The sequence below is a fragment of the Streptomyces sp. NPDC007929 genome (assembly GCF_042959065.1).
Lineage (GTDB): Bacteria > Actinomycetota > Actinomycetes > Streptomycetales > Streptomycetaceae > Streptomyces.
In genome coordinates, this window is sequence record NZ_JBIBKD010000016.1 from 1 (window position 1) to 55,527 (window position 55,527).

A 55,527-nucleotide genomic window follows, 5' to 3' on the forward strand; every position below is an offset into this window, starting at 1 on the left:
TGAGTTCTCAAGGAACGGTCGCTTCCTTTGTACTCACCCTCTCGGGCTTTCCTCCGGGCTTCCCTTCGGTCTTGCGTTTCCGACTCTATCAGATCCTTTTCGATCCGATTCCCTGTCGGCGAGATTTGCCGTTCGGCCTGGGCTTTCGCCCGTCGGCCTTTCGACATTCACTACGTTAGCGGATTCCCCGTCCAGCTCATAATCGAGTCTGTCGGCGTCGAATTCGGGCATGCGGGCACGCTGAATTCGCCCCGGTTGAGGGGAGTCGCTGGGTAGTGGTTTGGCCGCTTCCGGCTGCAGGGCGAGTGCCCTACCCGGAACAGCGGCTCGGGCTACATTACGCACCCCGGCAAGGCGCGTCAACTTCGGCGACGCCTCGGGACATGGGCCCGATAGGGGCTCACCGTCGGGTCGTTGGCGACCCAGAAGCGCCAGGGGTGCACGGCCCCTTCGCCGCCCACACCGGTGCGCGGACCGTTGAGTACCTGGTCGGAGGGCACGGGAGTCCCTGTCAGCATGCGGAGCGGGGTCTCCTGCGCGGTGCACGCGTCCGTGCCGTCCAGGGAGCGGTCGACGTTCAGGGCCGTGGCGAGCCGGGCCGGTCCTTTGGCCAGTTCCTTGTCGTTTCGGGCCGAGAGTCGACGGGTCCGGGCCAGTTCGGCGCCCTCGATGATCTCTCCGGCGCGGAGCAGGACCGCGCTCGCCTTTCCCTCGGGGCCGCAGACCAGGTTCATGCAGAACCACATGCCATAGGTGAAGTAGACGTACACATGGCCGGGCGGACCGAACATCACCTCGTTGCGGGCCGTGCGTCCGCGATAGGCGTGGGAGCCGGGGTCGTCGGCGCCGTCGTAGGCCTCGACCTCGGTGAGGCGCAGGGCGATCGGACCGTCCGGGGTGCTGCGTACCAGGATGCGGCCGAGCAGATCGGGGGCGACATCGAGGACGGGCCGGTCGAAGAACTCCCTGGGCAGGGGCGTACGGTCGGGGGTCGCGATCATGCCGTCCGAGGGTACTGGAGACGACTGGTGCCGAGGGGTGGCTCTCGGGCACCGGCCTTGCCAGGGTGGGCATGGGAACCGGCCACGGCCGGATCGCGTTTGTATGGATCAAGGATCCACCCGTAGTGGGCGAGAGGGAGAGACATGGCGTTCAAGAAGCTGCTCGCGAGCCTGGGGGCCGGCGGGGCTTCGGTCGAGACGGTGCTGCACGAGGTCAACGTCGTCCCGGGCGGTGTCGTCCAGGGTGAGGTGCGAATCCAGGGCGGGTCCGTCAACCAGCAGATCGAGGGGCTCTCGGTCGGGCTGCAGGCCAAGGTCGAGGTGGAGAGCGGCGACCAGGAGTACAAGCAGGACATCGAGTTCACGAAGTCGCGGCTGGGCGGGGCGTTCGAGCTGCAGGCGGGCGCGGTGCACGCGGTGCAGTTCGGTCTTGAGATCCCGTGGGAGACGCCGATCACGACGATCGACGGTCAGGCCCTGCGCGGGATGAACATCGGGGTGTCGACCGAGCTGGAGATCGCCCGTGCGGTGGACTCCGGTGACCTGGACCCGGTCAACGTGCACCCGCTGCCGGCGCAGAAGGCGATCCTCGACGCGTTCATCCAGCTGGGCTTCCGGTTCAAGAACGCGGACATGGAGCGCGGTCTCATCCGGGGTACGCGGCAGAAGCTGCCGTTCTACCAGGAGATCGAGTTCTACCCGCCGCAGCAGTACCGCGGGCTGAACCAGGTCGAGCTGAGCTTCGTCGCCGACCAGAACGCCATGGACGTGGTGCTGGAGATGGACAAGAAGCCGGGGCTGTTCAGCGAGGGCAGTGACACCTTCCGCTCCTTCCAGGTGGGTCTGAACGACTACCAGGGGACGGACTGGGCCGCGTACCTGAACCAGTGGCTGTCCGAGGTCGGCAGCAAGCGCAACTGGTTCTAGGCTCGGGGGCTACTGCACGAAACGATCAGGAGGTACCGAGGTGACCGAGCTCAAGCGGCGGCCGCTCCCCCACGACTTCCATCCGCCCGTCGCGTCGTTCACGGTGACGAGCGAGGACGTCGAGGAAGGTGCGACGCTCAGGGACGCTCAGGTTCACGCGGCCGGCAACACCTCGCCGCAGCTGCGGTGGGAGGGCTTCCCGCCCGAGACCAAGAGCTTCGCCGTGACCTGCTACGACCCCGATGCTCCGACGGGCAGCGGCTTCTGGCACTGGGTGCTGTTCGACATCCCGGCGTCGGTGACCGAGCTGCCGGTGGGTGCGGGCAGTGGCACGTTCGAGGGTCTGCCGGAGGGCGCGGTCCACGCGCGCAACGACTACGGCGGCAAGGAGTTCGGTGGGGCCGCGCCGCCTCCCGGGGACGGGCCGCACCGGTACGTGTTCACGGTGTACGCCGTGGACCAGGAGAAGCTCGGTCCGGACTCGGACGCGTCGCCCGCCGTCGTGGGCTTCAACCTGCGGTTCCACACGATCGGGCGGGCCCAGCTGATCGGTGAGTACGAGGTGCCCGCCGAGGGCTGAGCGGTTCGCCCGCGATCCCGGCGTTCATGCGACGTTTGCCCGCTCCTGGTCATGGAATTGATCAGGAGCGGGCATTTTTGTTGCCGGGGGTCGTGGGGGTCGCACCCTGTGGGAGCAGCAGATATTGCGTTGTCCATCTCGGCGTGCCCGGCCAGAGTTGATCCCAGCCCGCCAGGGGGTGGGCCGGTGCACACGGGAGGTGGGCTGGTATGCGGGACACGCTGGTGCTGAACGCGAGCTTCGAGCCGCTGTCGACGGTGACGTTGAAGCGAGCCGTCGTTCTGGTGCTTCAGGACAAGGCCGTCGTCGAGCAGGCCCACCCCGAACTGCGGATGCGGGGAGCCGCGGTCGACATACCGGCGCCCCGGGTGATCAGGCTCTGCCAGTACGTAAGGGTGCCGTTCCGAAGACAAGCGCCGTGGTCGAGGCGGGGTGTACTGGTCAGGGACCGGCACCGGTGCGCCTACTGCGGGAGGCGGGCGACGACCGTGGACCACGTGGTGCCGCGGTCGCGGGGTGGTCAGGACACGTGGCTGAACACGGTGGCCTCGTGTGCGCAGGACAATCACCGGAAGGCGGACCGGACTCCGGAGGAGGCGGGGATGCCGCTGCTGCGGCGGCCGTTCGAGCCGACTCCGGCGGACGCGATGCTCTTGGCATTGACGCGGGAGGATGTCGCGGCGCTGCCGGATTGGCTGGCTCTGGACGCGGCGTGACCGGTCCCGGTAGGGGCTGAGGTGGTTCCCCGGCTTGCGGTCGGTCGTGGCTTGTCGCGCAGTTCCCCGCGCCCCTGAAGGAGGTGGGTGCGGGGAACTCGCGTGGTGGTGCTGTCAGTCGATGGACGGCTTCTCTCGGCGTTCCTGGGCCGGTACGGGTGCGGTGGTCGCGCCGCCGTTGCCGCCGCCGATGTTGCCGAAGTTGCCCATGGCGCCGGAGAGGCCCTTGAGGGCGTCGCCGATCTCGCTGGGGACGATCCAGAGCTTGTTGGCGTCGCCCTCGGCGATCTTGGGGAGCATCTGGAGGTACTGGTAGGAGAGGAGCTTCTGGTCCGGGTCGCCGGCGTGGATGGCCTCGAAGACCGTACGGACGGCCTGGGCCTCGCCCTCGGCGCGCAGGGCGGCTGCCTTGGCCTCACCTTCGGCGCGCAGGATCTGGGACTGCTTCTCACCCTCGGCGCGCAGGATCTCGGACTGCCGGACGCCTTCGGCCTGGAGGATCGCGGCGCGCTTGTCGCGGTCGGCGCGCATCTGCTTCTCCATCGAGTCCTGGATGGAGGTGGGCGGCTCGATCGCCTTGAGCTCGACGCGGTTGACGCGGATGCCCCATTTGCCGGTGGCTTCGTCGAGGACGCCGCGCAGGGCCGCGTTGATCTCCTCGCGGGAGGTCAGGGTCCGCTCCAGGTCCATGCCACCGATGATGTTGCGGAGCGTGGTGACGGTGAGCTGCTCGATCGCCTGGATGTAGCTGGCGACTTCGTACGTCGCGGCCCTGGCGTCGGTCACCTGGTAGTAGATGACGGTGTCGATGTTGACGACCAGGTTGTCCTGGGTGATCACCGGCTGCGGCGGGAAGGGGACGACCTGTTCACGCAGGTCGATGCGGTTGCGGATGGTGTCGATGAACGGGACGACGATGTTGAGGCCCGCGTTGAGTGTCCGCGTGTAGCGCCCGAAGCGCTCGACGATGGCCGCACTGGCCTGTGGGATGACTTGGATCGTCTTGATCAGGGCGATGAAGACCAACACCACCAGAATGATCAGGACGATGATGACCGGTTCCATCGTCGTTCCCCGTGTCCCTTCTCCGCTTCGGCGCCTTCGGCAGATCTTATGCTTGTCGAAGATCTTGCTGGTCGAGTCTGACAGACCGTCGTGTGGCTGGCGAGGAGTTCACTCCAGTTACGTCACCCGAGGTCACATCACGATCGCGGTGGCTCCCTCGATGTCCACGACATCCACTTCCTGGCCCACTTCGTAGGTGTGGCCGGTGTCGAGGGCGCGGGCCGACCAGACCTCGCCGGCCAGCTTGATGCGGCCGCCGGAGGCGTCGACGCGTTCCAGCACGACGGCCTGTCTGCCCTTCAACGCGTCCACTCCGGAGGCGAATTGGGGTCGCTGGGCGCGATGGCGGTTCGCGATGGGCCGTACGACGGCGATGCCCGCGGTCGAGATGACGGCGAAGACCGCGACCTGGGCGACGGCTCCGCCGCCGAAGACGCCGGTGACCACCGCCGCGGCGATGGCTCCCACCGCCAGCATGCCGAGTTCGGGCATCGCGGTGACCACGAGCGCGATGCCGAGCGCTGCCGCGCCGATCAGCCACCACAGCCATGCGTCGATTTCCACATGGTCATGGTAGGTCCGCGGGCCCTGTCGACGACAGGGCGCCCGTGGTGTGAAATCCCGTTCTTGCTCTGGGATTTGTGGGGTGGAGGCTCGGTTCAGGAGAGCGGGAGGCCCTGTGCGGTCCAGCGTTCGCCCGACTGTTCGACGACGAGGGGGAGGCCGAAGCAGAGGGAGAGGTTGCGGGAGGTCAGTTCGAGCTCCAGCGGGCCGGCGGCGAGGACCTTCCCCTGGCGGATCATGAGGACGTGGGTGAAGCCCGGGGGGATCTCCTCGACGTGATGGGTGACCATGAGCATCGAGGGGGCGATCGGGTCGAGGGCGAGACGGCCCAGGCGCCGGACCAGGTCCTCGCGGCCGCCGAGGTCGAGGCCGGCGGCGGGCTCGTCGAGGAGGAGCAGCTCGGGGTCGGTCATCAGGGCGCGGGCGATCAGGGTGCGCTTGCGCTCGCCCTCGGACAGGGTGCCGAACCGGCGCTCCAGGTAGTCGCTCATGCCGAGGCGGTCGAGGAAGGCGCGGGCGCGCTGCTCGTCGATGTCCTCGTAGTCCTCGTGCCAGGTGGCGGTCATGCCGTACGCGGCGGTCAGGACCGTCTCCAGGACCGTCTGGCGCTTGGGGAGCTTCTCGGTCATGGCGATGCCGGCCATGCCGATGCGGGGGCGCAGCTCGAAGACGTCGGTGCCGGGGCGGCCGAGGGTCTCGCCGAGGATGCTGGTGGTGCCCGAGCTGGGGTAGAGGTAGGTGGAAGCGAGGTTGAGGAGGGTGGTCTTGCCGGCGCCGTTGGGGCCGAGGATGACCCAGCGCTCGCCCTCCTTGACCGACCAGGAGACCTGGTCCACCAGAGCCCGGCCCTCACGGACCACGGATACGTCCTGAAGCTCCAGAACATCGCTCATGAGCGCGTTGTCTCCCCTTGCAGTGTGGCCGGTCTCGGCTGTCGCGTAAGCCTGTGGCTCGGTCCGCCGCGCCGGTGGGCGCAGCCCTCCATGAAATCTACGCCACCGGGTCGCCCGGGCATTCCCTCGGTCCGGTCTCTGGAGGGTCCTAGGCTGGAGGCATGCTTTCGGAACCACGTGCTGGGCGTCTCGCAGCTTGGGGAAATGCCCTTTTGGCCGGACATGTCTCACCGGACGACGCGGTTCTCGCCATCGTCGGTGAGGACGCGGTGCATCGGGTGGAGGGGCTGCCGGGTGAGTCGGGCCAGGTCGGGCTGACCCTCGCGCTGGGGCGGCTGCGGACGCTCGGGGTGACCGGGTTGCGGGTCGCGCTGCCCGCGCCGGGGCATCCGCTGGGGCTGAGCGGGCCGCCTGAGTTCAACGCGCGGGCGCTGGATGCGGAGCAGGCCGTGGTCTGTTACGGCGCCGCGTTCGGGCTGGTGCCGGAGGTGTACGAGGCCGGACCCCGGGGTGATGTGCACGTGGAGGTCGTGTGGCATGTGCTGCCCGTGCGGGAGGCGCCGCCGGCGGATGTGCCGTCGCTGGGTGAGGCCGAGCGGGAGCTGGCGGAAGCCCTGCGGGACGCCACCGAGTTGCTGACGCGGCTGGATGTGGCCGGGTCGGGGCCGGTGGCGGAGGCGGCGATCGATGCGTACCGGGCGCGGGCCGAGCGGGGGCGGGAGGTGCTGGCGCCGGGGTATCCGCCGCGGGCGGTGCGGGTGCTGGAGCTGGCGCAGCGGGTGGGGGCGCTGGTCGCCGTGGCGACGGAGAGTGGGCACGGGGGTGCGGTGAGTTCGTCGGAGATCTTTGCGCGGCGGGAGGCGTTGCGGCCGGTGGAGCGGACGGCTCGGCGGGCGCAGGTCGCTGCGTACAACTCCGTTGTGGAGGAGTGGGAGCGGGGGGTGCGGTGACGGTTCTTCGTGTGGTGCTCGGTGTGGGGGGTGCGGGCAGGGGGTTTCGCAGCTCTTCGTAGCGGGGTGCTCGGCGTTTATGCCCGGGCCCGGGTGAGTGCGCAGCCCGGTGTGGCGGGGTGCTCGGCGTTTATGCCCGGGCCCGGGTGGGTGCGCAGCCCGGCGTAGCGGGGTGCCGCTGCGCCCACCCGTGCCGCCCCCAGCGGCACGCATGCCCGCAGCTGGGCGGGTCGCATGCCCGCGGCTGGGGGGTTCGCCTGCCTGTGGCTGGGGCGCGTGCCGAGCGGCCCCCCGGTGGGACCGGGGGGCCGGGCGCACCTCCGGCTCGGAGACGGAGGTGGGGGGTCAGTGGTTGACGGCGAGGTTGCCGAAGGCCGGGTTCAGGATGCCCACGACGTTCACGCTGTTGCCGGACACGTTGACCGGGACGTGCACCGGGGCCTGGACGACGTTGCCCGAGCCGACGCCCGGGGAGCCCACGGCCTGGCCGTCGGCGTGGGCGCTGGTGGCGGAGGCCATGCCCGCGCCGGCGGCCAGCAGGCCACCCGTCACCATCGTCACGGCCGCTGCCTTCTTCAGGTTCTTCACTTCTGAGCCCTCCTAGCGATTGCCGCGGCAGGCGCCGCAGCACGCATGGAGAACGGTGGAGATCCGTCGAGGTTGCGCCATATGAGGGACGTTCCCACGACAGTATGAATCTCGGTCCGGAACGCAACCTTCCGTGTTGCCGTGGGAGGGGCGGGTCAGCCGGTCACACCATGGCGAACGGCCCACAGCGCGGCCTGCGTCCGGTCGGCCAGGTCGAGTTTCATCAGGATGTTCGAGACGTGGGTCTTGACGGTCTTCTCGGAGAGGACGAGCGCGCGAGCGATCTCCCGGTTGGAACGGCCGTCCGCTATGAGGCCGAGCACCTCGCGCTCCCGCTCGGTGAGCGAACCGGCCCTTCCCGTACCCGAGTTGGTCTCCTCCTGCGCCAGCAGCGCACCGGCCACCTCCGGCTGGAGGAGGATGTGCCCGGCGTGGACCGAACGGATGGCTCCGGCGAGGGCGTCGGGGTCGACGTCCTTGTAGACGTACCCGGCGGCGCCTGCGCGCAGGGCGGGGACCACCGTCCGCTGCTCCGTGAAGCTGGTGACGACCAGCACGCGCGCGGGGTTGTCCAGCTCGCGGAGCCGGCGCAGGGCGTCGACGCCGTCCATGCCCGGCATTTTGACGTCCATGAGGATGACGTCGGGCCGCAACTCCTCGGCGCGGTCGACTCCTTCGGCGCCGTCCGAGGCCTCCCCGACGACCTCGATGTCGTCCTGCACTTCGAGGAAGGTGCGCAGGCCCCGGCGGACGACCTGGTGGTCGTCGACGAGCAGCACCTTGATCGCGTCAGCCACCGGGGACCTCCATCTCGATCACGGTGCCCTTGCCGGGCACCGATTCCACGGTCAGCGTGCCGCCGGCGCCGCTCGCCCGGTCCCGCATCGAGACCAGGCCGAGGTGGCGTCCCGCGCGGCGGACCGCCCTGGTGTCGAAGCCGCTGCCGTCGTCCGTGACCCTGAGGACGGCGCCGCCGCCGCGGCGGTCCAGGGTCACGTCGACGTGGTCGGCGCCGGAGTGGCGCAGGGCGTTGTGCAGGGCCTCCTGGGCGACCCGCAGGAGGGCCTCCTCCTGGGAGGCGGGCAGGGCCTTCACGCCGTGGCCGGCGAAGGTGACGCGGGCGTGGTGGGCCCGGTCGAGGACCTGGATCTGCGTCCGGAGGGTCGCGACGAGGCCGTCCTCGTCGAGGGCGGCGGGGCGCAACTCGACGACCGCCGCGCGCAGTTCGTCGGCGGCCTCGGCGGCCAGGGCGGCCACCTGCTGGAGTTCGCCCTTGGCGCGGGAGGGGTCGCGGTCGACCAGGCGGGCCGCGGCCTGGGCGGTCAGGCGCAGGGAGAACAGCTTCTGGCTGACCGCGTCGTGCAGTTCGTGGGCGAGGCGGGAGCGCTCCTCGGCGATGGTCAGTTCGCGGCTGCGCTCGTAGAGGCGGGCGTTGGTGAGGGCGATCGCGGCATGCTGGGCGAGGATGCCGAGCAGTTCCTCGTCGTCCGCCGTGAAGCCGCAACCGCCTTCGGGTCTGGTGCAGTTCTTGTTCGCGAGGAACAGGGCGCCGATGACCTCGTCGCCGTCGCGGATCGGCAGGCCCAGGAAGTCGACCAGGTCGGGGTGGGCCTTCGGCCAGCCCTCGAAGCGGGGGTCCTTGCGGACGTCAGCCAGCCGCTCGGCCCTGGCCTCGTGCAGCATCGCGGCGAGGATGCCGTGCTGGCGCGGGAGGGGGCCGATGGCCTTCCACTGCTCCTCGCTGACGCCGTCGACCACGAACTGGGCGAAGCCGCCGTGGTCGTCCGGGACGCCGAGCGCGGCGTACTCGGCGTCGAGCAGCTCGCGGGCCGAGGCGACGATCGTCTTGAGGACGTCGCGCACCTCGAGATGCCTGCTCATGGCCAGCAGCGCGGAACTCACCGCGGCGAGGCCGGACCGGGGACCGTGACTCATGTCCTCACGGTACCGGCGGGGTGTGACAGGGCGGATCGGACCGGTGGCGGCCCCGTGCCCGGCCGGTGGGCCTAGGTCTTGCGGCCGAGGCGGCGGTCGGCGGGTCCTACGGCCGGGACCGAGGCGGCGGGGGTGGTCCTACGGCCGGGGCCGCCGGGCCTGTGGCGTAGGACGAAGGGACCCGGCGGACCGGGGCCCGCGTCCGAGGCGGCCCGTGCGGCCCCGTTCCTAGGTTGAGGGCACGCGATCAACGAGAGGAGCGGATCATGCCGGTTGCGATCATCACCGGGGCCTCGAAGGGGCTGGGGCGGGCGCTGGCCGTGGCTCTGGCCGGGCGGGGCTGGGACCTGGTGCTCGACGCCAGGGGCGCACAGGCGCTGGCGAAGACCGCGGAAGCCGTGTCCGCCGGGGGCGCACGGGTGTCGGCGCTGCCCGGGGACGTCACGGACGCCGGGCACCGGGCGGAGCTGGTGGCGGCGGCCTGGCGGCTGGGCGGCGTCGACCTGCTGGTGCACAACGCGAGCGCGCTGGGCGCGGAGCCGCTGGTCGGGCTGGAGGAGCTGCCCCTGGACGGGCTGCGCCGGGCGCTGGAGGTGAACCTGGTGGCGGGGCTGGGCCTGGTCCAGGAGGCACTGCCGCTGCTGCGGGCGTCCCGGCCGGGCGGCGCCGTCGTCGCGGTCAGCTCGGACGCGGCGGCCGAGGCGTACGAGACCTGGGGTGGCTACGGGGCGTCCAAGGCGGCCCTGGACCAGCTGATGGCCGTGCTCGCCGTGGAGGAGCCGGGGCTGCGGGTCTGGGCGGTCGATCCCGGGGACATGGCCACGGACCTGTACGCGGCGGCCGTACCGGAGGACCGGGAGCCGCGGCCGGAGCCGGAGGCCGTCGTGCCGGGGTTCCTGCGATTGCTGGACGAGCGTCCGGTGAGCGGGCGGTACGGGGCGCCGGCGCTGCTGGACGGCGCCCGATGACCGTGGCCGTGCGGGTGCCGGAGGAGTTGTCGGCCCGGGTGCCCGTCGAGCGGCGGGGGCCGGGTCTTGAGCGGGACGCCGTGCGGATGCTGGTGTCGCGGGGTGCCGAGGTGGCGCATCACACGTTCCGGGAACTGCCGTTGCTGCTGCGGGCCGGGGACCTGCTCGTGGTGAACACCTCGGCCACGCTGGCGGCGGCCGTGGACGGATGGACCGGGCACGCGCGCGTGGTGGTGCATTTCTCCACGCGCGGGGACGACGGCCGCTGGGCGGTGGAGCTGCGGGAGCCCGACGGGCGGGGCACCACGCGCGCGCGTGCGGGTGGGCCCGCGGGGAGGGAGGTGTCCCTGCCGGGGGGTGTGGGGCTGGTGCTGGAGGAGCCGCTGAGCGGGCGGGGTGAGCGGCTGTGGTGGGCGCGGGTGTCCGGGCCGGGGGTGCCGGGGCTGCTGCGGGAGTACGGGCGGCCCATCCGCTACGCCTATACGGAGCGGGACCAGCCGCTGTCCGCCTATCAGACGGTGTTCGCGCTGCCGTCGGCGGACGGGACGGGCAGTGCGGAGATGCCGAGCGCGGCGCGGCCCTTCACGGCGCGAGTGGTGGCGGAGCTGGTGAGCCGGGGGGTGCTGTTCGCGCCGGTCACGCTGCACACGGGGGTGGCCTCGGCCGAGGCGCACGAGCCGCCGTATCCGGAGCGCTTCGTGGTGCCGGAGGCGTCGGCGCGGCTGATCGAGGCCGCGCGGGCGGGTGGGGGCCGGGTGGTGGCGGTGGGGACGACGGCGGTGCGGGCCGTGGAGTCGGCGGTGGGCGCCGACGGGGCCGTACGCGCGCGTGCGGGGTGGACGGACCTGGTGGTCACGCCGGAGCGGGGGGTGCGGGTGGTGGACGGGCTGCTGACCGGGCTGCACGAGCCGGAGGCCTCGCATCTGCTGATGCTGGAGGCGGTCGCGGGGCGGGTGGCGGTCGAGCGGGGGTACGAGGCCGCGCTGCAAGGGCGCTATCTGTGGCACGAGTTCGGGGACGTGCACCTCGTGCTGCGCTGAGGACGCCCCCGGAAAGGCCTCACACAGAGCATCGCTTGTGCAACTGGCCGTGAGACTGATCTAGGGGCGGTGTGAGCCCTCGCATAGGACCCACGTCACGTACGAAGGGACGTAGGAGACAAACTCCCCCCTTTTGAGCGGCACAGTTCGTCCAACCTGTACCGATTTGCCCCTCCCTGATCCACTATCTTCCTTCGTACGTCACACCTTTGCCACGCCATTTTGCTGCCGCTAAGAATTGGCGATGTCGCTCAGCGCCGTGGGTTCACCTCCGCGGCGTTTGTGTCGGAAACACACCGAGTCCAACGCCGGACGCCGAGCGACTCCCGCGCTATTCGAAGAGGTCCACGCAGCATGCCCAAGAACATCTTCAGCCGTGTTCAGAGTCGTAGCCTGACCCGTCACCACAAGATCGCCATGGCCGGTGTCGCCACCCTCGGTGCCGCCGCCATCGGGTTCTCCGCGGTGCCGAGCGGTGCCTCGACCAAGACCACGACCGAGGCCGCTCAGCCGGCTGCGGTGGCGTACAGCAACCAGCAGATCAAGGACGTCAAGGCGAGCGTCACGGACCAGATGGCCGGCGCCAGCCTGAAGGCCGAGCAGATCGCGGCGAAGAAGAAGGCCGACGCCGCGGCCGCCGCCAAGAAGAAGGCCGCCGCCGAGGCGGCGAAGAAGAAGGCCGAGGCCGCGCGCCAGGCCAAGGAGGCCGCGAGCCGCGCCGCCAAGCGCGCCGAGGCCAAGAAGGCCGTCAGCTACCCGAACAACCTCGACGGCTGGATCCGCGAGTCGCTCGCGATCCTGAAGAAGCACGACATCCCGGCGTCCTACGACGGCATCCACCGCAACATCATGCGGGAGTCCTCGGGTAACCCGAAGGCGATCAACAACTGGGACATCAACGCCATCAACGGCATCCCGTCGAAGGGCCTGCTCCAGGTCATCCCGCCGACCTTCAAGCACTGGCACGTCCCCGGCACCTCCTGGGACATCTACGACCCGGTAGCCAACATCACCGCCGCCTGCAACTACGCGGCCGACAAGTACGGCTCCATGGACAACGTCGACAGCGCGTACTGAGGTCGGCGCGGACCTCTGGGACAGCTGTAGGTACGCCGAAGGGCGGCACCCTCCTGACGGGGTGCCGCCCTTCGGGCGTGTCGTGACGCGGTGACTACTTGCGCATGACCTCGGGCTCGTGGCGGCGCAGGAAGCGGGCCACGAAGAAGCCGCAGATCACGCCGAGGACCAGGAGCGCGCCCATGTCCATCGCCCAGGCCCCGACCGTGTGCTCCCACAGCGGGTCGGTGTCGCCGGCCGTCTCGGGCGGGCTGATCTTGTTGAAGTCCAGCGTGGCACCGGAGGCGGCGACCGCCCAGCGCGACGGCATCAGGAACGAGAACTGGTTGACGCCGATCGAGCCGTGCAGCGTGAACAGGCAGCCGGTGAAGACGACCTGGATGATCGCGAACATCACCAGCAGCGGCATGGTCTTCTCGGCGGTCTTCACCAGCGACGAGATGATCAGGCCGAACATCATCGACGTGAAGCCCAGCGCCATGATCGGCACCGACAGCTCCAGCAGCGTGGCGCTGCCGAAGACCAGGCCCTCCTCGGGGATCTCCCGGCTGGAGAAGCCGATGACACCGACCAGCAGGCCCTGGAGCACCGTGATCATGCCGAGCACGAACACCTTGGACATCAGGTACGCCGAGCGTGAGAGGCCGGTGGCGCGCTCCCGCTCGTAGATGACGCGTTCCTTGATCAGTTCTCGGACCGAGTTCGCCGCGCCCGCGAAGCAGGCGCCGACCGCGAGGATCAGCAGGACCGTGGTGGCCGTGCCGTTCGGGATGATGCGGCCGGTCTGCGGGTTGGCCGGGTTGGGCAGCAGACCCTTGTCGGCGTCGATGAGCAGACTGACCGCGCCGAGCACGGCCGGCAGGATCACCATCAGGGCGAGGAAGCCCTTGTCCGAGACGATCACCGAGACATACCGCCGGACAAGCGTCACGAACTGGGACATCCAGCCCTGCGGCTTCGGCGGCTTCATCGCCTGCATCTGCGGAACCTGTACGGACTGCGGCGCGACGGCGTCGATGTCCGCGGCGTACATCTGGTAGTGCTGCGAGCCCTTCCAGCGGCCCGCCCAGTCGTAGTCGCGGTAGTTCTCGAAGGCGGAGAAGACATCGGCCCAGGTGTCGTAGCCGAAGAAGTTCAGCGCCTCCTCGGGCGGGCCGAAGTAGGCGACCGAGCCGCCCGGCGCCATCACCAGCAGCTTGTCGCAGATCGCGAGCTCCGCCACCGAGTGCGTGACGACGAGGACCGTACGGCCGTCGTCGGCCAGGCCCCGCAGCAGCTGCATGACGTCGCGGTCCATGCCCGGGTCGAGGCCGGAGGTCGGCTCGTCCAGGAAGATCAGCGACGGCTTGGTGAGCAGCTCCAGGGCGACCGACACGCGCTTGCGCTGGCCGCCGGACAGGGACGTGACCTTCTTGTCCTTGTGGATGTCGAGCTTGAGCTCGCGCAGCACCTCGTCGATGCGGGCCTCGCGCTCGGCGGCCGTGGTGTCGGCCGGGAAGCGCAGCTTGGCCGCGTACTTGAGCGCCTTCTTGACGGTCAGCTCCTTGTGCAGGATGTCGTCCTGCGGGACCAGACCGATGCGCTGGCGCAGCTCGGCGAACTGCTTGTAGAGGTTGCGGTTGTCGTAGAGCACCTCGCCCTGGTTGGCGGGGCGGTAGCCCGTGAGCGCCTTGAGCAGGGTCGACTTGCCGGAGCCGGACGGGCCGATGACCGCGATCAGCGACTTCTCCGGGACGCCGAAGGAGACGTCCTTGAGGATCTGCTTGCCGCCGTCGACCGTGACGGTCAGGTGGCGGGCGGAGAAGGACACCTCACCGGTGTCGACGAACTCCTCGAGCCGGTCGCCGACGATACGGAACGTCGAGTGACCGACGCCGACGACATCGGTCGGGCCGAGCAGCTGGGTGCCGCCCTTGGTGATGGGCTGGCCGTTGACGTACGTGCCGTTGTGCGAGCCGAGGTCGCGGATCTCCATGCGGCCGTCGGGCGTGGCGTGGAACTCGGCGTGGTGCCGGGAGACCTGGAGGTCCGAGACGACCAGTTCGTTCTCCAGGGCACGGCCGATGCGCATCACGCGGCCGAGGGAGAACTGGTGGAACGTGGTCGGGCTGCGGTCGCCGTAGACCGGCGGCGCCCCCGCGACACCACCGGGACCCTGCTGCTGCGGGACGTGCGCCGCGGGCTGCTGCGGCTGCTGCCAGCCGGCCTGGGGGGACTGCTGCTGCGGCGGTTGCTGCTGCTGTTGTGGTGGCTGCTGGGCCGGGGCCTGCTGGCCCCAGCCGGGGTTCGCGCCCTGCGCCGCGTACGGCTGCTGCTGGGGCTGGGCCTGTGGCGTGGCGACGGAGGCCGCCGCGCCGGACAGGTTCAGGCGCGGGCCGTCGGTCGCGTTGCCCAGGTTGACGGCCGAACCGGGGCCCAGCTCCAGCTGGTGGATGCGTTGCCCCTGCACGAACGTGCCGTTGGTGCTGCCGTGGTCCTCGATGACCCAACTGCGGCCGTTGAAGCTGACCGTGGCGTGACGCCAGGAGACCCTGGCGTCGTCGAAGACGACGTCCCCCTGCGGATCACGTCCGAGGGTGTATGCCCTGGACGGATCGAGCGTCCAGGTACGTCCGTTTGATTCCAGTACGAGTTCCGGCACTCCATGCCCCACTGAGTTGTCCCCCGATTTACCCCCGACATGGGGAGTCTAGGGATGTCGAACATCGGGGGGAACTATTTCAGGAGCGGCCCCCTGACCGAAAGTCGGGCCTTGTGAAGACCGCGTTCGGACGCATCGGCCGATTCCGTTGACGGGGTTGAAACCGGGCCGGAGAGTGGTATTTCGACGCGAGGGGGACATGCGTGGTGTTCCCGTCGCGCAGCGGATCGGGGGGTCTGCCATGAGTGCTGCCGCAGGGGCCGGGACGGCGAGGGACGATGCGCGCGTGCCATGGGGGGACGTGCTGATGTCCGCCGTGGCCGCCGTGAGCTGGGCGTTGATCGGGATGGCGGGGACGGCGGCGCTGGGCCTGCGGCTGCTGGGAGCGGACACGGCGGGCTCATTGGGGCCGATGACCGCGGCGGTGGTGGCCCTCGGGGCGGGTGGGTCGGTCACACCGTCCGGTGATGTGTCGGCGTTCGGCCTCACGGGCGCCCAGGCGGACACGGCCATCGAGATCACGCCACTGGGAGTGAGCCTGGTCGGGGCGGTGCTGCTGTCGTGGTTCTTCCTGCGGTCCCTGCGGGCGGCGGGAGTTGTGATCTCACCCGCCGAACTGCTCGCGCGGGCGGGGTCGGTGGTGGCGCTGTTCGTGGCGATGCTGGGCGGGCTGGCCTGGGCGGGGCACGATGTCATCACGATCGACGGGGGCTCGCTGGGGCTGGACGACGTCACCGGCGGGGGCGGGGGCGTCGACGTCCCGGGGATCGGGGACATCGGGGGGCTGCTGCCGGACCGGCTGGGCGACCTGGTCGACGCGCGGGCCGCGGTCGGCTTCACGGTCGACACGGCACCGACGCTGCTCGGCGGGCTCGGCTGGTCGGCGGCCATCCTCGTGATCGCCCTGCTGGCCTCGCGCCGTACGCCGCTGCCGCCGGGCTGGGAGGCCGTGCACCGCCTCGTTCGGCCGGCCGTGTCGGCGGTGGTGACCGTGCTGCTGGTGGCGGTGGCGGCGGGGTGCGCGGCGGCTGCGTACGCCGCCGTCGGCGACGACCACCCCCGACGCATCGCCGGAGCGACACTGCTCGGGGCGCCGAACGGGGTGTGGCTGGGTGTGCCGCTCGGCCTGCTCGTGCCCTGGGACGGACGGGCGACGGGCGAACTGACCCGCTTCCTGCCGGACCCGCTGGACGACCTGCTCGGCGCCGGGACCGACCGGCCGGTGACGGTGGCCCGGCTGGCCGAGCTGGACGGGCGGGTGTGGCTGCTGACGGTGGCGGCGGCGTCGATGATGCTGCTGGCGGGGGTACTGACGGCGGTCCGGACGCCCGTGGGGGCGGCGGACGGGGGGCCGGGTGGGGCGCTGGGTGGGCTTGCGGGTGGGGCACCGGGCGGAGGGCTCGGCGGGGCAGCGGACGGGGCGCCGGGCGGGGCTGCGGCCGGGGCGGCGGCCGGGGCGCCGGACAGGGCTGCGGCAGAGGCGCCGGGCGGAGCTGCGGCCAGGGGGCCGGGCGGAGCTGCGGATGGCGGGCCGGGCGGAGCTGCGGATGGGGCGGCGGGCGGAGCTGCGGATGGGGCGGCGGGCAGGGGTGCGGGTCGGGCGGCGGGCGGAGGGCCCGGCGAGGCGGCGGGCGGGGCAGGCGGGGGTTTTGGTGTCCTGGGCTTCGCGGGTCGGTGCGCGCTTCGGCTGGGGGTGGCTACCGCGCTCGCCCTGCCACTGCAGGCCTGGCTGACGGACGTGTCGGTGACCGCGTCCCTGTCCGTCCTCGGCTTCGACGCCTTCGGCGCGGGCATCGAGCTGCACGGCCACCTCGGCATGGCCCTGCCGCTGGGCGCGGTGTGGGGCGCGGGGGCGGGGGCGCTGGGGGCACTGCTCGCGTGGGGGTGCGGGGCGGCGGGGCTCCGGGCCACGGGGCTGGCGCGGGGGGACGGGTCGCCGGCGAGGGCGGAAGGCTTGCCGGAGCGGGCGGGCGAGACGGGGGGCCGGCAACCGGACGGTCGGGCGTCACGCGGGGCGGAGTCCGGGCCCTACACGCCGGGTACGCCGTACCGCCCGCCCAACCCGGGCACCAACCCGTACCTCCGGGTGCCGGACGAGTTGCGAGAGCCGGAGGACGCACGGCCTCCCTGGGCGCGACGGCCCTCCGGACCCCCGCCCGGGCCCGACACCGACACCGACACCGGCACACAGGCGTATGAGGACGAGCCCCCTGCTCCCGGTGACGTCTACGGCGCCCCCACCGTCGTACGGCCGGTCGCACCGCCGCCGCGCGGTCCCCGGCAGGCGCCCGGGCCGCGGAACGGGAACGGGCCGCCGCCCCCACCGCCTCCTCCCCCACCACCGCCACGCAAGCCGCGCGGCGGGAAGTGATCAGCGAGGGCGCGGGACGGACCGGAGGTGGGTGTTCACTGTCCGCCAGCCGGACCTCGGGGGCGGTACGGCCCGCCCGCCGGATACGGTGGAACCACCATGAGCGCTTCGCAGATTTCGTCTTCCGACGTCCCTGCCGACGTCCCCACCCTCCTTGTGAAGATCTTCGGCAAGGACAGGCCGGGCATCACCGCCGGGCTCTTCGACACCCTCGCCGCCTACTCCGTCGACGTCGTCGACATCGAGCAGGTCGTCACCCGTGGCCGGATCGTGCTGTGCGCGCTCGTGACCGAGCCGCCTCCCGGGCTTGAGGGGGATCTGCGGGCGACGGTGCACAGCTGGGCCGAGTCGATGAAGATGCAGGCGGAGATCATCTCCGGCCTCGGCGACAACCGCCCGCGTGGGCTCGGCCGCTCCCTGGTCACCGTGCTCGGGCACCCGCTCACCGCCGAGGCAGCGGCCGCGATCGCCGCCCGGATCACCAAGACCGGCGGCAACATCGACCGTATCTTCCGGCTCGCCAAGTACCCCGTGACCGCCGTGGAGTTCGCCGTCTCCGGCGTGGAGACCGAACCGCTGCGCACCGCCCTGGTGACCGATGCCGCGCGGCTCGGTATCGATGTGGCGGTCGTGGCCGCCGGGCTGTACCGGCGCGCGCAGCGCCTGGTCGTCATGGACGTCGACTCGACGCTGATCCAGGACGAGGTCATCGAGCTGTTCGCCGCACACGCCGGCTGCGAGGACAAGGTCGCCGAGGTGACGGCGGCCGCGATGCGCGGGGAGCTGGACTTCGAGCAGTCCCTGCACGCCCGGGTGGCGCTGCTGGAGGGGCTGGACGCCTCGGTCGTGGACAAGGTGCGCAGCGAGGTGCGGCTGACGCCGGGTGCCCGCACCCTGATCCGTACGCTGAAGCGCCTGGGCTACCAAGTCGGTGTCGTCTCGGGTGGGTTCACCCAGGTCACGGACGATCTCAAGGAGCGCCTCGGGCTGGACTTCGCCCACGCCAACACCCTGGAGATCGTCGACGGCAGGCTGACGGGCAAGGTCACCGGCGAGATCGTCGACCGGGCAGGCAAGGCGCGGCTGCTGCGCCGGTTCGCGGCGGAGGCGGGTGTGCCGCTGTCGCAGACCGTGGCGATCGGTGACGGTGCCAACGACCTGGACATGCTGAACGCGGCCGGTCTCGGGGTCGCCTTCAACGCCAAGCCGGTGGTGCGCGAGGCCGCGCACGCCGCCGTGAACTTCCCCTTCCTCGATACCGTCCTGTACCTGCTGGGCGTCACACGCGAAGAGGTCGAGGCGGCGGACACCGTCGACATCGACTGAACCGGGACCGCCCGGGAAGGGCCCGGCGCCGCCCGGCGCCGGGCTCTGTTCACACGGAGATCGTCACTCGGCCGGGGCCCAGTAGTCCCGCAGCGCGGCCACGCCCGGCTCCAGGCTCTTCCACGTGCCGCCGAACGACAGCACGGCGAAGGCGGCGGCCGGGAAGCCGCGGCGGGTCATCCGCTCGCGGGCCTCGTCCTCGCCCGAGCCCGCCAGGACCTCGCCGAGGCCCTGGATGCCCGGGTTGTGCCCGATCATGAGGAGGTTCCGCACGTCGTCGGGGGTCTCGTTGAGCAGGGCGATCAGCTCGCCCGGCGAGGCCTCGTAGATCCGCTCCTCGTAGACGGTTTTCGGCCGCTGCGGGAACTCCTGGACGGCGAGCTTCCAGGTCTCCCGGGTCCGGACCGCGGTGGAGCACAGGGCCAGGTCGAAGGCGATACCGGTGTCGGTCAGCCTGCGCCCGGCCTCCGCCGCATCCATTCGGCCCCGGTCGGCGAGCGGACGCTCGTGGTCCGTGACCTGTGGCCAGTCGGCTTTCGCATGGCGGAAGAGGACAATCCTGCGGGGTTCTGCGACGCTCATGAGATCCAGCTTCGCATGAAACACGCCACGGGGCGCAGGGAGTTGACCACGGTGTTCGGCCGTGATCAGCGGGTTATGAGCTGCTGCAGGTGCTCGAAGAGCCGGGTGATCGCGGGGTCGCCGGTGGCGGCGTGGGCCTCGGAGGGGTTCAGGATCAGGGCGAGCAGTGCGGTGAAGGCCAGCACGGGCAGGGCGAGGGCCCACCAGGGCAGCCGCCCGGCGGCACCGGCTCGGGGCGCCGGGCGGGGCCGCGTGTGCGTAGGGGCCGACATGGGTGCCTCCGCTCTTCGAGTGGTCGCTGACCGCCTCGCGGTCACACACTCGAAGCTACGGAACGTCCGGCTGCCAACCCATCCGGTGATCCACCCACTTGACCCTGACCCTCACCCCCTAGGGGACAGGGGGGCCAGCCCCACCATGGGCCGCGTGAGCGCGGGTCATGGCGAGGCGATGGTCGCGATGACGGCGATGACGATGAAGATCGCGAAGAAGGCGCCGAAGACGAGCAGCATCTTCTTCTGACCGTGCTGGGGATTCGGGTCGAGCACTGGCATGGGGCCAGTCTCCCACCCCCCGTACCGGCCGGATGCCCCGGGGTGACCACCTCTCCCGGGCCCGGGGGCTCAGCGGGCGGCCTCGTCCTCCACCGTGCGGTCCCGGCCGGCCAGGACGCCGACGACCATCTGCGGGATCATCAGGGCGCTCATCAGTGCGATCGGCAGGCCCCAGCCGCCGCTGTGCTGGTAGAGCACGCCCACCAGGAGCGGTCCGGGGATGGAGATGAGGTAGCCGGTGCTCTGCGCGAACGCCGACAGCTGGGCCACGCCCGGGCCGGTCCTGGCCCGCATGCCGACCATGGTCAGGGCGAGCGGGAAGGCGCAGTTGGCGATGCCGAGCAGCACGGCCCAGGCCCAGGCGCCGTCGGCGGGGGCGAGGTAGAGACCGGCGTAGCCGACGAGGCCGCAGACGCCCAGGGCGAGCACGATCGGGCCCTGGTGGGGCAGCCGGGTGGCCAGGCGGGGTATGACGAACGCCAGGGGCACGCCCATCACCATGGTGACCGCCAGCAGCAGGCCCGCGGTGCCGGCGGGGACACCGGCGTCCCGGAAGATCTGCGCCATCCAGCCCATGGTGATGTAGGCGGCGGTGGCCTGGAGGCCGAAGAAGACGGCCAGGGCCCAGGCGGTACGGCTGCGGGCCATGCGCAGCCGGGGCGCCTCCACGCGCGCGTGCTCCTCGGACCGTGTCGGTGCGGATGCGTCCCGGCCCCGCGCGGAGGGGGCACCGGCGGACAGGTCACCGGTGGACGCGCCACCGGCAGCGGCATCACCGGCAGGGGCGTCACCAGCAGGGGCGTCACCAGCAGCGGCGTCACCGGCAGGGGCGTCACCGGCGGTCGCCTCGCCGCCCCTCGCGGCCCGCGCGGGCTTCTCCCCCGCCCCGGCGGGCGTGACGCGTGCCCTTACGAAGGGCAGCCACGGCAGGACGGCCGCCACGGCGAGGCCCGCCCACAGGGCCAGGCCGGTCTGCCAGCTGCCGCCGAGGGTGTCGGTCAGGGGGACCGTCACCGCGGCCGCGAGGGAGGTGCCGAGGGCGAGGGCCATGGAGTACAGGCCGGTCATGGATCCCACGCGGTCGGGGAACCAGTGCTTGACGATGACCGGCATCAGGACGTTGCTGACCGCGATGCCCATGAGGGCCAGGGCGCTGCCCGCCAGGAACCCGGCCGTGCCGCCCGCGTACGGGCGTATCAGCAGGCCCGTGGCGATGGCGACCATGCCGGCGCACACGACGGCTCCGGCGCCGAACCGGCGGGCGAGCCGCGGGGCCATGACACCGAAGACGGCGAAGCACAGCGGCGGCACGGAGGTGAGCAGCCCGGCCACGCTGCCGCTCATGCCCAGCCCGTCGCGGACCTCCTCCAGGAGGGCTCCGAGGCTGGTGATGGCGGGGCGGAGGTTCAGCGCGGACAGCACGATGCCGAGGACGAGCAGTCGCATCGTCCACGCGCGCGTGGACGCGCCGTCCGCCTTCCCGGCGTCGTGCGGGGCCGATCCGCGTACGGTCGGGGGCGTCATCGTCCGGGTTTCCTCACCAGCCATGAGACCCATCATAGAATCATGGGATGATTGACTGTCCACTCCACGGCTGCCCCAGGGCGCCCCGGTCGTGCGAAGGTGTGCCATGCCACTGAGCCATCCCCGCCGCTCGGCCCTGTCCGAGCAGGTCATCGCCGCGCTGCGGGCCCAGATCACCTCGGGCGAGTGGCCGGTCGGCTCCCGGATCCCGACCGAGCCGGAACTGGTCGAGCAGCTGGGTGTCGCCCGCAACACGGTCCGTGAGGCCGTCCGCGCCCTGTCGCACAACGGCCTGCTCGACATCCGCCAGGGCTCCGGCACATACGTGGTGGCGACGAGCGAGCTGGCGGGCGTGATGCAGCGGCGGTTCGCCGAGGCCGACCCCCGGCACATCGCCGAGCTGCGCTCCACCCTGGAGTCGGCCGCCGCCCGGCTGGCCGCCGAGCGGCGCACGGAGAAGGACCTCAAGCAGCTCGACGCGCTGCTGCTGCGGCGCGAGGAGGCCTGGGAGTCGGGCGACAAGGAGGCGTTCGTGACCGCGGACGCGACGTTCCACCTGGCCGTGGTGTCCGCGTCCCACAACGACGTGATGACGGCCATGTACGCGGACCTGGGCGAGGTACTGCGGGACTGGCTGCGCGAGGACGTCGGCGAGAAGCTCACGCCGGAGACGCACATGGACCACGGGCGGTTGCTGGAGGCGATCCGCGCGGGCGAGGCGGACACGGCCGCGGCGGAGGCGGCCCGCTACCCGTTCCTGTGCCGGCTGGGCGGCGTCACCTCCCCCACCGGCGACTGACACCCCCGCCGGGCTCGCTCAGCTCTCCCGCCGGTGGCTGATCCACACGTCGCCGACCTCTTTCCAGCACCGTCCCGTCAGCCGCACCGTCTGCGCGGGCCCGGCCTCGATCGGTGCGCTGTCGGTGTCGATGTCCCACCAGCGGGCGCACTCGACGTGCAGGCTCACATGGTCGGGCTCCGGGTAGGGGTTGTGGCAGTACGCGGTCACCTTGGAGCCGGTCACGCGGATCCGGCACGCGGCGCCGAAGGGATCGGCGGACTCCCGCTCGTCGGCGGGCACGCGCGCGTGGGGCGCCGCCTCGTACGCCAGGGTCAGCAGGAGCGCGACGGCGAGGGACACTGAGGCCGTTCTGCGGGACAAGCGCACAAGGGGACCTCCTCGGCCGTGCTGGGGAGGGACTCGGATGGTGAACGCGTACTCCAGAGTGCCCAGTTGCGGGCCACCCCCGCCCGGCCGGCTGCGCCGAACGGGTGACGCCCCGCCCCCCGCGCGCGGCGGGAGACGGGGCGTCGAGGACGTACGGGAGATCAGGCTCCGATGGCGTGCAGACCGCCGTCGACGTGGACGATCTCGCCCGTGGTCTTGGGGAACCAGTCGCTCAGCAGGGCGACGACACCGCGGCCGGCCGGCTCGGGGTCCTTCAGGTCCCACTCCAGCGGGGAGCGGTCGTCCCACACGGAGGCCAGCTCGCTGAAGCCCGGGATGGACTTGGCCGCCATGGAGCCGAGCGGACCGGCCGAGACCAGGTTGCAGCGGATGTTCTGCTTGCCCAGGTCACGGGCCATGTAGCGGCTCGTGGCCTCCAGCGCCGCCTTGGCCGGGCCCATCCAGTCGTACTGCGGCCAGGCGAACTGCGCGTCGAACGTCAGACCGACGACGGAGCCGCCGTTCTGCATCAGCGGCAGGCAGGCCATGGTGAGCGACTTCAGGGAGTACGCCGAGACGTGCATGGCCGTGGCGACCGACTCGAACGGCGTGTTGAGGAAGTTGCCGCCGAGGGCGTCCTGCGGGGCGAAGCCGATGGAGTGCACGACACCGTCGAGGCCGCCGAGCTCCTCGCCGACGATGTCGGCGAGCCGCCCGAGGTGCTCGTCGTTGGTCACGTCGAGCTCGATGACCTTGGCGGGCTTGGGGAGCTTCTTCGCGATGCGCTCGGTCAGCGTGGGCCGCGGGAACGCCGTGAGGATGATCTCGGCGCCCTGCTCCTGGGCCAGCTTGGCGGTGTGGAAGGCGATGGAGGACTCCGTCAGCACACCCGTGATCAGGATGCGCTTGCCCTCGAGAATTCCGCTCATGGTGATCAGTGACCCATTCCCAGTCCGCCGTCAACGGGGATGACGGCTCCAGTGATGTACGAGGCGTCGTCCGAGGCGAGGAACCGCACCGTCGCGGCGATCTCCTCCGGCTGCGCGTACCGGCCGAGCGGCACCTGCTTCACGATGCCCTCGCGCTGCTCGTCGGTGAGCACCTTGGTCATGTCGGTGTCGACGAAGCCGGGCGCGACGACGTTGAAGGTGAGGTTGCGCGAGCCCAGCTCACGGGCGAGGGAGCGCGCGAAGCCGACCAGGGCGGCCTTGGAGGCGGCGTAGTTCGCCTGACCCGGGCCGCCGTACAGACCGACGACCGACGAGATGAGGACCACGCGGCCCTTCTTGGCGCGCAGCATGCCGCGGTTGGCCCGCTTGACGACCCGGAAGGTGCCGGTGAGGTTGGTGTCGATGACCGAGGTGAAGTCCTCCTCGGACATGCGCATCAGGAGCTGGTCCTTGGTGATGCCGGCGTTGGCGACGAGGACCTCGACGGGGCCGTGGGTCTCCTCGATCTCCTTGTAGGCCTGCTCCACCTGCTCGGTGTCGGTGATGTCGCACTTGACGGCCAGGCAGCCCAGTTCCGTCAGGGCGGCGGGCGGCTCACCCGAGCGGTACGTGATGGCGACCTTGTCGCCGGCATCGGCGAAAGCGCGGGCGATGGCGAGGCCGATGCCCCGGTTGCCTCCGGTGACGAGAACCGAGCGGCTCAACGGATCACCCTTTCGATAGCGGTCTGATGCCCGCCCGGCCGCCTGGAGGACAGGCGGTGACGACAGGCGGCTTCTTCGAAAACCTATCGGTCCGGGTGCGCCCGCGGACAATCGGGCACCGACAGTGGCGTACGGGACTCACTGTCGGGTCCCTACAGAAACCCGCCGTCCCGGCTCGGGAAACTCGTGGCCCGCGCGCGGGATGGACGACATGATCGGTCAGGCACGACGTACGGCAACCACGGTCACCTCGACAGAAAGAGACGGCGGTGCCTCATACCATCGACGAGGCCTTCACGGCCCTCCCCCTACGCGCCCTCGCCGACGCGGCCCTCGCACGCGCGCGTGCGCTGGGCGCCGAGCACGCGGACTTCCGGTTCGAGCGGGTGCGGGGCGCCTCCTGGCGGTTCCGGGACGCCAAGCCGGCCGGGTCCTCGGACACCACCGACCTCGGGTACGCGGTGCGGGTGGTGCACGGCGGTACGTGGGGTTTCGCGTCCGGCGTCGACCTCACCATGGACGCCGCCGCCCGGGTCGCCGGGCAGGCGGTGGCGATGGCCAAGCTGTCCGCCCAGGTGATCAAGGCGGCGGGGTCGGACGAGCGTGTGGAGCTGGCCGCCGAGCCGGTGCACGCGGACAAGACGTGGATCTCCTCGTACGAGATCGACCCCTTCTCCGTGCCCGACGAGGACAAGGCCGGGCTGATCGCGCAGTGGAGCGCGCGGCTGCTGGCGGCCGACGGCGTCGACCACGTCGACTCCTCGCTGCTCACCGTTCACGAGAACAAGTTCTACGCCGACACCGCGGGGACGGTGACCACGCAGCAGCGGGTGCGGCTGCACCCGGTGTTCAACGCCGTGTCCGTGGACGAATCGAGCGGCGAGTTCGACTCGATGCGCACCCTCGCGCCGCCGGTGGGACGCGGCTGGGAGTACCTGACGGGCACCGGCTGGGACTGGGCGGGCGAGCTGGAACGGATCCCGGAGCTGCTCGCCGAGAAGATGCGCGCGCCGAGCGTGGAGCCGGGTCTGTACGACCTGGTCGTCGATCCGTCCAACCTGTGGCTGACCATCCACGAGTCCATCGGGCACGCCACCGAGCTGGACCGGGCGCTGGGCTACGAGGCCGCCTACGCCGGCACCTCCTTCGCCACCTTCGACCAGCTCGGCAAGCTGCGCTACGGCTCGGAGCTGATGAACGTCACCGGCGACCGCACCGCCGAGCACGGTCTGGCCACCATCGGCTACGACGACGAGGGCGTCCAGGGCCAGTCCTGGGACCTGGTCAGGAACGGCACGCTCGTCGGCTACCAGCTGGACCGGCGGATCGCGAAGCTCACCGGCTTCGAGCGCTCCAACGGCTGCACCTACGCCGACTCCCCCGGGCACGTGCCGGTGCAGCGCATGGCGAACGTGTCGTTGCAGCCGGACCCGGCGGGGATGTCGACCGAGGACCTGATCGGGGGTGTGGAGCGCGGCATCTACGTCGTCGGCGACCGGTCCTGGTCGATCGACATGCAGCGCTACAACTTCCAGTTCACCGGCCAGCGCTTCTACCGCATCGAGAACGGGCGGCTCGCCGGTCAGCTGCGCGATGTGGCCTACCAGGCGACGACCACCGACTTCTGGGGCTCGATGTCGGCGGTGGGCGGGCCGCAGACCTATGTGCTCGGCGGCGCCTTCAACTGCGGCAAGGCCCAGCCGGGGCAGGTCGCGGCCGTCTCGCACGGCTGCCCGTCGGCCCTCTTCAAGGGCGTCAACATCTTGAACACGACTCAGGAGGCCGGTCGATGAGCGCGCGTTCCAGCAAGCCGCACGAGGTCGTCGAGCGCGCCCTCGAACTGTCCCGGGCGGACGGCTGTGTCGTCATCGCCGACGAGCAGTCCACCGCGAACCTGCGCTGGGCGGGCAACGCGCTGACCACGAACGGCGTCACCCGCGGGCGCACGCTCACCGTCGTCGCCACGGTCGACGGCAAGGAGGGCACGGCCTCCGGCGTCGTGTCGCGGTCCGCCGTGACCCCCGACGAGCTGGAGCCCCTGGTGCGGGCCGCCGAGGCCGCCGCGCGCGGCGCCGGGCCCGCCGAGGACGCCCAGCCGCTGGTCACGGGTGCGGCGCCGGCGCCGGAGTTCACCGAGGCGCCGGCCGAGACCTCCTCCGCCGTGTTCGCCGACTTCGCCCCCGCCCTCGGCGAGGCCTTCGCACGCGCGCGTGCGGGCGGCCGCGAGCTGTACGGCTTCGCCAACCACGAGCTGGTGTCCTCGTACATCGGCACCTCCACGGGGCTGCGGCTGCGGCACGACCAGCCGAACGGGACGCTGGAGCTGAACGCCAAGTCACCGGACCGGACCCGGTCGGCGTGGGCCGGGCGCTCCACGCGGGACTTCAAGGACGTCGACCAGGCGGCCCTGGACGCGGAGCTGGCGGTACGCCTCGGGTGGGCCGAGCGGCGCGTCGAGCTGCCCGCCGGGCGCTACGAGACGCTGCTGCCGCCGACGGCCGTGGCGGACCTGCTGATCTATCTGATGTGGTCGGCGTCGGGCCGGGACGCGGTGGAGGGCCGCACGGTGTTCTCCAAGCCCGGCGGGGGCACGCGGGTCGGCGAGAAGCTGACCGATCTGCCGCTGACCCTGCGCAGCGACCCGAACGAGCCGGGCCTGGAGTCGGCGCCGTTCGTGATCGCGCACTCCTCCGGGGGCGATCAGTCGGTGTTCGACAACGGGCTGCCGCTGACGGCCACCGAGTGGATCCGCGAGGGCGAGCTGCGGCATCTGACCACCAGCAGGCACAGCGCGGGCCTGACCGGGCTGCCGGTGGCGCCGGTGATCGACAACGTCATGCTGGACGGGGGTGAGGACCGCTCCCTGGAGGAAATGGTCGCGAACACCGAGCAGGGGCTGCTGCTGACCTGCCTGTGGTACATCCGCGAGGTCGACCCGGCGTCGCTGCTGCTCACCGGTCTGACCCGGGACGGGGTCTACCTGGTCGAGAACGGCGAGGTGACGGGCGAGGTGAACAACTTCCGGTTCAACGAGTCGCCGGTCGGGGTGCTGGGCCGGGCCACGGAGGCGGGGCGGACCGAGAAGACGCTGCCGCGGGAATGGAGCGACTGGTTCACCAGGGCGGCCATGCCCGCGCTGCGGGTCCCGGATTTCAATATGAGCTCCGTCAGTCAGGGCGTATAACCTCGTAGTCGGCTGTCACCCGACTGCCCGAAGATCATCGAGGAGACACGAGAACCGTGACGGACATCGTCGACGAGCTGAAGTGGCGCGGGCTGTTCGCCCTGTCCACTGACGAGGACGCTTTGCGCAAGGCGCTCGCGGACGGTCCCGTCACGTTCTATTGCGGTTTCGACCCGACGGCGCCGTCGCTGCACGTGGGGCACTTGGTGCAGGTGCTCACCGTGCGCCGGCTCCAGCAGGCCGGTCACCGGCCGCTGGCGCTGGTCGGCGGTGCCACGGGCCTGATCGGCGACCCGCGCCCGACCGCGGAGCGCACGCTGAACGACCCGGAGACGGTCACCGGTTGGGTCGCCAAGCTGCGCGCCCAGATCGAGCCCTTCCTGGACTTCGAGGGCGAGAACGCGGCCGTCATGGTCAACAACCTCGACTGGACGGAGAACCTCTCCGCGATCGAGTTCCTCCGTGACATCGGCAAGCACTTCCGCGTCAACAAGATGCTGACGAAGGACTCCGTGGCCCGCCGCCTGGAGTCCTCCGAGGGCATCAGCTACACGGAGTTCAGCTACCAGCTGCTCCAGGGCATGGACTTCCTCCAGCTGTACCGGCGCTACGGCTGCACGCTCCAGCAGGGCGGCAGCGACCAGTGGGGCAACCTCACGGCGGGCCTGGACCTGATCCACCGCCTGGAGCCGGACGCGACCGCGCACGCGCTGGCGACGCCGCTGATGACCAAGGCGGACGGCACCAAGTTCGGCAAGACCGAGGGCGGCGCCGTCTGGCTCGACCCGGAGATGACGACGCCGTACGCGTTCTACCAGTTCTGGCTGAACGTGGACGACCGGGACATCTCCCGGTACATGCGCATCCTGTCCTTCCGCTCCCGCGCGGAGCTGGAGGAGCTGGAGCGGCAGACCGAGGAGCGTCCGCAGGCCCGGGCCGCGCAGCGCGCGCTGGCCGAGGAGCTGACGACGCTGGTGCACGGCGCCGATCAGACGGCCGCCGTGATCGCCGCGTCCAAGGCCCTGTTCGGCCAGGGCGAGCTGGCGGAGCTGGACGAGCGGACGCTGGCCGCGGCCCTGTCGGAGGTGCCGCACATCCAGGTCGCCGAGCTCGGTCCGGCCGTGGACCTGTTCGCCGAGGTCGGCCTGGTGGCCAGCAAGTCTGCCGCGCGCCGCACGGTCAAGGAGGGCGGCGCCTACGTGAACAACGTCAAGGTCGCCGGCGAGGACGCCGTCCCCGCCAAGGAGGACCTGCTGCACGGCCGCTGGCTGGTGCTGCGCCGGGGCAAGAAGAACCTGGCCGCGGTCGAGGTCACGAGCGGCTGAGCGCACGAGGGAGGGGGCGGTCTCCACCGGGGAGGCCGCCCCCTTCGCCGTGCACCCCGTTATGCCCTCTGTTTGTCTCCCCTGGCCGCCGTCCAGGCCCGGTCGCCGAGACCGACCAGGATGACCGCCATCACCAGCTGGAAGACATGCCGCCACCAGTCGATCCCCGCTGTGGCGTCGACACCGGCCGCCCGGGCGATGGCGTTGCCGGCGATGCCGCCGATCATGCCCAGGATCACGGTCAGCCACAGGGGAAGGTGTTGCTTGCCCGGAATGATCGCCTTGGCGATCAGGCCGAGTACCAGTCCTACGATGATCGCCCACAACCAGCCCATCACTGCCTCCTTGTGCGGCTCGACGTGAGCACTACGGCCAGTGTCGGCCCAGGAACCGTACGCCGCATGCCGGCGCGGGCCGTCCGTGGGACGGCGCAGACCGTCCGGACCGGTGGTGCGCCACCCGGTCTCGTAGCGGGCGCGGACGCGGCGTACCGTGGGAACTGCCCTGGTCCGGGTTCCCCGTCCGGCCGAGGGCGGCCACGGGGCGGGGAGAGTCCGATACGGGCGGATGGTGGAATGCGATGCGGAAGCAGCATGGCGGCGGCAGCGTCCAGGTTTTCCGGATCACCGGCGCCCGGACGGGACTTCAGGAGGACGTACGCGGGCGGCAGCGCCGGTACGTGATCTCGATGACGGTCCGCACGATCTCCGTGGTCCTCGCGGCCACGTTGTGGAACGTCGAACGGCATGTCGCCATCGTGGCGTTGGTGCTCGGGCTGGTGCTGCCGTACATCGCGGTGGTGATCGCGAACGCGGGGCGCGAGAACGCGCCGTCTCTGCCGTCGACGTTCGTGGTGTCGCAGTCGCGCCCGATGATCGCGCCGCCGGAGCCCGGTGACGGGCGGGCGGAATCCGTCCCGGAAGACGCCGTGTCCGAGCCGGTGCCGGGTGCGGGGAGCGAAGCGCACGAGCGGTAGGGACGCCGGGGGGAGATCATGGGCGGTCGCGAGGGGAAGTCACCTTCACGCCAAGCTCAAGAAAAGCTCAGATCAATCATGTTGTTCCAGTGCCGGGCTCGGGGTTACCCGTGACATACTTCGTACGCGCTCCGCATCCCCCGTCGGAGCGACGGACCGACGCCGGGCAGCTCCCCCCGTGGCTGCTCGGCGTCGCCTTTTGTGCCGTGATGATGTGCACGTATTGATGTGCAGTGATGTGCAGTGGTGAGACGAAGCCGTGAGTGACGAGACGCCCATCTGTTCCGCGAAGGGCTGCCGCGCCGACGCCGTGTGGGTGCTGGCGTGGAACAACCCGAAGATCCACACGCCGGAGCGGCGCAAGACGTGGCTGGCCTGTGAGGAGCACCGCGAGCACCTGTCGCAGTTCCTGGGGGTGCGGGGGTTCCTGAAGGACGTCGTCCTGCTGAAGGAGTGGGAGGCGACGAGCTAGGCGTCAGCCGCCGATCGCCGACATCGGCCTCTCGGGCTGCACGAACGTCGGGTCGTCCAGGCCCGCTCCCGCCTTCTTGCCCCACATCGCCAGGCGCCAGATGCGGGCGATCTCCTCGTCGGGGGCGCCCGAGCGCAGTGCGGCACGCAGGTCCGTCTCCTCCTGGGCGAACAGGCAGGTGCGGACCTGGCCGTCGGCCGTGAGGCGGGTGCGGTCGCAGGCCGCGCAGAAGGGGCGGGTCACGGAGGCGATGACACCGACGACATGCGGGCCGCCGTCGACGAGCCAGCGCTCCGCCGGGGCCGAGCCGCGCTTGTCCTCGCCCTCGGCGGTCAGGTCGAAGCGGGTGCGCAGGGAGGTCAGGATGTCCCCGGCCGTGATCATGCCGTCGCGCTTCCAGCCGTGCTGGGCGTCCAGGGGCATCTGCTCGATGAAGCGCAGCTCGTAGTCGTGCTCCACGGCCCAGGCGAGGAGGTCGGGGGCCTCGTCGTCGTTCAGCCCCGGCATCAGGACCGAGTTGACCTTGACCGGGGTCAGGCCGGCGTCACGGGCGGCGTGCAGGCCCTCGATGACGTCCTTGTGGCGGTCGCGGCGGGTGAGGGTCTTGAAGACGTCCGGGCGGAGCGTGTCCAGGGAGACGTTGACCCGGTCCAGGCCCGCCTCCTTCAGGGCCGCCGCCGTGCGCTTGAGGCCGATGCCGTTGGTCGTCAGCGACATCTGGGGGCGCGGGTCCAGGGCCGCGACGCGCTCGACGATGCCGACCAGGCCCGGGCGCAGCAGCGGCTCGCCGCCGGTGAAGCGGACCTCCTCGATGCCGAGGGAGGTGACCGCGATGTCGATGAGGCGGACGATCTCGTCGTCGCTGAGCAGGTCCGGCTTGGCCAGCCACTGCAGGCCCTCCTCGGGCATGCAGTACGTACAGCGCAGGTTGCACCGGTCGGTCAGTGAGACCCTCAGGTCGGTGGCCACCCGGCCGTAGGTGTCGATGAGCACGTGGGCCCCCTCCCTCGTCGCGGAACTTGCGTGCGGCACTGCTTTTCCGACACTGCGAGCCTACGTGACCCCACCGACAACGCCACAGGCCCGATCCCACGACGTGGAACGCGGCCGGGCCGCAGGGACCTGGAGGTTCCTACGACTCGGCCGCGTGGCAGGGGTCGTGCTCAGTGGGCTCCGGTGCCGGTCAGGGACCGGACCTCCAGCTCCGCGTACTTCTTGGCGTCGGGCTCCTCCTTGGACAGGACCGTGCCGAGCCAGCCCATGAGGAAGCCGAACGGGATGGAGATGATGCCCGGGTTCTTCAGCGGGAACCAGGCGAAGTCGACCTCGGGGAACATCGCCTTGGGGTCGCCGGAGACGACGGGCGAGAACAGCACCAGGCCGACGGCGACGATCAGACCGCCGTAGATCGACCACAGCGCGCCCTGGGTGGTGAACCGCTTCCAGAAGAGGCTGTAGAGGATCGTCGGGAGGTTGGCGGAGGCCGCGACCGCGAAGGCGAGGGCGACCAGGCCGGCCACGTTCAGGTCGCGGGCCAGGGCGCCCAGGCCGATCGAGATGACGCCGATGAAGACGGTCGCCCAGCGGGCCGCGCGGACCTCCTCGGCGCCGGATGCCTTGCCCTTGCGGATGACGTTGGCGTAGATGTCGTGCGCGAAGGACGACGACGAGGCCAGAGTGAGGCCGGCGACGACGGCGAGGATCGTCGCGAAGGCCACCGCCGAGATCGTGGCGAGCAGGATCGCGCCCCACGTCGAGTCGACACCGCCCAGGTGCAGGGCGAGCAGGGGTGCCGCCGTGTTCCCGGACGGGTTGGAGGCGATGATCTCCTCCTGCGAGATGAGCGCGGCGGCGCCGAAGCCGAGCGCGATCGTCATCAGGTAGAAGCCGCCGATGATGCCGATGGCCCAGTTCACGGACTTACGGGCGGCCTTGGCGTCGGGCACCGTGTAGAAGCGGATCAGGATGTGCGGCAGGCCGGCGGTGCCGAGGACCAGGGCGATGCCCAGGGAGATGAAGTCCAGCTTGGAGGTGCCGGTCGCGCCGTACTGCAGGCCGGGCTCCAGGAAGGCGGCGCCCTTGCCGCTGTTCTCGGCGGCGGTGCCGAGCAGGTCGGAGATGTTGAAGTTGAACTTCATCAGCACCAGGAAGGTGATCAGGATGGTGCCGCCGATGAGCAGCACGGCCTTGACCATCTGCACCCAGGTGGTGCCCTTCATACCGCCGATGGAGACGTAGACGATCATCAGCACGCCGACCAGGGCGACGATGAGGATCTTGCCTGCGTCGGAGGTGATGCCGAGCAGCAGCGAGACGAGGACGCCCGCGCCGGCCATCTGCGCGAGCAGGTAGAAGATCGACACCACGATGGTGGAGGTGCCGGCGGCGGTGCGGACCGGGCGCTGGCGCATGCGGTAGGCGAGGACGTCGCCCATGGTGTAGCGGCCGGAGTTCCTCAGTGGTTCGGCGACCAGAAGCAGGGCGACCAGCCAGGCGACCAGGAAGCCGATGGAGTAGAGGAAGCCGTCGTAGCCGAAGATGGCGATGGCGCCCGCGATGCCGAGGAACGAGGCGGCGGACATGTAGTCGCCGGAGACGGCGAGGCCGTTCTGGAAGGCGCTGAACTGGCGGCCACCGGCGTAGAAGTCGGCGGCGTCCTTGGTCTGGCGGCCCGCCCAGATGGTGATGCCGAGGGTCGCGAGCACGAACAGCGCGAACAGGGTGATGATCAGCGGGCGGTGCTCGCTGGCCTCGTTCGCGGCGAGGAAGTGCTGCTGGGCGAGGACTGTCTGCTGTACGGGGCTCATGCGCCGTTCTCCATCCGGGTCTTGATGGCCTCGGCCTTGGGGTCGAGCTTCGCGGCGGCGTGCCGCGAGTACCACCAGGCGATGAGGAACGTGGTGATGAACTGGGCGACGCCGAGGACGAAGGCGACGTTGATGTTGCCGAAGAGCTTGGTGCCCATGAAGCCGCCCGCGTAGTTCGAGAGCAGGACGTACAGCAGGTACCAGGCGATGAAGCCGACGGTCAGCGGGAAGGCGAAGGAGCGGTAGGAGCGGCGCAGTTCACCGAACTCCGCGCTCTCCTGCACCTCGGTGAACTCCTCGGGTGAGGGGAGCTTGTGTTGTTCTTTCGAGGGGGGCGGTGCGTCGGCGGCCACGGAGTCTCCTCGCAGGGACGGAAGCGGTTGTGAACAAGGGCGGAGGCGAACGTCCTCGCGCTCCTAGTTCAACGTCACGGCGGCACGCGGGAACCGGTTCAAACGCCTCGCGTTCTTTCCGAAGTCGTTTCGACAAAGCGTTGCTGGCCAGCGAGAGGCCGGGATAGCTTCGCCCTGCACCATCACGTCATGTACCTGCCCGAGCACCACCTGTGCCTCGGGCCGGTTTCGTTTCCGGAGGATGTGGAGACCCCATGTCTCACTTGCGTTCCAGACGCCGGCTCGCTCTCGCCGTGCCCGTCGTGCTGTCCCTGACGGCCTCGCTGGGCTTCCTGCCGGCCGCCGCGTCGGCGGCCCCCCAGGCGGAGCCGGCCACCCGGGCGGCGGACGCGCCGAGCCTGGCGTACGTCGTCAATACCAAGGCGGACCGCCACACGATCGCATCGGTGAAGAAGGCGATTGCGAAGGCCGGCGGTTCGGTCGTGACGGCGTACGAGCGGATCGGCGTCATCGTCGTCCACTCCTCGAACGCCGACTTCGCCAAGACGATCCGCAAGGCCCGCGGGGTCCAGTCCGCGGGTGCGACGCGTACGGCGCCGCTGACGGCCGCGGGGACGAAGGAGGAGGGCGCGGTCGAGTACCTGACGGGCGCCCAGGCGAAGCGCACCGAGGCCGCCTCGGCGAGGACGCCCGAGAGCGAGCCCCTCGAGGCGGACCAGTGGGATCTGCGCGCGATCGGCGCCGACAAGGCCGCGAAGATCAACCCGGGCAGCCGCAAGGTGACCGTCGCCGTGATCGACACCGGCGTCGACGACACCCACCCCGACATCGCCCCGAACTTCTCCGCGTCGCAGTCCGCCAACTGCGCCGGCGGCAAGCCCGACACCAGTGAGGGCGCCTGGCGTCCGTACACCGCGGACGACTACCACGGCACGCATGTCGCGGGTGAGATAGCCGCCGCCCGCAACGGCGTGGGCGTGGCGGGCGTCGCTCCCGGTGTGAAGGTGTCCAGCATCAACGTGACCGACCGGGCGAACGGCCTCTTCTACCCGGAGAGCGTCGTGTGCGCGTTCGTGTTCGCCGCCGACCACGGCGTCGAGATCACGAACAACAGCTACTACGTCGACCCGTGGCTGTACAACTGCATGGACGACCCGGACCAGCGCGCCGTCGTCACCGCGGTCAACAGGGCGCAGCTGTACGCCCAGAAGAAGGGCACGCTGCACGTCGCCGCCGCGGGCAACTCCAACCACGACCTGGACTCGGACGCGATCGTCGACGACTCCAGCCCGAACGACACCACGCCCGCCGAGCGCACCATCGACCCGCACGAGTGCCTCGACATCCCGACGCAGCTGCCGGGTGTCGTCACGGTGAGCTCGACGGGTGTCGACAACGTGAAGTCGTACTTCTCGACGTACGGCAAGGGCGTCGTGGACGTCGCGGCGCCGGGTGGCGACGGGCGCTACCAGATCCCGGACACGCCCTCGAAGAACGGCCGCATCCTGTCCACCATGCCGAACGGCGCGTGGGGCTTCCTCCAGGGCACCTCGATGGCCTCGCCGCACGCCGCCGGGGTCGCCGCGCTGCTGAAGTCCAAGCACCCCTGGGCGTCTCCGGCCCAGCTCCAGGCGCTGCTGAAGGCGCAGGCCGACGAGACCGCCTGCCCCGCCTCCTACGACCAGGACGGCGACGGCACCCAGGACGCGGACTGCAAGGGCGGCAAGCGCCTCAACGGCTTCTACGGGAACGGCATCGTCAACGCGCTGCGCGCGGTCAAGTGACCCGGCCCGCCACCGAGACCTCCGCAAGATCAGCTCGTACCGTGAACGAACTGGAGACACCATGACTGCGCCGTACGCGCGCTACCGTCGCGCCGCCGCGATCCCGGCCGGGATGGCCATGGCCACGGCCCTCGCGTTCCTGCCGAACACCGCGGCCACGGCCGCCGAGGACGCCCCCGCTCCCGCGGCGGCCGCCCGGGCCGACGCGACCCCGCTCAGCTATGTCGTCAACGTCAGGCCGGGGCATGGCACTTCGGCGCATGTGAAGAAGGCCGTTGGGAAGGCCGGCGGCACGATCGTGACGTCGTACGACCAGATCGGCGTCATCGTCGTCCACTCCTCGAACCCCGACTTCGCCAAGACCATCCGCAAGGTCCGTGGCGTGCAGTCGGCGGGCGCCACCCGTACCGCGCCGCTGCCGTCGGCGTCGACCGGTGACCTGGGCGCGCCGAAGGTGCTGAGCGCGGCCGAGGTCGCCGCGGCCGACGCCCCCGCCGGGCAGGACCCGCTGCAGCCGCAGCAGTGGGACCTGCCGGCCATCAAGGCGGACAAGGCGCACGAGAGGACGCTGGGCAGCAAGAAGGTCACGGTCGCCGTGATCGACACCGGTGTCGACGACACCCACCCCGATATCGCGCCCAACTTCGACCGCAAGGCGTCGGTCAACTGTGTGACGGGCAAGCCGGACACGGCCGACGGGGCCTGGCGGCCGAGCGCGCAGGAGAGCCCGCACGGCACCCATGTCGCCGGTGAGATCGCCGCCGCCAAGAACGGCGTCGGCATGACCGGTGTCGCGCCCGGGGTGAAGGTCTCCGGCATCAAGGTGTCCACCACGGCCGGCTTCTTCTACACCGAGGCCGTGGTCTGCGGCTTCGTGTGGGCGGCCGAGCACGGGGTCGACGTGACGAACAACAGCTATTACACGGACCCCTGGTACTTCAACTGCAAGAACGACCCGGACCAGAAGGCGCTCGTGGAGGCCGTGGGCCGGGCCTCGCGGTACGCGGAGAAGAAGGGCGCGGTCAACGTCGCCGCGGCCGGCAACGAGAACTACGACCTCGCCTCCGACGAGATCACCGACCCGTCGTCCCCGAACGACACGACGCCGGGCGACCGGGTCGTCGACCCCTCGAAGTGCCTCGACATCCCGACGCAGCTGCCGGGTGTCGTCACAGTCGCCTCGACGGGCGCGAAGGGCATCAAGTCGTCCTTCTCCAACCACGGTCTGGGCGTGGTCGACATAGCCGCCCCGGGCGGCGACTCGACCGCCTACCAGAAGCCGGACGCACCGGCCACGAGCGGCCTCATCCTGGGCACGCTGCCGGGCGGCAAGTGGGGCTACATGGCCGGTACGTCGATGGCGTCGCCGCACGTGGCGGGCGTCGCCGCGCTCATCAAGTCGACGCACCCGTACGCCTCTCCGGCGCTGGTGAAGGCCCTGCTGTACGCGGAGGCCGACGCCACGCCGTGCACGGACCCGTACGACATCGACTCCGACGGCAAGATCGACGCGGTGTGCGAGGGCTCGAAGAACCGCAACGGCTTCTACGGCTGGGGCATCGCGGACGCGCTGGACGCGGTGCGGAAGTAGCACGCGTGTGAGGTGATCCGGGCCGGGCGGGGGTATCCGCCCGGCCCGTTTCATGCCTGCGGCGCGGGTCCTCGCGCGTCGATCTGTACGGCCGACTTGCCCGAGGGTGTGAAGGTTGGTGAAGATCCTGGGGTGACTTCGCCGAGACCGATACCCGAGGTGGCCGATGCTGCGCGCGGCCCGCTGCGGCCCACCGGTGCGGGCCGGGCCGTGGCCGTTCTGGTGCTGGTGGCCCTCGCCGCGTCGATCCCGCTGCTCGGGCCGTCCGCCGCGCTGCACGGCACCGGTGAGGCCGAGGTGCCCGGCGCCGGCGGCATGGCGCTGCTGCGTACGGTGCTCTTCGCGGCGCTGTGCGTACCCGTCGGCGAGCTGTTCGTGAACCGGCTGGCGCGGTCGCTGCCCGGGACACCGGCCGGGCCCCCGGCCCTGCCCCGCAGCTGGTCCCCCGTCGCGGCCGCCGCCGGTTTCGCCGCCGCCGTCGGGCTCGCCACGTTCGTGTCCACCGGCAATCTCGTGCCGGGCGAGGTGGCGGACATCGACGTCGGCGGACTGTACTCCTCCCGGGACGGCAAGCTGGCCCTGCTGGAGGTCAACGCGTTTCTCGTGGCGGGGCTGTGCGCCGTGTCACGCCGGCCGGGCACCCAGGTGTGGCCGCTGGCCGCCGTGGTCGTCGCCGAGGCCCTGCGCGCCCACCCCACGACCGAGCACAGCCCGCTCATCGGCTCGGGGCTGACACTCGCCCATCTGACCTGTGCGGCGCTGTGGGCGGGGGGACTCCTGCACGCGCTGCGGGTCCTGCGGCACTGGTCCGGCCGGGACGACGCGGTGGCCGGTGCGGCCCTGCTGGGGCGGTACGCGCGCGTGGCGATGGTGCTGCTCGCCGCCATCACCGCGACGGGTGTGTGCAGTTCGCTGCGCCGGATGCCGCCGGAGACGGTCCTGGAGCAGCTGACGGGGACGGCGTACGGGCGGGCGCTGCTCGCCAAGGTGCTCCTCGTGGTGGCCGTCGCCGCCCTCGCCGGGTGGGCCCGGCGGCGGTTGCGCCGGGCGGCCGACCCGCTGACCGCCTGCGCACCGGCCCGGGCCGAGGTGGCCGCCCTGGGGCTGGCCGTCGCGGCGTCCGGACTGCTGACGGTGCTTCCGGTGCCCATCCGCTGGTGACGCCGCCACGCCCGGCCGTTCTCAGACGGCGCGCATCTCCCCGTACGTCGCGGCCGGTGCCCTGCGTGCGTCGAGCGCCCCGACGGTGCCACCGGCCAGCAGGGCCTGCGCGGCGATGTAGGTGAGCATGACCCAGACGTCCGGGCCGGGCGGTTGCGGCCACTCGGCGACGCCGGTCGCGATGAGGGTGTCGGACAGCAGGAACAACGCCCCGCCGCACCCGGCGAAGAGACCGAGCCGGGTGGCGGACCGGTAGGCCATGACGGTGAGCAGGAGGCTGTACCCGGCGACGGGCACACGCAGGCCGGGGGGCAGGTCCGGCCACAGCAGCGCGACGGTCGTGCACAGGGCGGTGGCGTAGCCGAGGGCCAGGACGCCCGCACGCGCGCGTGGGACCGCGTCGCGGCTGCCGTGCCTCGCGAACAGCACGAGGTAGCAGACGTGTCCCGCCGCGAAGGAGGCCATGCCCGCGAGGAAGGCCGGCTCGGCGTCCGACAGCAGCAGGACGTCTCCGCCCCAGCCGAACAGCAGGGCTGCCAGGAGCGGCCGGGGCGCCTCGCGCAGGGCAGCCCACAGCGCCAGGAGCGGCATCAGCAGGGGCTTGACGACGGCGTGCCCGGCGTCGAACCCGGCCGCGAGGCAGCCGAGGTCGCCGGCGGCGGCGAGACCGAAGGCGACCAGGAGGAGTCGCGAGCGACTCACGCCGAGGCACTCTCGGCGGCGGGAGCGGACGCGGGAGCGGACCCGGGAACGGGCCCGGAGTCGGCGACGGATGCGGGGGCGGGAACGGGCGCGGGCTCGGCGACAGGTGCGGGGGCGGGTCCGGGCGCGGACCCGGACTTGGCAACGGATGCGAGCGCGGGCTCGGCGACAGGTGCGGGCGCGAGTCCGGACGCGGGAACGGGCCCGGGCGCGGCAGCGGAGCCGGGCGCAGGAACGGGCGCCGACCCAGCGGTGGATGTGGGTCCGGGAACGGGCGCACGCTCGGCGACGAGCGCGGGCCCGGGCGCGGGCGAGGGCGCGGCGACGGGTGCGGCCAGGGGCGCGTGCGCGGGAGCAGTCGGCGGAGCCGGAACGGCGGGTGGCGGCGGCGCCGGAACGGCGGGGGGCGGCGGAGCCGGTGTCGCCGGTGTGCCTGGGCCCCAGCCCGGGCCGCGGAACACGCGCCCCGCCCGCTCGCGCCAACTCCGCGCCGTTCTCAGGTCCTTGGCGATGGACACGTACTCGTGGGTGGCGACCTTGAGCAGGTTGTAGGTGTCGATGTTCTTGGTCAGTCCGTAGCGGGGCCGTTCGGTCTCGGCGGCGAACGAGCCGAACAGCCGGTCCCAGACGATGAGGATGCCGCCGAAGTTGCGGTCCAGGTAACTGCCCTGCGAGGCGTGGTGGACGCGGTGGTGGGAGGGCGTGTTGAAGACGAACTCGAACCAGCGGGGCATCCGGTCGATGCGCTCGGTGTGGATCCAGAACTGGTAGACGAGGCTCGCGGAGGAGCAGAACGCCAGCGCGGCGGGGTGGACACCGGCGATGACGAGAGGAACGTAGAACGGCCACACGGTCAGGGACGTCCAGGGCTGGCGCAGCGCGGTGGTGAGATTGAACCTCCGGCTGGAGTGGTGGACGACATGACTGGCCCACAGGATGCGGACGACGTGGTGGCCACGGTGGGACCAGTAGTAGAGGAAGTCCTGTCCGAGCAGCATCAGCGGGACGGTCCACCACAGCACGGGCACGCGCAGCGGGGTGAGTTCGTACAGGGCGGTGTAGATCGCCAGGATCGGGATCTTCCAGAGGAAGTCGAAGAAGAGGCTGCCGAGCCCCATGCCGACGCTGGTCGCGGCGTCCTTGGCCTCGTAGCCCTGCTCGTCCTCGTCGGGATGGAAGCGGTAGCTCACCATCTCGACCGCGGCGAGCAGCACGAAGGCGGGGATGGACCACAGCACGACGTCGGGCAGGTTCGGCATGCAAGCACCGTAGGACCGGCGCCCCGGCCCCGGCCAGACGTTGTTACCGACAAGTATGACCGGCGGTACGCGCTTGCTTCTTGGCGGTCTCCGCCAATCCGATACGGGACGAAGCGGGACGCCGCCGGGCGAGACGTACACCTGATCGACTGAGTATCGATCAGACGTACGCCCCGTGAAGGGACAGACCGGACAACACACCTGAGGGGGCGTCGGACAATCCCGGAGGACGCACCTGGCGGACGGAGCTGTCAGTCGCGGCCCGTATCCTCAGGAACCATGCTGGAAGACCTCACGACCGCAGTGTTCTCCGCCACGCCGTGGCCGGCCGCGTATCCCAAGGGGTACGCGGTCGTTGACGTGGAGACCACGGGCCTGGCCCGGGACGACCGCATCATCTCCGCGGCGGTCTACCGGCTGGATGAGCGCGGCGACGTCGAGGACCACTGGTACACAACCGTCAACCCCGAGCGCGACCCGGGACCGGTGTGGATCCACGGGCTGACGAGCGAGGCGCTGGAGGGGGCGCCCCTCTTCCCTGACATCGCCGAGGAGTTCACCGCCCGGCTGGACGGCCGGGTGCTCGTCGCGCACAACGCCGTCTTCGACTGGCAGATGATCGCCCGGGAGTACGCACGCGCCGAGCGCGAGGCGCCGGTGCGGCAGCGGCTGTGCACCATCGCGCTCTCCAAGGAGCTCGGGCTGCCGCTGCCCAACCACAAGCTGGAGTCCCTCGCCGCGCACTTCGGCGTCGTCCAGCAGCGGGCGCACCACGCTCTGGACGACGCACGCGTACTGGCGGAGGCGTTCCGCCCGAGCCTGCGGGCCGCGGCGGCGAAGAACGTACGGCTGCCGCTGCACGAGTGCCGGCCGCTGACCGAGTGGACGGACCGCCCCGCCGCGCCCCGCATCGGGCAGCAGGCGGGCCCGGGAGGCTACGGCAGCTACCGACCGAGCAGCTGGCGCCCGTCCCGCAAGCGCCCCGCCTGCCCCTACCCCAACCCCGGGCGGTACGAGCCGGGCGGGCGGCTCAAGCAGGGCATGCGGGTCGCCTTCTCCGGCGACACCTCCACCGAGCGGGACCTGCTGGAGGACCGCGCGACCGAGGCCGGGCTGCATGTGGCCACCAGCCTGTCCCGGCTCACCAGCCTGCTCGTGACCAACGACCCGGACTCGGGCACCTCCAAGGTCGTCAAGGCCCGGCAGTTCGGCACGCCGGTCGTGGACGAGGCGGCGTTCGGGCAACTGCTGGCGGATGTGGAGCCGGCGTCGCAGGGGTGACCGTACGGACGGGTGATTGCCGGGCGACTCGCCCGGCGCCCGCTCGCCCGCGCGGGGGCGACGGCCCACCCTGTGGCGCATGGCGACCTGTGAGGTATGTGGCAATCAGTACGGAATGACCTTCGAGGTGCACGCGCAGGGCGCGGTGCACGTCTTCGACTGCTTCTCCTGCGCGATCCACCGTATGGCCCCCATCTGCGAGCACTGCCGGGTGCAGATCATCGGCCAGGGCGTCGAGGTCGAGGGCCACTGGTACTGCGGCGCTCACTGCGCCCGCGCGGAGGGAAAGGCAGGGATCGTCGACAAGGTGTGACCCCGTACCCGCCTGAATGCACCCCACGACCGAGTTGTACGGTCGTGGGGTGTACCGCTTCCTGATGTCCCGGCAGTGGGTGATCCTCACGCTGATCGCCCTGCTTCTCATCCCCACGATGATCAGGCTGGGCATCTGGCAGATGCATCGCTACGAGGAGCGCACCGCCCGGAACCAGCTGGTCACCGACGCGCTGGCGGCCGAGCCGGTGCCCGTGGAGCGGCTGACGGCGCCCGGGCACACCGTGACCAGCGCCGAGCGCTACCGCACGGTGACGGCGAAGGGCCGCTTCGACACGGCGAACGAGGTCGTCGTCCGGCGCCGCACCAACGCCGACGACGAGGTCGGCTACCACGTGCTGACCCCGTTCGTCCTGAAGGACGGCAAGGTGCTGCTGGTCAACCGCGGCTGGATCCCCTCCGACGGTCCGAGCCAGACCACGTTCCCGAAGATCCCGGCACCGCCGGGCGGCGAGGTCACCGTCAAGGGGCGGCTGATGCCCGACGAGACGACCGCGACGAGCGGCATCAAGAACCTCGAAGGCCTGCCCGACCGGCAGATCATGCTGATCAACAGCGAGCAGCAGGCCCGGCGCCTGGACGCCCGGGTGCTCGGCGGCTACATCGCCCAGATCTCCCCCGAGCCCAAGGGCGACACCCCCGAGCTGATGGGCAACCCGGGCAAGGAGGACGCGGCGCTGAACTACGCGTACGCCATCCAGTGGTGGCTGTTCGCCGCGGCCGTCCCGGTCGGCTGGACGGTGCTGGCCCGCCGCGAGGCCAGGGACCGGGCCCAGAAGGCGGCCGAGGCGGCCGACCCGAGCGAGGCCGAACCGGCGGCGGTGTAGAGCCGGCACGACGCCGGCCGGGGCGCATCACTCCCCCGGCCCCCGCCCTGATTGCCACGCCGAGTTGCCGGGAACCCGCACTCCGTGCACCCCAGCATCGAGGACTACGCGCTCATCGGCGACGAGCAGACCGCGGCCCTGGTCGGTACGGACGGATCCGTCGACTGGCTGTGCCTGCCCCGCTTCGACTCGGCCGCCTGCTTCGCCAGGATGCTCGGTGACGAGGACAACGGCTACTGGCGCATCGCCCCCGTGGGCGCGGACCGCTGCACCCGGCGCTCCTACCGCCCCGACACCCTCGTCCTGGACACCGAGTGGGAGACGGAGCGGGGAGCCGTCCGGGTCACCGACCTGATGCCCCAACGCGACCGCGCGCCCGACCTCGTACGCGTCGTCGAGGGCCTCGACGGCGAGGTGACACTGCACAGCGTCCTCAAGCTGCGCTTCGACTACGGCTCGATCATTCCGTGGGTGCGCCGGGCCGACGGCCACCGCGTCGCCGTCGCCGGCCCGGACTCGACCTGGCTGCGCAGCGAGCCGGAGGTGACCAGCTGGGGCGAGGACTACGGCACGCACGCGGAGTTCACCGTCAAGAAGGGCGAGAAGGTCGCGTTCGTCCTCACCTGGCACCCCTCCCACGAGCCGCGCCCACCGCTCGTCGACCCGTACGACGCGCTGCGCAACAGCGTGGAGGACTGGAGGGCCTGGGTCTCCCGCTGCCGCTACGACGGACCGTACCGGGACGCCGTCGTCCGCTCCCTGATCACCCTCAAGGCCCTCACCTACGCCCCGACGGGCGGCATCGTCGCCGCCGCCACCACCTCGCTGCCCGAGGAACCGGGCGGGGTGCGCAACTGGGACTACCGCTACTGCTGGCTGCGCGACTCCACCCTCACCCTGAACGCGCTCCTCGCCGCGGGCTACCAGGAGGAGGCGGAGGCCTGGCGCAACTGGCTGCTGCGCGCGGTCGCCGGCGACCCGGCGGACCTGCAGATCATGTACGGCGTGGCGGGCGAGCGACGGCTGCCCGAGTTCGAGCTGCCGTGGCTCTCCGGATTCGTCGGCTCCGCCCCCGTCCGCATCGGCAACGACGCCGTGAAACAGCTCCAGCTGGACGTCTACGGCGAGGTCATGGACTCGCTGTCGCTGGCCCGCGAGTCGGGCCTGTCGCCGCAGCCGGACGTGTGGGCGTTGCAGACGGCCCTGATGGACTTCCTGCGCACCCACTGGCAGCAGCCGGACGAGGGGCTGTGGGAGGTGCGCGGCGGCCGGCGCCAGTTCGTGCACTCCAAGGTGATGGTGTGGGTGGCCGTCGACCGGGCCGTGCGCACCCTGGAGCTCCATCCGGAGCTGGACGGCGACTTCGACGGCTGGCGCGCGCTGCGCGACGAGGTGCACCGGGAGGTGTGCGAGAAGGGCTACGACCCCGAACGCAACACCTTCACGCAGTCCTACGGCTCGCGCGAGCTGGACGCCGCGCTGCTGCTCATCCCACGCGTGGGATTTCTGCCCCCGGACGATCCGCGGGTGATCGGCACGATCGACGCGGTCCGCGAGGAGCTGGCCCACGGCGGCTTCCTGCGCCGCTACAGCACGGATGACGCGGACGTCGACGGGCTGCCCGGCGGCGAGGGCGCCTTCCTGGTGTGCTCGTACTGGCTCGCCGACGCCCTGCACATGACGGGTCGCACGAAGGAGGCCCGCGAGCTGTTCGAGCGGCTGGCGGGGCTCGCCAACGACGTCGGGCTGCTGTCGGAGGAGTTCGACCCGGTGACGGGCCGGCACCTCGGCAACTTCCCGCAGGCGTTCAGCCACATCGGGCTGGTGAACACGGCCCTCGCCCTGTTCGGTGGGGACGGGGCAGGATAGGGACCATGGATCTTGGACTGAAGGACCGGGTGTACGTCGTCACCGGGGCCACGCGCGGCCTCGGCAACGCCACCGCGCGTGCGCTCGTCGCGGACGGCGCGAAGGTGGTCGTCTCGGGACGGGACGCGAAGACCGTCGCCGAAGCGGCGGCCGAGCTGGGACCGAACGCGGTCGGCGTCGCCGTCGACAACGCCGACCCGCAGGCCGCGGCCCGGCTGATCGCGGCCGCGCGGGAGAACTTCGGCCGCTTCAACGGCGTGCTCGTCAGCGTGGGCGGCCCCCCGGCCGGGTTCGTCGCGGACAACACGGACGACCAGTGGCAGACGGCGTTCGAGTCGGTGTTCCTCGGCGCGGTACGGCTGGCCCGCGCCGCCGCCGCCGAGATGGAGGCCGGTGGTGTCATCGGGTTCGTGCTGTCCGGGTCGGTCTACGAGCCGATCCCGGGGCTGACCATCTCCAACGGGCTGCGGCCGGGGCTGGCCGGGTTCGCCAAGTCGCTCTCCGACGAGCTGGGTCCGCGCGGCATCCGGGTGGTCGGTGTCCTGCCCGGGCGGATCGACACCGACCGGGTGCGGCAGCTGGACGCGCTGTCGGCGGACCCCGAGGCGACCCGGGCGGCGTCGGAGTCGCGGATCCCGCTGCGCCGGTACGGGGCACCGGAGGAGTTCGGCCGGGTGGCGGCGTTCCTGATGTCGCCCGCGGCTTCCTATCTGACCGGGGTCATGGTGCCGGTCGACGGTGGCGCGCGGCACGGCTTCTGAACGGTCCGCGCGAGGGGTGGCGCGGGGTCCTCAACTCACCCGTTCGGCGCCGTGCTTGACGCCCTTGAGCCGCACCTCCGCCGGGAGTGCGGCGAGGCCCGCCGACGTCCTGGCGTGGGCGAGGGGGCCGGTGGTGAAGTCGGCCAGTACCGTCCCCGGGTCCACGTGCGGCTCCAGTGCGAGCCGTACATGGGCCTCGGGGGTGGTGCGACGGCCTTTGAGGTGCGCCTGGGCTCCGCCGACGCCGTCGATGTGGGCGGCCTCCTCGGTGAGGACGTTCTCCAGGGCCCGGCCGCGCAGGAGCGCGCCCTCGCCGTCGCCGGTGTCGACGAGGACCTCGGCCAGGCGACGCCGGCGCAGTACCGCGACGAGCCACCACAGGGCGAGCAGCAGCAGAACCGCGAGGGCGGCGATGACGACCGGCCACCACCAGCCGTCGTCGCGCCAGCGGGTGCGCTCGGCGTCGCTCAGCAGCACGTCGTGTCTGCTGTCGTGGATCCACCACGAGGGCACCGGGGCGCCGAGGCCGACGGCCAGCACGGAGCCCCCGAGCACCAGCAGGACCAAGCCGACCAGGCCGAGGAACACGCGGTTGACGATGCCGAGCACCGCCCTCACCCCTTTCGGCCGGGCCGCCGGACGCGCACCGACAGCGAGGGCGGCCGGGACAGCCCCAGGCCGCGGACCGCGTCGGCGAGCACCTCGTCCAGCTCGGTGTGTACGTCGTCCAGTTCACGGAAGTGCGACACGGCGCGCACGTCCGCCCGCCTGCGGCGCACCCGTACCCATGCCGCCTGCACACCGGCCACTTCCATGGCCCGGTCCCGCAACGCGGTGGCGGCGGCGTCCCGGTGCAGTCCGGCGCGCACGCCGGTGTGCCTGCGCCGCATCGGGAGCACGTCGCGCAGGCCGGGTGTGGCGGCCAGGATCAGCAGCCAGAGGCCGAGGACCGCGGTGACCCCGGCGCCGACGAGGACCCAGGTGTCGTCCAGGGGCCGTTCGGCGAGCTGGTCGGCCAGTTCCCGGCGCCAGTACATGCCGGGCCGGCCGGCGCGTACGGAGACGATGTCGTAGAGGAACAGCCCGGTGAGGCCCAGGAGCAGCAGGGCGACGATGCCGGCGGGGACGCGCCGTGCCGACCAGAAGCGGCCCTCGGGTTCACCCTCGTCCTCGGGTGCGGCGGGCGGTGGTTCGTGGGCGGCCGGGGAATCGGACCGGTCGGCCGCGTCGCCGTCGTCGCGCTGCTGCTGGTCGAGGACGGGCAGCCGCTGGGTGGCGCCCTCGGCGGGCTGTTCCTCGTCGCGGGGTTCGCTCAACGCGTCCTCCCCTGTCCCGTGCCGTGCGCCGCGGTCAGGTGCAGCCGCTCCACGTGGACGACGACCTCCGGCACCTGCATTCCCACCAGGTCGCCCACCCGCTCGACGACTTGGCGGCGCACGGTGCGGCAGCGGGCGCCGACGTCGCAGGGGTAGTCGAGTTCGACGTCGACCCTGACATGGGCCACCTCGTGGTGGACGGCGACGGACGCGGACGGCCGCCCGGCGCCGGGCGGCAGCGTACCGACGGCCTCGCGGGCCGCCTGGGAGGCGATCTTCGCGACGACCCGGTCGGCGATCCGGGTCGCGCCGCGCTCGCCGGGCGGGACGGCCGCCAGGGGTCTGTCGAGCTCACCGGCCCCCGTGCTCATCGGCGTCACCGCCGCCGTTCACGGACATGGAAGAACTCGCCGAAGTCCATGTCCCCGTCCAGGAACCGGCCGACGACGAAGCCGACGGCGCCCAATGCCGCCACCAGCACGAAGGCACCGAATCCGCCGAAGTATCCGGCGAAGGCCAGCGCCATGCCGGCGATCATGCCGACCACGGCCATGCTCATGCGCGTCTCAGCTCCTCAGCCGCTGTGGTGTCCGATGGCCCGTGCTCACTGGATCCGGCGCTCCGGTTCCTCTTCCTCCTCGTCCGGCAGCTTCACGTCGCTCACCGCGATGTTGACCTCGACGACCTCCAGGCCGGTCATCCGCTCGACGGCGGTGATGACGTTCTCCCGGACGCCGCGTGCCACATCGGCGATCGACACGCCGTACTCCACGACGATCTCCAGGTCGAGGGCCGCCTGCACCTCGCCGACCTCGGCCTTCACCCCGCGTGTCACGGACTTGGCGCCGCCGGGCACCCGGTCGCGCACGGCGCCGAAGGTACGGGACAGGCCGCTGCCCATGGCGTGCACGCCGTCGACGTCGCGGGCGGCGAGCCCCGCGATCTTCTCCACGACGCCGTCCGCGATGGTCGTCCGGCCGCGGGAGCCCGGGTCTCCTCCCCCGCGCTTGACCAGCGGACTCCTGCGCGCCGCCGCTGATTCGGACTCCCCGCCGCGGTTGTCGGTCATGTCAGTCATCGCCGTACGTCCTTTTCGGTCGTCGTCTCTGGACCACGTTAAGCACGGTTGCGCGAGAGCGCGCCTCTGATGCGGCAGGCTGGAGGAATGACGGCCGACCGATGGACGCGGGCAGTGAGACATCAGCTGGGAATCGGCAGGCTTCTGCCGCTGGGTGACGCGCGGGACGGCGCGTGGATCGCGGAGCGGGCAGCCGAGGCGGTGCTGCGGAGCGCGGCGTCGGACGCGCCGGGTGTGCGCCTCGACGCGCTCCGGGTCGCGGTCGCCGACCCGGAGGACACTGGGGAGCCGGCCGTACCGGCGCCGCCGAGCGCTCTGCCGCCCGGGCCGCTGCGGGTGACGGCGGAGTTCGCGGCCACGGCCGCGCGGCCCCTGACGGCGACGGCGTCGGCGCTGAGGCAGGCGCTGGCGACCGCGGCGGACCGGCGGCTCGGGCTGACGGTGACGGAGGTGGACCTGCTGGTGACGGGGCTGCTGGACGACGAGGGGCCCGCGGAGGGCGGACCCGCCGTCGCCGTTCCCGAGCCCCCGGCCGACACGCGGGCCGAGGGCGAGGACGAGGCCCGGGTGGCCGCCGCCGCGCTCGGCGTCCCGGGGGTCCGCCATCTGACCGGCACGCTGGGCCACCCCGTGCACATCGAGCTGCTGTTCCCCGAGGGCGCGGCGCTGCCGCACCGCCATGTCCGGCTGGAGCTGGCGGTGGGCGCGGACGGGCGGGCCCGGGATGTGGCCCGCGAGGTCCGGACGGCGGTCAGGCGGACCCTGTCGGACCATCCGACGGTGGCGGTCGTGGTGAGCGCGATCGGCTGACCGCGCCCTCCACCGGCCGGACCGGCGGTCCTCGGAGGGCCCGTCAGTCCCCGACGCCGGCGAGGTCGCGCAGGCGGCGGGCCTGGGACTGGCGCTCGGCCTGGCGCTGCTCCTCGTAGGTGCGGTCCTGGGCGCCGCGCAGCAGCGCCTTGGTCTCGACGACCGCGTCGCGGGGCGCGGCGAGGACGGCCGACGCGAGGTCGCGCACGGCGTCGTCGAGCTGCCCGGCGGGCACGGCGAGGTTCGCCAGACCGGTGTTCACGGCCTCCTCGGCCGTGACGAAGCGCCCGGTCACGCAGATCTCCAGCGCGCGGGCGTATCCGACGAGTCCGACCAGCGGATGCGTGCCCGTCAGATCGGGCACGAGTCCGAGGCTGGTCTCGCGCATGGCGAACTGCACGTCGTCGGCGACGACGCGCAGGTCGCAGGCGAGGGCGAGCTGGAAGCCCGCCCCGATGGCATGTCCCTGGACAGCGGCGACGGAGACGAGGTCGCTGCGCCGCCACCAGGTGAACGCCTCCTGGTATTCGGCGATGGTCGCGTCCAACTCGGCGTCGGCGCCGCGCGCGAGGTCGACGAACGACGGTTCGCCGTCGAAGCCCTCGGGCGTGAACGCCTGCCGGTCGAGCCCGGCCGAGAAGGACTTGCCCTCGGCCCGCAGCACCACGACCCGGACGGTGCCCGGCAGCTGCCGCCCGGCCTCGGTCAGCGCCCGCCACAGAGCGGGGCTCTGCGCGTTGCGCTTGGCCGGGTTGGCCAGCGTCACCGTGGCGATCGCGTCGTCGACGGTGAGCCGTACGCCGTCCTTGTCGAGTACGGGAACGAGGTCCTGGTCGGACGAAGCCATGGGACGCCTCCGATGTGTGCGGTCGTCATGCGCGCCCCGCGACGGCTGCACCGCCGCGGCAGGCCACGCTTAAGTGACTGCACAGTAACCACCCGGCCGATCAGTCGACCGACCGGGTGGCCACCATCGAAGCCGAGGGGCCACCCGGGGTCAGGCCGTGGCCTTCTTGCCCCGGGTCGCCCCGCCACGCCCTCGCAGCGTGACGCCCGACTCACTGAGCATGCGGTGCACAAAGCCATACGAGCGGCCGGTCTCCTCGGCCAACGCCCGGATGCTCGCACCGGCGTCGTACTTCTTCTTCAGGTCTGCCGCGAGCTTGTCGCGCGCGGCGCCGGTCACCCGGCTGCCCTTCTTCAGAGTCTCGGCCACCCGTGCCTCCTCATGGGAAGTGCGCTCTGGTCTCCTCATGATCACCCCTCCGGGCCGTCATGGCCACCCATTCGGCAAGGTCCGTGAGACAAGGTTGTGACGACGGGAGCGCGTCCCCACATGCGGAATGCCGAATTCCGAAGAACGGCGTCCGTACATCCGAACGGATGGTGGAGGAAAAGGCCAGGTCAGAAAGGCGGCGCGGCCGAGCCCGGAAGAATCGGGGGCTCGGCCGCGAAATCGATGTAGGACACACCTCGATACGAGGAGATCTCACACAGATGATGGATCACCGCTAGGCCGAATGATCCATACGCCGTTGATCACGCATTCGATCAAGGGAATGCGACACGCGATCAGGCGAGGGCGACGAGATCCGCGTAGTCGGCGCCCCACAGGTCCTCGACGCCGTCGGGCAGCAGGATGATCCGCTCCGGCTGGAGCGCCTCGACCGCGCCCTCGTCGTGCGTGACGAGGACGACCGCGCCCTTGTAGGTGCGCAGCGCGCCGAGGATCTCCTCACGGCTGGCGGGGTCGAGGTTGTTGGTCGGCTCGTCGAGGAGCAGCACGTTCGCCGAGGACACCACGAGGGTGGCGAGGGCCAGACGGGTCTTCTCGCCGCCGGAGAGGACACCGGCCGGCTTGTCGACGTCGTCGCCGGAGAACAGGAACGAGCCGAGCGTCTTGCGGACGTCGACCAGGTCCAGGTCGGGGGCGGCCGAGCGCATGTTCTCCAGGACCGTGCGCTCCGGGTCGAGGGTCTCGTGCTCCTGGGCGTAGTAGCCGAGCTTGAGGCCGTGACCCTCGATGACCTGGCCGGTGTCGGGCTTCTCGGCGCCGCCGAGCAGGCGCAGCAGGGTCGTCTTGCCGGCGCCGTTGAGGCCGAGGATGACGACGCGGGAGCCCTTGTCGATGGCCAGGTCGACGTCGGTGAAGATCTCCAGCGAGCCGTAGGACTTCGACAGGCCCTCGGCCATGAGGGGGGTCTTGCCGCACGGGGAGGGCTCGGGGAAGCGCAGCTTGGCGACCTTGTCGGACTTCCGCTCGGCCTCCAGGCCGGCCAGCAGCTTGTCCGCCCGGCGGGCCATGTTCTGCGCGGCGACGGTCTTGGTGGCCTTGGCGCGCATCTTGTCGGCCTGCGAGTGCAGCGCGGAGGCCTTCTTCTCGGCGTTCTGCCGCTCGCGCTTGCGGCGCTTCTCGTCGGCCTCGCGCTGCTGCTGGTAGAGCTTCCAGCCCATGTTGTAGATGTCGATCTGGGCGCGGTTGGCGTCCAGGTAGAACACCTTGTTGACGACCGTCTCGACCAGGTCGACGTCGTGGGAGATCACGATGAAGCCGCCGCGGTAGGTCTTGAGGTAGTCGCGCAGCCAGATGATCGAGTCGGCGTCGAGGTGGTTGGTGGGCTCGTCGAGCAGCAGGGTGTCCGCGTCGGAGAACAGGATCCGGGCCAGCTCGATACGGCGGCGCTGACCGCCGGAGAGGGTGTGCAGGGGCTGGCCGAGCACGCGGTCGGGCAGGTTGAGCGCGGCGGCGATGGTGGCGGCCTCGGCCTCGGCGGCGTACCCGCCCTTGGTGAGGAACTCCGTCTCCTGGCGCTCGTACTGCTTGAGGGCCTTCTCGCGGGTGGCGCCCTGGCCGTTGGCGATGCGCTGTTCGTTGTCGCGCATCTTGCGGATCAGCACGTCCAGGCCGCGAGCGGACAGGATGCGGTCGCGGGCAAGAATGTCCAGGTCGCCGGTGCGGGGGTCCTGCGGAAGGTAGCCGACCTCACCGGAGCGCGTGATGGCGCCACCGGCGGGCATGCCCTCACCGGCCAGGCATTTGGTGAGGGTGGTCTTGCCCGCGCCGTTGCGGCCGACGAGGCCGATGCGGTCGCCCTTGGCGATGCGGAACGAGGCGTTTTCGATGAGGACACGGGCACCGGCGCGCAGCTCGATACCGGAGGCGGAGATCACGGACAGACTCCAGGGCGGATATGGGGGCGGGATGGACGGCTGAGGACGTTCCCGCCGTCTAGTGCGCGAGGAGAATGGCCATGGGGGACAGTCTAACGGGGACGTGCAAGCAGTTTTTCTGCGTTCGGTGGGTGGGTGTTCGACCGAGGGGACACCCCCGCGAGACACGAGGAAGTGATCGCCATGGCGGGCATGTCCGGCGGGCGTCCGAGCATCTTTCCGACGCTGCTGTACACGGACGCGAAAGCCGCGATCCGGCAGCTCACGGAGGCCTTCGGTTTCACGGAGCTGTCGGTCTACGAGGGCGAGGACGGCTCGGTGCTGCACGCCGAGCTGGCGCAGGGCAACGGCGCGGTGATGGTCGGCACCAAGGGCCGGGGCGGCCTGTTCGACGCGGCCATGAAGGGCGCGGGCACCACGGGGGTGTACGTGGTGGTGGACGACGTGGACGGGCACCACCGCCACGCCGTCGACCACGGCGTGGAGGTGCTGATGCCCCCGACGGACCAGGACTACGGCTCGCGGGACTACATGGCCCGGGACCTCGAGGGCAATGTGTGGAGCTTCGGGACGTACGCGCCCGAGATCGCGGCGCCCTGAGGTCCCTTGATTCAGCTGCCGCCGGTGTGCACCTGGAAGGCGGCCCGGCGCACCGCCTTGGCCAGGGCCGGGTCGGGGTGGGCGGCGGCGAGGGCGACCAGGACCTGCACGGTGCGCGGGTGCCCCACGGCGCGTACCTCGTCCAGGAGCATGGGGACGGTCGGCTGCACCGCGGACTCCAGGTGGCGCACCAGCAGCGGCGCCTCACCGTGGTCGGCGACGGCGGCCGCGGTGTCCACCCACAGCCACGTGGCCTCCTCGCGGGTGAGGACCTCGTGGGCGTCCTCGGGGTCGGCGCCGTCGTGCTCGGCCAGCCACAGCAGCCCGTAGGGCCTGAGCGTGGGCTCCTCCAGCACACCGCGGACGTCCGGCTCGGCGGGTGCGCCGACCACGCGCAGCGCCTCGAAGGCGAGACCGCGCAGCAGGGCGTCCTCACCGCGCGCGGCGCCGAGGAGCTCGGTGACGGCGCTGCCGACGGGGCGGGCGGCCAGCCAGGCGCGGTACTCGGCGCGGGCCGCGTTCGGACGCAGCTGGGCGCAGCCGCGCAGCATGTCCTCGGCGGCCTGCTCGATGTTCCCGGCGGGGCTCTGCGCGGCGACGCAGATCTGCTCCAGCTTGACCCACACGGCCCAGCTGCCGAGCGGGGTGAGGGTGGCCTGGCCGTCGCCGTAGGTGAGGGCGCCGACGGAGGCGAGGGCGCACAGGGCCCAGTCGAGCAGCGGGGCGAGCGGGGCGTCGGTGTGCTCCGGTTCGGCCGGCGGCTCGGGCTGGGGGCCGTAGGGGATCTCGCAGCGGGCGGTGCGCAGCTCGGTGACGCGCTGCTCCAGGAGGTCCAGGAGCTGCTCCACGGGGACGGGCCCGGCGGACAGCTGGAGGAAGGAGAGCGCCTGCGGCATGGCGGAGACGACCTCGGCGACGGCGGCGGGCTCGTGCTCGGCGGGCTCCGGGTGGGCGAGCGACCAGGCGTCGAAGAGGGCGACCCAGCCGCGCAGCACGGCGCTGTCGTCGCGGTTCCAGGCGCGCAGCCGCCAGCCGGGGCGGGCGCTGGCGCCGTGCACCTCGATGAGACCGGCGAGGCGGGCGGTGTCCCAGTCGGCTCTGACCTGAGCCGAGGTCAGGCCCAGGTCACGGGCCGCCCGTTCGGCGGTCGCCTCGGAGAGGGTGGCTTTGCCGTCGTCGGTTCCGCTGTCCCGGCCGGGGCCGAGCGCGGCGTCGGCCCAGCGGGCGACGCGGGCCGCGTCGGCCAGGACCGAGCGTGCCATTCTGGCCAGCTCCGCCGGTGCCGGGGTGCCCTGTGGAGGGCGCGGCGCGGGGCGGCGCGAGCGCCGCTGGTTCATCGCTTGGGGGGCGGCGGCCAGGGGTCGCGGGCGGACGAGTCGAAGCCTGGAGTCGCGCGGGATACGGGACGTCACGGGGGCAGTCTTCCGGTTGACGGTCCGAAAACCCAAACGGAATGTCACGGCGGGCGACGGGGATGGCCAACGCACCTGTGCGCAGGAGTGGTCGAGGGCCGGGAACAGGCCAGTGGTACGACGCTAAACGGAATCGCCACGACCGGTCGCTGCCGAGCGACCTGGGACGCGGTCGCGACCGGGGAAGGGGGCGTGGGCGGGGGGCGTGTGAGAGTCCGCCAGGACCCCGGCGGCGGGGGCCGCTTCGGCGAACGGGTGTGAGAGGAGTCACATGAGGGGGGTCATGAAGCGGCGAAGTGACTCCTCGTAGGCCTCCGGGTCGGCGTTCCACATGGCGCCGTGCGGGGCGTGGGCGACCGTGCGGAGGGCGACCAGGCCGGGGCGGGCGTCGGCGAGCCGGCGCGAGAGCCACCAGGGGGCGACGGTGTCGTCCGGTCCGTGGAAGACCAGCGCCGGGACGCGCAGGCCGTCGGCCGGGGCGCGGTCGCCGGTCACGCCGGTGCGGCCCTGGGCGGCGCGGACCGCCAGGGGCAGCAGCACGCCCGGGGTGCGGCGGGCCGAGGCGAGGGCGCGCAGGGTGGTCTCCCAGTCGAGCACCGGGGAGTCCAGGACGAGCCCGGAGACACGGTCCCGCAGCCCCGAGTGGGCGGCGGCGCGCAGCGCCATGGTGGCGCCGGTGGACCAGCCGTGCAGGACGACCTGGCGGGCCCCGTAGCGCACGGCGTAGCGGATGGCGGCGTCGAGGTCGCGCCACTCGGTCTCGCCGAGGTGGTTCAGGCCGTCGGGCAGGCGGGGTGCGCCGAGGTCGCCGCGGTAGGCGAGGGCGAGCACCGGGAAGCGGTTGCGGTGCAGGAACCCCATGACGTTCATGGCGAGTTCCCGGGTGGTGCCCAGGCCGTGCACGGCGATCACCCAGGTGTCCCGCTTGCCCGGCACGAACCACGCGGGCAGGGCGCCGAGTTCGCCGGGGACGTCGACGTCGGCGTGTTCGAGGCCGAGGGCGGCGCCCGGGTTGCCGACGTATACGTTCGGGGTGAGCCAGACCTTGTCGCCGGCCGTCAGCGTGCCGTGCGTGACGCCCTCCAGGCGGCGTACGACGGTGTCGGCGGAGTGCGGCGCGCCGGTCAGGACGGGGCCGACGACCGCGTGGGAGCCGTTGCCGGAGAGGCCGTAGCGGCCGGGGCGCAGGGCGGCGAGGTCCCGGGTGAGGGTGATCTGCCCGGCGGCGGTGCCGTGCACCGTGAGCCGGGGTTCGGTGGGCAGGGGCCTGCCGGGGGGCGCCTTGAGCGCGGCGTCGCTGGCGAGCCGGCCGGCGGCCACCGCGGCGGCACCGGCCCCGATCACGGCGGTGACGGCAGCGGCCGTCGCTCTGGCAGTGCGCACGGCTCCAGTGTCCTGGGGGACGCCGTGGGCGACCAGTGGGAGGCAGCGGCGGGGTGACGTCCCCGGCGGCCCCGGGGGCGGTTCAGCCGCGCTGGCCGTAGCCGCGCAGGCGTTCCTCGACCTCCGTCAGTTGGTCCCGGGACAGCAGGCTCGGGGTGAGGCCGGGCACCGAGGAGGCGGTGAGCCACAGACGGCACATCCACTCCAGCTGGGCGGTGCGGTCGTAGGCCTGGGCGAGGGTGGCGCCGTGGGTGACGGTGCCGTGGTTCCGCAGGAGGCAGCCGGAGCGGCCGGCGAGGGCGCTCAGCATGTTCTCGGCCAACGCGTCGGTGCCGTAGGTGGCGTAGGGGGCGACCCGGACGGGGCCGCCGAGCGCGGCGGCCATGTAGTGGATCAGCGGGAGTTCGCTCACCAGCGTCGAGACGGCCGTGGCGTGGACGGCGTGGGTGTGGACGACGGCCAGGGCGCCGGTGGTCCGGTAGACCGCGAGGTGCATGGGCAGTTCGCTGGTCGGGACGAGCGTGCCGAGGACCTGCCGGCCGTCGAGGTCCACGCCGGTCACGTCCTGTGGCGCCAGCCGGTCGTAGGGGACGCCCGACGGTGTGACGAGGACGGTGTCCCCGACGCGTACCGAGACGTTGCCGGACGTGCCGACGACGAGCCCCTCCGAGACCGTCCGCCGGGCGGTCGTGACGAGCTCCTCCCAGGCATGTATCTCCTCGGGGCTCGCGCTCCCGCGCCCCGGCCCGGGCCCCCCGGCCCCGTCTGTGGTGTCCCGCTCGTCGCCTCGCCGCTCAGCCATGCCGCGATCCTGCCAGGGAAGGGCCCGAAGCGCCGCGGTGCAGGGGGCGATTCAGCTGCCGGCTCACCTGGTCCGCCGCCGGTCGCCGGGGGCGCGGAGGCCGCTGTTCCGGGGCGGAACGAGGACCCCCCGTTGCAGTCACTCCT

Annotated in this window: 56 protein-coding genes and 1 pseudogene; 25 read left to right on the forward strand and 32 right to left on the reverse strand. The window is 71.7% G+C overall.

Going from position 1 to position 55,527, the window contains the following annotated elements; genetic code table 11:
- Positions 1-359: 359 nt before the first annotated feature.
- Positions 360-1,001, reverse strand: a complete 642-nt coding sequence (locus ACFZDE_RS36060; protein WP_391005635.1) for a DNA-3-methyladenine glycosylase — start codon at positions 999-1,001, stop codon at positions 360-362.
- Between the two features lie 144 nt (positions 1,002-1,145).
- Here ACFZDE_RS36060 and ACFZDE_RS36065 point away from each other — a divergent pair, with 144 nt between their 5' ends.
- The 3 genes from ACFZDE_RS36065 to ACFZDE_RS36075 all read left to right on the forward strand — a co-directional run bounded on the left by ACFZDE_RS36065 (position 1,146) and on the right by ACFZDE_RS36075 (position 3,224).
- Complete coding sequence (locus ACFZDE_RS36065; protein ID WP_391005633.1) at positions 1,146-1,928, forward strand: sporulation protein; 783 nt, start codon at positions 1,146-1,148, stop codon at positions 1,926-1,928.
- 40 nt (positions 1,929-1,968) lie between these two features.
- Entirely contained in the window at positions 1,969-2,508 is a 540-nt protein-coding gene (locus tag ACFZDE_RS36070; protein ID WP_391005631.1) for a YbhB/YbcL family Raf kinase inhibitor-like protein, read from the forward strand.
- Positions 2,509-2,717: 209 nt separating this feature from the next.
- Entirely contained in the window at positions 2,718-3,224 is a 507-nt protein-coding gene (locus tag ACFZDE_RS36075; RefSeq protein ID WP_391005629.1) for an HNH endonuclease, read from the forward strand.
- Positions 3,225-3,338: 114 nt separating this feature from the next.
- Here the strand turns inward: ACFZDE_RS36075 and ACFZDE_RS36080 are convergent, their stop codons facing one another.
- The 3 genes from ACFZDE_RS36080 to ACFZDE_RS36090 all read right to left on the reverse strand — a co-directional run bounded on the left by ACFZDE_RS36080 (position 3,339) and on the right by ACFZDE_RS36090 (position 5,746).
- Positions 3,339-4,289 (reverse strand): SPFH domain-containing protein, encoded by a 951-nt coding sequence (locus tag ACFZDE_RS36080; protein WP_391005628.1) that lies wholly within the window; start codon positions 4,287-4,289, stop codon positions 3,339-3,341.
- Positions 4,290-4,421: 132 nt separating this feature from the next.
- Positions 4,422-4,853, reverse strand: a complete 432-nt coding sequence (locus ACFZDE_RS36085) for an NfeD family protein (RefSeq protein ID WP_298563724.1) — start codon at positions 4,851-4,853, stop codon at positions 4,422-4,424.
- Between the two features lie 95 nt (positions 4,854-4,948).
- Entirely contained in the window at positions 4,949-5,746 is a 798-nt protein-coding gene (locus ACFZDE_RS36090) for an ABC transporter ATP-binding protein (RefSeq protein ID WP_298563721.1), read from the reverse strand.
- Between the two features lie 161 nt (positions 5,747-5,907).
- Between ACFZDE_RS36090 and ACFZDE_RS36095 the strand changes: the two genes are divergently transcribed.
- Entirely contained in the window at positions 5,908-6,696 is a 789-nt protein-coding gene (locus ACFZDE_RS36095; RefSeq protein ID WP_391005625.1) for a hypothetical protein, read from the forward strand.
- 345 nt (positions 6,697-7,041) lie between these two features.
- Here ACFZDE_RS36095 and ACFZDE_RS36100 read toward each other — a convergent pair whose 3' ends face one another.
- From ACFZDE_RS36100 to ACFZDE_RS36110, 3 genes are all read right to left on the reverse strand, one after another.
- The gene (locus ACFZDE_RS36100) at positions 7,042-7,284 is read right to left on the reverse strand and encodes a chaplin (protein ID WP_030852293.1); all 243 of its coding nucleotides are present in this window, start codon (positions 7,282-7,284) and stop codon (positions 7,042-7,044) included.
- A gap of 155 nt (positions 7,285-7,439) precedes the next feature.
- Positions 7,440-8,081 (reverse strand): response regulator, encoded by a 642-nt coding sequence (locus tag ACFZDE_RS36105; RefSeq protein WP_391005623.1) that lies wholly within the window; start codon positions 8,079-8,081, stop codon positions 7,440-7,442.
- Positions 8,074-9,219 carry a GAF domain-containing protein gene (locus ACFZDE_RS36110; protein WP_391005621.1) on the reverse strand — a complete coding sequence of 382 codons (1,146 nt, stop codon included), beginning with the start codon at positions 9,217-9,219 and terminating at the stop codon, positions 8,074-8,076. The genes ACFZDE_RS36105 and ACFZDE_RS36110 overlap by 8 nt, the downstream gene beginning before the upstream one ends.
- A gap of 266 nt (positions 9,220-9,485) precedes the next feature.
- On the opposite strand from ACFZDE_RS36110, the gene ACFZDE_RS36115 reads away from it, so the two are divergent.
- The 3 genes from ACFZDE_RS36115 (at position 9,486) to ACFZDE_RS36125 (ending at position 12,304) form a co-directional block, all read left to right on the forward strand.
- Complete coding sequence (locus ACFZDE_RS36115; RefSeq protein WP_391210158.1) at positions 9,486-10,187, forward strand: SDR family NAD(P)-dependent oxidoreductase; 702 nt, start codon at positions 9,486-9,488, stop codon at positions 10,185-10,187.
- Positions 10,184-11,227: an S-adenosylmethionine:tRNA ribosyltransferase-isomerase gene (locus ACFZDE_RS36120; protein WP_391210165.1), complete on the forward strand. Its 1,044-nt coding sequence runs from the start codon at positions 10,184-10,186 to the stop codon at positions 11,225-11,227. The genes ACFZDE_RS36115 and ACFZDE_RS36120 overlap by 4 nt, the downstream gene beginning before the upstream one ends.
- Before the next feature lie 354 nt (positions 11,228-11,581).
- On the forward strand, positions 11,582-12,304 hold the full coding sequence (locus tag ACFZDE_RS36125; protein ID WP_391005615.1) for a transglycosylase SLT domain-containing protein: 723 nt from the start codon (positions 11,582-11,584) through the stop codon (positions 12,302-12,304).
- A 94-nt stretch (positions 12,305-12,398) separates the two neighbouring features.
- Here ACFZDE_RS36125 and ACFZDE_RS36130 read toward each other — a convergent pair whose 3' ends face one another.
- Complete coding sequence (locus tag ACFZDE_RS36130) at positions 12,399-14,945, reverse strand: FHA domain-containing protein (protein ID WP_391210178.1); 2,547 nt, start codon at positions 14,943-14,945, stop codon at positions 12,399-12,401.
- 241 nt (positions 14,946-15,186) lie between these two features.
- Here ACFZDE_RS36130 and ACFZDE_RS36135 point away from each other — a divergent pair, with 241 nt between their 5' ends.
- Positions 15,187-17,316, forward strand: coding sequence for a streptophobe family protein (locus tag ACFZDE_RS36135; RefSeq protein ID WP_391210187.1), 2,130 nt, complete (start codon positions 15,187-15,189; stop codon positions 17,314-17,316).
- A gap of 99 nt (positions 17,317-17,415) precedes the next feature.
- Positions 17,416-18,642, forward strand: a complete 1,227-nt coding sequence (serB, locus tag ACFZDE_RS36140) for a phosphoserine phosphatase SerB (protein WP_391210196.1) — start codon at positions 17,416-17,418, stop codon at positions 18,640-18,642.
- Between the two features lie 63 nt (positions 18,643-18,705).
- On the opposite strand, the gene ACFZDE_RS36145 is transcribed toward serB, so the two are convergent.
- The 4 genes from ACFZDE_RS36145 to ACFZDE_RS36160 all read right to left on the reverse strand — a co-directional run bounded on the left by ACFZDE_RS36145 (position 18,706) and on the right by ACFZDE_RS36160 (position 21,338).
- Entirely contained in the window at positions 18,706-19,224 is a 519-nt protein-coding gene (locus tag ACFZDE_RS36145; protein WP_391005607.1) for a histidine phosphatase family protein, read from the reverse strand.
- A gap of 65 nt (positions 19,225-19,289) precedes the next feature.
- Positions 19,290-19,496: a hypothetical protein gene (locus tag ACFZDE_RS36150; RefSeq protein WP_391005605.1), complete on the reverse strand. Its 207-nt coding sequence runs from the start codon at positions 19,494-19,496 to the stop codon at positions 19,290-19,292.
- Positions 19,497-19,661: 165 nt separating this feature from the next.
- Complete coding sequence (locus ACFZDE_RS36155) at positions 19,662-19,778, reverse strand: SGM_5486 family transporter-associated protein (protein ID WP_097215821.1); 117 nt, start codon at positions 19,776-19,778, stop codon at positions 19,662-19,664.
- 69 nt (positions 19,779-19,847) lie between these two features.
- Positions 19,848-21,338, reverse strand: coding sequence for an MFS transporter (locus ACFZDE_RS36160; protein WP_391210209.1), 1,491 nt, complete (start codon positions 21,336-21,338; stop codon positions 19,848-19,850).
- A gap of 70 nt (positions 21,339-21,408) precedes the next feature.
- Between ACFZDE_RS36160 and ACFZDE_RS36165 the strand changes: the two genes are divergently transcribed.
- Positions 21,409-22,101, forward strand: a complete 693-nt coding sequence (locus ACFZDE_RS36165; protein WP_031104173.1) for a FadR/GntR family transcriptional regulator — start codon at positions 21,409-21,411, stop codon at positions 22,099-22,101.
- A gap of 18 nt (positions 22,102-22,119) precedes the next feature.
- Here ACFZDE_RS36165 and ACFZDE_RS36170 read toward each other — a convergent pair whose 3' ends face one another.
- From ACFZDE_RS36170 to fabG, 3 genes are all read right to left on the reverse strand, one after another.
- Complete coding sequence (locus ACFZDE_RS36170; RefSeq protein WP_391210215.1) at positions 22,120-22,470, reverse strand: hypothetical protein; 351 nt, start codon at positions 22,468-22,470, stop codon at positions 22,120-22,122.
- A gap of 161 nt (positions 22,471-22,631) precedes the next feature.
- Entirely contained in the window at positions 22,632-23,399 is a 768-nt protein-coding gene (fabI, locus tag ACFZDE_RS36175) for an enoyl-ACP reductase FabI (protein ID WP_355812066.1), read from the reverse strand.
- 5 nt (positions 23,400-23,404) lie between these two features.
- The gene (fabG, locus tag ACFZDE_RS36180) at positions 23,405-24,124 is read right to left on the reverse strand and encodes a 3-oxoacyl-[acyl-carrier-protein] reductase (RefSeq protein WP_391005597.1); all 720 of its coding nucleotides are present in this window, start codon (positions 24,122-24,124) and stop codon (positions 23,405-23,407) included.
- Between the two features lie 269 nt (positions 24,125-24,393).
- On the opposite strand from fabG, the gene ACFZDE_RS36185 reads away from it, so the two are divergent.
- From ACFZDE_RS36185 to tyrS, 3 genes are read left to right on the forward strand one after another with little or no spacing between them, the layout of a single operon-like run.
- Positions 24,394-25,917, forward strand: a complete 1,524-nt coding sequence (locus ACFZDE_RS36185) for a metallopeptidase TldD-related protein (RefSeq protein WP_391210225.1) — start codon at positions 24,394-24,396, stop codon at positions 25,915-25,917.
- Positions 25,914-27,308: a metallopeptidase TldD-related protein gene (locus tag ACFZDE_RS36190; RefSeq protein WP_391210231.1), complete on the forward strand. Its 1,395-nt coding sequence runs from the start codon at positions 25,914-25,916 to the stop codon at positions 27,306-27,308. Before ACFZDE_RS36185 ends, ACFZDE_RS36190 begins: the two co-directional genes overlap by 4 nt.
- Before the next feature lie 56 nt (positions 27,309-27,364).
- Positions 27,365-28,633: a tyrosine--tRNA ligase gene (gene tyrS / locus ACFZDE_RS36195; protein WP_391005591.1), complete on the forward strand. Its 1,269-nt coding sequence runs from the start codon at positions 27,365-27,367 to the stop codon at positions 28,631-28,633.
- A gap of 59 nt (positions 28,634-28,692) precedes the next feature.
- On the opposite strand, the gene ACFZDE_RS36200 is transcribed toward tyrS, so the two are convergent.
- Positions 28,693-28,968 carry a GlsB/YeaQ/YmgE family stress response membrane protein gene (locus tag ACFZDE_RS36200; RefSeq protein WP_391005589.1) on the reverse strand — a complete coding sequence of 92 codons (276 nt, stop codon included), beginning with the start codon at positions 28,966-28,968 and terminating at the stop codon, positions 28,693-28,695.
- A 245-nt stretch (positions 28,969-29,213) separates the two neighbouring features.
- Here ACFZDE_RS36200 and ACFZDE_RS36205 point away from each other — a divergent pair, with 245 nt between their 5' ends.
- Together ACFZDE_RS36205 and ACFZDE_RS36210 are read left to right on the forward strand one after the other, a co-directional pair.
- The gene (locus ACFZDE_RS36205) at positions 29,214-29,609 is read left to right on the forward strand and encodes a DUF3099 domain-containing protein (RefSeq protein WP_391210244.1); all 396 of its coding nucleotides are present in this window, start codon (positions 29,214-29,216) and stop codon (positions 29,607-29,609) included.
- Positions 29,610-29,868: 259 nt separating this feature from the next.
- Positions 29,869-30,081: a hypothetical protein gene (locus ACFZDE_RS36210; RefSeq protein WP_391005585.1), complete on the forward strand. Its 213-nt coding sequence runs from the start codon at positions 29,869-29,871 to the stop codon at positions 30,079-30,081.
- A gap of 3 nt (positions 30,082-30,084) precedes the next feature.
- On the opposite strand, the gene moaA is transcribed toward ACFZDE_RS36210, so the two are convergent.
- From moaA to ACFZDE_RS36225, 3 genes are all read right to left on the reverse strand, one after another.
- On the reverse strand, positions 30,085-31,074 hold the full coding sequence (gene moaA, locus ACFZDE_RS36215) for a GTP 3',8-cyclase MoaA (RefSeq protein ID WP_391210252.1): 990 nt from the start codon (positions 31,072-31,074) through the stop codon (positions 30,085-30,087).
- Between the two features lie 170 nt (positions 31,075-31,244).
- The gene (locus ACFZDE_RS36220; protein ID WP_391210257.1) at positions 31,245-32,888 is read right to left on the reverse strand and encodes a cation acetate symporter; all 1,644 of its coding nucleotides are present in this window, start codon (positions 32,886-32,888) and stop codon (positions 31,245-31,247) included.
- Positions 32,885-33,241, reverse strand: coding sequence for a DUF485 domain-containing protein (locus ACFZDE_RS36225; protein ID WP_391005579.1), 357 nt, complete (start codon positions 33,239-33,241; stop codon positions 32,885-32,887). Before ACFZDE_RS36225 ends, ACFZDE_RS36220 begins: the two co-directional genes overlap by 4 nt.
- Positions 33,242-33,495: 254 nt before the next feature.
- On the opposite strand from ACFZDE_RS36225, the gene ACFZDE_RS36230 reads away from it, so the two are divergent.
- From ACFZDE_RS36230 to ACFZDE_RS36240, 3 genes are all read left to right on the forward strand, one after another.
- Positions 33,496-35,025: a S8 family serine peptidase gene (locus ACFZDE_RS36230; protein WP_391210264.1), complete on the forward strand. Its 1,530-nt coding sequence runs from the start codon at positions 33,496-33,498 to the stop codon at positions 35,023-35,025.
- 61 nt (positions 35,026-35,086) lie between these two features.
- The gene (locus tag ACFZDE_RS36235) at positions 35,087-36,616 is read left to right on the forward strand and encodes a S8 family serine peptidase (RefSeq protein ID WP_391210272.1); all 1,530 of its coding nucleotides are present in this window, start codon (positions 35,087-35,089) and stop codon (positions 36,614-36,616) included.
- Positions 36,617-36,748: 132 nt separating this feature from the next.
- The gene (locus tag ACFZDE_RS36240; protein ID WP_391210278.1) at positions 36,749-37,777 is read left to right on the forward strand and encodes a CopD family protein; all 1,029 of its coding nucleotides are present in this window, start codon (positions 36,749-36,751) and stop codon (positions 37,775-37,777) included.
- A gap of 21 nt (positions 37,778-37,798) precedes the next feature.
- On the opposite strand, the gene ACFZDE_RS36245 is transcribed toward ACFZDE_RS36240, so the two are convergent.
- Positions 37,799-38,479 (reverse strand): lysoplasmalogenase family protein, encoded by a 681-nt coding sequence (locus ACFZDE_RS36245; protein ID WP_391210285.1) that lies wholly within the window; start codon positions 38,477-38,479, stop codon positions 37,799-37,801.
- Positions 38,480-38,889: 410 nt separating this feature from the next.
- A pseudogene (locus ACFZDE_RS36250) lies at positions 38,890-39,738 on the reverse strand (sterol desaturase family protein); the annotation flags it as partial.
- Positions 39,739-40,017: 279 nt separating this feature from the next.
- Between ACFZDE_RS36250 and ACFZDE_RS36255 the strand changes: the two are divergent.
- From ACFZDE_RS36255 to ACFZDE_RS36275, 5 genes are all read left to right on the forward strand, one after another.
- Positions 40,018-41,019 (forward strand): DEDDh family exonuclease, encoded by a 1,002-nt coding sequence (locus ACFZDE_RS36255; protein WP_391210289.1) that lies wholly within the window; start codon positions 40,018-40,020, stop codon positions 41,017-41,019.
- 79 nt (positions 41,020-41,098) lie between these two features.
- Positions 41,099-41,332: a hypothetical protein gene (locus ACFZDE_RS36260; protein ID WP_078615365.1), complete on the forward strand. Its 234-nt coding sequence runs from the start codon at positions 41,099-41,101 to the stop codon at positions 41,330-41,332.
- 49 nt (positions 41,333-41,381) lie between these two features.
- Positions 41,382-42,179: an SURF1 family cytochrome oxidase biogenesis protein gene (locus ACFZDE_RS36265; RefSeq protein WP_391210294.1), complete on the forward strand. Its 798-nt coding sequence runs from the start codon at positions 41,382-41,384 to the stop codon at positions 42,177-42,179.
- A gap of 84 nt (positions 42,180-42,263) precedes the next feature.
- Positions 42,264-44,048 carry a glycoside hydrolase family 15 protein gene (locus ACFZDE_RS36270; RefSeq protein ID WP_391210300.1) on the forward strand — a complete coding sequence of 595 codons (1,785 nt, stop codon included), beginning with the start codon at positions 42,264-42,266 and terminating at the stop codon, positions 44,046-44,048.
- 5 nt (positions 44,049-44,053) lie between these two features.
- Positions 44,054-44,809: an SDR family oxidoreductase gene (locus ACFZDE_RS36275; protein WP_391210306.1), complete on the forward strand. Its 756-nt coding sequence runs from the start codon at positions 44,054-44,056 to the stop codon at positions 44,807-44,809.
- Positions 44,810-44,839: 30 nt separating this feature from the next.
- Here ACFZDE_RS36275 and amaP read toward each other — a convergent pair whose 3' ends face one another.
- From amaP to ACFZDE_RS36300, 5 genes are read right to left on the reverse strand one after another with little or no spacing between them, the layout of a single operon-like run.
- The gene (amaP, locus tag ACFZDE_RS36280) at positions 44,840-45,427 is read right to left on the reverse strand and encodes an alkaline shock response membrane anchor protein AmaP (protein ID WP_391005558.1); all 588 of its coding nucleotides are present in this window, start codon (positions 45,425-45,427) and stop codon (positions 44,840-44,842) included.
- Complete coding sequence (locus ACFZDE_RS36285; protein ID WP_391005556.1) at positions 45,424-46,125, reverse strand: DUF6286 domain-containing protein; 702 nt, start codon at positions 46,123-46,125, stop codon at positions 45,424-45,426. Before ACFZDE_RS36285 ends, amaP begins: the two co-directional genes overlap by 4 nt.
- On the reverse strand, positions 46,122-46,496 hold the full coding sequence (locus ACFZDE_RS36290) for an Asp23/Gls24 family envelope stress response protein (protein WP_391005554.1): 375 nt from the start codon (positions 46,494-46,496) through the stop codon (positions 46,122-46,124). The genes ACFZDE_RS36285 and ACFZDE_RS36290 overlap by 4 nt, the downstream gene beginning before the upstream one ends.
- Before the next feature lie 5 nt (positions 46,497-46,501).
- Positions 46,502-46,684, reverse strand: a complete 183-nt coding sequence (locus ACFZDE_RS36295; protein ID WP_190897755.1) for a hypothetical protein — start codon at positions 46,682-46,684, stop codon at positions 46,502-46,504.
- 45 nt (positions 46,685-46,729) lie between these two features.
- Positions 46,730-47,203, reverse strand: coding sequence for an Asp23/Gls24 family envelope stress response protein (locus ACFZDE_RS36300; protein WP_391005551.1), 474 nt, complete (start codon positions 47,201-47,203; stop codon positions 46,730-46,732).
- A gap of 87 nt (positions 47,204-47,290) precedes the next feature.
- Here ACFZDE_RS36300 and ACFZDE_RS36305 point away from each other — a divergent pair, with 87 nt between their 5' ends.
- Positions 47,291-48,013 carry a nucleopolyhedrovirus P10 family protein gene (locus ACFZDE_RS36305; RefSeq protein ID WP_391210324.1) on the forward strand — a complete coding sequence of 241 codons (723 nt, stop codon included), beginning with the start codon at positions 47,291-47,293 and terminating at the stop codon, positions 48,011-48,013.
- Positions 48,014-48,056: 43 nt separating this feature from the next.
- Here ACFZDE_RS36305 and ACFZDE_RS36310 read toward each other — a convergent pair whose 3' ends face one another.
- From ACFZDE_RS36310 to ACFZDE_RS36320, 3 genes are all read right to left on the reverse strand, one after another.
- A complete protein-coding gene (locus ACFZDE_RS36310; RefSeq protein WP_391210331.1) occupies positions 48,057-48,860 on the reverse strand; it encodes an enoyl-CoA hydratase-related protein in 804 nt (267 codons plus the stop codon).
- Between the two features lie 150 nt (positions 48,861-49,010).
- Positions 49,011-49,229 (reverse strand): helix-turn-helix domain-containing protein, encoded by a 219-nt coding sequence (locus tag ACFZDE_RS36315; RefSeq protein ID WP_010037790.1) that lies wholly within the window; start codon positions 49,227-49,229, stop codon positions 49,011-49,013.
- Positions 49,230-49,585: 356 nt separating this feature from the next.
- Positions 49,586-51,184 (reverse strand): ATP-binding cassette domain-containing protein, encoded by a 1,599-nt coding sequence (locus tag ACFZDE_RS36320; protein ID WP_391005545.1) that lies wholly within the window; start codon positions 51,182-51,184, stop codon positions 49,586-49,588.
- A 183-nt stretch (positions 51,185-51,367) separates the two neighbouring features.
- On the opposite strand from ACFZDE_RS36320, the gene ACFZDE_RS36325 reads away from it, so the two are divergent.
- A complete protein-coding gene (locus tag ACFZDE_RS36325) occupies positions 51,368-51,784 on the forward strand; it encodes a VOC family protein (protein ID WP_391211082.1) in 417 nt (138 codons plus the stop codon).
- Positions 51,785-51,795: 11 nt separating this feature from the next.
- Here the strand turns inward: ACFZDE_RS36325 and ACFZDE_RS36330 are convergent, their stop codons facing one another.
- The 3 genes from ACFZDE_RS36330 to ACFZDE_RS36340 form a co-directional block, all read right to left on the reverse strand.
- On the reverse strand, positions 51,796-53,196 hold the full coding sequence (locus ACFZDE_RS36330) for a hypothetical protein (protein WP_391210345.1): 1,401 nt from the start codon (positions 53,194-53,196) through the stop codon (positions 51,796-51,798).
- A gap of 267 nt (positions 53,197-53,463) precedes the next feature.
- Entirely contained in the window at positions 53,464-54,579 is a 1,116-nt protein-coding gene (locus ACFZDE_RS36335; protein WP_391210350.1) for an alpha/beta fold hydrolase, read from the reverse strand.
- An 82-nt stretch (positions 54,580-54,661) separates the two neighbouring features.
- Positions 54,662-55,381 (reverse strand): class II aldolase/adducin family protein, encoded by a 720-nt coding sequence (locus ACFZDE_RS36340; protein WP_391210355.1) that lies wholly within the window; start codon positions 55,379-55,381, stop codon positions 54,662-54,664.
- Positions 55,382-55,527 lie beyond the last annotated feature (146 nt).

Coding starts and splice junctions, on each gene's coding strand:
- ACFZDE_RS36060 (WP_391005635.1), bottom strand. CDS start 1,001: ATGATCGCGACCCCCGACCGTACGCCCCTGCCCAGGGAGTTCTTCGAC.
- ACFZDE_RS36065 (WP_391005633.1), top strand. CDS start 1,146: ATGGCGTTCAAGAAGCTGCTCGCGAGCCTGGGGGCCGGCGGGGCTTCG.
- ACFZDE_RS36075 (WP_391005629.1), top strand. CDS start 2,718: ATGCGGGACACGCTGGTGCTGAACGCGAGCTTCGAGCCGCTGTCGACG.
- ACFZDE_RS36080 (WP_391005628.1), bottom strand. CDS start 4,289: ATGGAACCGGTCATCATCGTCCTGATCATTCTGGTGGTGTTGGTCTTC.
- ACFZDE_RS36090 (WP_298563721.1), bottom strand. CDS start 5,746: ATGAGCGATGTTCTGGAGCTTCAGGACGTATCCGTGGTCCGTGAGGGC.
- ACFZDE_RS36095 (WP_391005625.1), top strand. CDS start 5,908: ATGCTTTCGGAACCACGTGCTGGGCGTCTCGCAGCTTGGGGAAATGCC.
- ACFZDE_RS36110 (WP_391005621.1), bottom strand. CDS start 9,219: ATGAGTCACGGTCCCCGGTCCGGCCTCGCCGCGGTGAGTTCCGCGCTG.
- ACFZDE_RS36115 (WP_391210158.1), top strand. CDS start 9,486: ATGCCGGTTGCGATCATCACCGGGGCCTCGAAGGGGCTGGGGCGGGCG.
- ACFZDE_RS36120 (WP_391210165.1), top strand. CDS start 10,184: ATGACCGTGGCCGTGCGGGTGCCGGAGGAGTTGTCGGCCCGGGTGCCC.
- ACFZDE_RS36125 (WP_391005615.1), top strand. CDS start 11,582: ATGCCCAAGAACATCTTCAGCCGTGTTCAGAGTCGTAGCCTGACCCGT.
- ACFZDE_RS36135 (WP_391210187.1), top strand. CDS start 15,187: ATGAGTGCTGCCGCAGGGGCCGGGACGGCGAGGGACGATGCGCGCGTG.
- serB (WP_391210196.1), top strand. CDS start 17,416: ATGAGCGCTTCGCAGATTTCGTCTTCCGACGTCCCTGCCGACGTCCCC.
- ACFZDE_RS36145 (WP_391005607.1), bottom strand. CDS start 19,224: ATGAGCGTCGCAGAACCCCGCAGGATTGTCCTCTTCCGCCATGCGAAA.
- ACFZDE_RS36150 (WP_391005605.1), bottom strand. CDS start 19,496: ATGTCGGCCCCTACGCACACGCGGCCCCGCCCGGCGCCCCGAGCCGGT.
- ACFZDE_RS36155 (WP_097215821.1), bottom strand. CDS start 19,778: ATGCCAGTGCTCGACCCGAATCCCCAGCACGGTCAGAAGAAGATGCTG.
- ACFZDE_RS36160 (WP_391210209.1), bottom strand. CDS start 21,338: ATGATGGGTCTCATGGCTGGTGAGGAAACCCGGACGATGACGCCCCCG.
- ACFZDE_RS36165 (WP_031104173.1), top strand. CDS start 21,409: ATGCCACTGAGCCATCCCCGCCGCTCGGCCCTGTCCGAGCAGGTCATC.
- fabI (WP_355812066.1), bottom strand. CDS start 23,399: ATGAGCGGAATTCTCGAGGGCAAGCGCATCCTGATCACGGGTGTGCTG.
- ACFZDE_RS36190 (WP_391210231.1), top strand. CDS start 25,914: ATGAGCGCGCGTTCCAGCAAGCCGCACGAGGTCGTCGAGCGCGCCCTC.
- ACFZDE_RS36200 (WP_391005589.1), bottom strand. CDS start 28,968: ATGGGCTGGTTGTGGGCGATCATCGTAGGACTGGTACTCGGCCTGATC.
- ACFZDE_RS36205 (WP_391210244.1), top strand. CDS start 29,214: ATGCGGAAGCAGCATGGCGGCGGCAGCGTCCAGGTTTTCCGGATCACC.
- ACFZDE_RS36220 (WP_391210257.1), bottom strand. CDS start 32,888: ATGAGCCCCGTACAGCAGACAGTCCTCGCCCAGCAGCACTTCCTCGCC.
- ACFZDE_RS36230 (WP_391210264.1), top strand. CDS start 33,496: ATGTCTCACTTGCGTTCCAGACGCCGGCTCGCTCTCGCCGTGCCCGTC.
- ACFZDE_RS36235 (WP_391210272.1), top strand. CDS start 35,087: ATGACTGCGCCGTACGCGCGCTACCGTCGCGCCGCCGCGATCCCGGCC.
- ACFZDE_RS36255 (WP_391210289.1), top strand. CDS start 40,018: ATGCTGGAAGACCTCACGACCGCAGTGTTCTCCGCCACGCCGTGGCCG.
- ACFZDE_RS36260 (WP_078615365.1), top strand. CDS start 41,099: ATGGCGACCTGTGAGGTATGTGGCAATCAGTACGGAATGACCTTCGAG.
- ACFZDE_RS36275 (WP_391210306.1), top strand. CDS start 44,054: ATGGATCTTGGACTGAAGGACCGGGTGTACGTCGTCACCGGGGCCACG.
- ACFZDE_RS36290 (WP_391005554.1), bottom strand. CDS start 46,496: ATGAGCACGGGGGCCGGTGAGCTCGACAGACCCCTGGCGGCCGTCCCG.
- ACFZDE_RS36295 (WP_190897755.1), bottom strand. CDS start 46,684: ATGAGCATGGCCGTGGTCGGCATGATCGCCGGCATGGCGCTGGCCTTC.
- ACFZDE_RS36300 (WP_391005551.1), bottom strand. CDS start 47,203: ATGACTGACATGACCGACAACCGCGGCGGGGAGTCCGAATCAGCGGCG.
- ACFZDE_RS36305 (WP_391210324.1), top strand. CDS start 47,291: ATGACGGCCGACCGATGGACGCGGGCAGTGAGACATCAGCTGGGAATC.
- ACFZDE_RS36310 (WP_391210331.1), bottom strand. CDS start 48,860: ATGGCTTCGTCCGACCAGGACCTCGTTCCCGTACTCGACAAGGACGGC.
- ACFZDE_RS36325 (WP_391211082.1), top strand. CDS start 51,368: ATGGCGGGCATGTCCGGCGGGCGTCCGAGCATCTTTCCGACGCTGCTG.
- ACFZDE_RS36340 (WP_391210355.1), bottom strand. CDS start 55,381: ATGGCTGAGCGGCGAGGCGACGAGCGGGACACCACAGACGGGGCCGGG.